Source organism: Clostridioides sp. ES-S-0005-03 (assembly GCF_020658455.1).
Classification (GTDB): domain Bacteria; phylum Bacillota; class Clostridia; order Peptostreptococcales; family Peptostreptococcaceae; genus Clostridioides.
The window spans coordinates 1-57,671 of record NZ_JACVWI010000003.1; the positions used below are offsets into that span (position 1 = coordinate 1).

Sequence of the window (57,671 nt, forward strand, 5' to 3'; positions counted from 1 at the left end):
TATCAGGAACAGCAGTCCCAGCTGTACAAAATGATTTAAATAATGTAAGTGTATTAGTTAAGGCAGGAGCAGTATCTGAAACAACTGCTACAGATTCAGCAAAAAATACAACATTTGAAGTTAAAAAATATGTCGTAGCTCCAATATCAACAATAGGAAAAATATCTTCTGGACTATCAAGTTTATTTAATATATTGAGATAAATAATTAAATATAAGTAAAAAATAGTTTCAAAAAATGTAAATCTTATTGTATATATTAATATTGGCTGTAGGATTTTTAAAATAATTTTCTTACAGCCTTTTAATATACAAGATTAGTAAATCTTAAGTAAATATTTAAATAAAAGTATTTATAAATATTTATACCTAAAAGTAAGATAAGTATAAAAATTAAAATATTGTATTGTAATTTTGAATCTTAAATAAAATTTGTGACCTTATAGTATTTTAAAACTTCACATAATTTTCACATGAATTCTCTATTAAATTCACACACAAGAGTTATTATATAAACATAGAAGATAGTAAAAACTAGCTTAAAAACATAATATAATACCCTATATAGATAGTGGCAACTCTCCCTCACATCCTCAATTGTTGCCACTATTTTAATTTTTTTGTAAAAACACAACAACAAAAAACCCCACCATACAGTGGAGTTCTTTCAACTTTCATTCAATCTCTTAACTTTTATCTAAGCACTAAGCCTTAAAACAAACAGAATTTTTACCTTCAAGCTCTCTATTTATCTTAGCAACCTTAATCTTAATCTTGTCCTTCAAAGGGATACACCCTATATTGCTTTCACTTCTCACATTAACACTTCCAACAAACTTACCAGAATCATTATAATACTTTGCAACACCAACAATATCTCCCTTATTGATAGGATAGCTCATGCTCTTAAACACTATCTTAGGATTGATATTCTCATTATCTGAAACAACACCATATAAATCTTTATCTACTTTAACCTTTATCTTAAAATCATCAATACCATCAACACAAGGAGTTTCTATAGTATCTCCCTTATGAGCTATCTTCTTAGAATGGAAATTATCTTTACCATACTTCAATAAACTAGCAGAAGAAGAAATTCTACTCTTCTTATTACCATCACCAAGCACAACACCTATTAATCTATGATTTCTTTCATTTTTAGCATCTTTAGGAACCATCATAGAAAATGCAAAACAATATCCAGCATTATCTGTATAACCTGTCTTTATTCCATCTACACCAGGAACTGAAACAAGTAGAGGATTTGTATTGTAGTGTGTAAAATCCTTTTTAGTATCATTATAAACTTGCATAGTAGTTATTCTAGTAACCTGACTTTCATAATGGTCATACATATACTTTCCAAGAGTAACTATATCATGAGCTGTTGATATGTTTTCTATAGGAGGCTCTTTACGTTCTGGGTCAGTATATCTAGGAAGACCATTTGGATTAAAATAATACGTATCATGCATTCCTATTTCTTCAGCTTTCTTATTCATCATATCTACAAAACTCTTTTCATCTTTACCAATGTATTTTGCTATGGCCATAGCTGCATCATTTCCAGAAACAAGCATAAGACCCTGCATAAGCTCTCCTAGAGGTATTTCATCTCCATCTTTAAGCTTACAAGTAGAACCTCCAACAGAAGCTGTAGACTTGTCTATTTTTACGATATCAGTTTCTTTAACTTGATTCTTATCTACTGCCTCTATTGCAAGTAAAAATGTCATCATCTTACTTAAGCTAGCTAGAGGCATTTTTTCGTCGCTATTTTTTTCAAATAATATTCTTCTAGTATCTTGGTCTATAAGCAATGCCGCCCTTGACGAATTTGGGACTGGTGGATTATCTGCAAATGAGAATCCAGGTGTTATAAATGTAAAAATTAATGCAAGTATTGCTAAGTGTTTTATTTTTCTTTTCAAAATTTCATCCTCCATTTCATATACTAATTATGTGCGCAAGATAGGAACTATCAGTTTTATTTATTTAGATATTCATTAATCATATCTATTATATAAGCAATTTCCTCATCTGGTATCGAAATATTAAAGTAAGCTTCAGTTGTTTTAAAAGCTTCTCGTATTAATTCATATAATTTATAATTTTTACCAATTAACTCAGTAATGTTATTATATGGAAAAGTTGTATTTTTAAAGCATCTTTCTATCATAAAAGAGCAGTGTAATATATATCCAAGTTTAAATTTACTCTTAAGGTCTTTGTCTATTAACTCTATTATTGAAAATAATGATGAATTAACATAGTTGAATAATTTAACTGAGTCCAATAATTCTAAGTTCTGAGACATAAAGTTTATTATTAAGCTGTTATATGATAGATTTGTTTCCTTTATATTAGTGATAATGTTGGCATTGAATGTACCTTCTATTATCTTGTTTAACATATCAAGCCCATATCCATTTAGAAGTTCTTCTATGTGTATAAATGGAGTGTTAGCAACATTAAAGTCTACACTACCAACAACTGCTAAAATTTTAGTATTACTAAATTTATTCCTATACATTTTAAAACTCTCTATATTATGAGGAACTAAGTTAATATTGTATTTATTAATATTTTTAAGTGAAGAATTTATAAAGTCTGCAACTTTCATAGCTGAACCATAACCTGTTATACAAGTAGTTATTATAACATAATCTCTTGATTTTTCAGGGTAATCTATTTCTGATGAGTCAATTGCAGCTCGTCCAATATATGGATTTAAAGAGCTTAAAGAGTTAGCCAACTCATCTAAGGTCATTTCTGGTAGAGTACTTTTTCTTACTGCTTCCAAAACTATTGGAGTAGACACCATTTCAATAGAGCGTGTTTTAATCTTTGTCTTTTCTGAAATAAGTTCTCCAAAAGCTATAAGAGAGCCCATATCTGTTAAAAGGAGTACTCCCTTACCTTCATCACATTCTTTTACCAATTCTATAGCTTTGTCAAGTATAGTACTTACTTTCACATCCAAAGGCATATCAATTGCATTACAATGGTTTGTACCAAGTAGTGAATTGGCTACATCACACATACTGCTAGCTGTTGAATTTCCATGAGCAAGTATTATAACTCCAATACTTTCAGCGTGATTATTAGGCTCAAGGTATGTACTATTTAGAAACATAGATATAAATTTTACTTCATCTTTGGGTAAAGATATCTGTAGGTCATTTTCAATTATACTTAAAACTATTTTAGCTATATTTAAATCTTTCTCTAAGAAAATTTTATCATTATATAGATTGTACTTAGGATTATATGTATCCTGGTTTATATTTTCTATTAGAGCACTTATATGCATTGAAAGAGCAACATAAGTCTGTTTTGTATATTTATTTCTAGATATTTTTTCAGCTTCTTTTAAAGAGTGTTCAACAGCATAGTAAATCTTTGGGTTGATTACTTTAAAAATCTCATTACTTGTATAATCAGAATGAGTCACTGATGATACTGAAAGTAATTTTGTAGAGTATTTCTCCATATAATTTATAAACATACTCCTTATATCATTTTCTAGATAAGGAATCTCTGTAGAGTATCTAAATCCATTGTTTGATGTATCTATATTGTATTTAGATAGTTCTTTTGTATACTCAACTTCTAAGTTGTTACCATTGAATTCATAAAAAAGCATATAATCAAGTTCTGATAATTTGTTTAAATTACTGCGATTTTCATTCAACTTTAAAAGACCAGTGTAAATATAGTCAGGAACAAGAGACAAGTCTATTTCTATGTTATCTTTTAATTCAGTCTTATAATTTAAAAATGCTCTTGCACTCATAAGTTGTATATCAGACTTAAGTTGACCTATATTACCAAAACAGTCATAAAGTAGTAATGATTTAATTACATCTTTATGAACTCTTATAGTTGCATTAGTATATTTAGATTCTATAATGAAGAAATACTTAATGAGAGATAATCTTTCTTTTAAAGACCTATCCTGTAAAGCAGGTAGGTTAATTGTAACAGGAATTCTTCTTAGAAAAGTTCCAAGTAAGGAAGACTGTATATCTTCTGTTGTAGCACACACAATAAAGACTGTAGCTCTGTGTACGACATCAGATTCTCCTAATCGTCTGTATATACCTTTATCCATCAAAAGAAAAAGCATCTCTTGACCTTCTGGGGGTAATCTGTGTATTTCGTCTAAAAACAATATACCACCATTAGCCTGTGCAACTATCCCAAATTTATCCTTGTTAGCACCAGTAAAAGAACCTTTAACATAACCAAATAAATTACTAAGAAGTAAGTTAGCATTTTCTGCGTATTCAGCACAATTAAATACTACAAATTTACTTTCAGAAGAAAAGACTTTGCTTTCTATAGCATATTTGTACATTGTTTCAGCAAATGTACTTTTTCCAACACCAGTAGGCCCTATAAGTAATGTATTAAGACCTTTTGGAGGGTAAAGTATGGCAGATTTAGCTTTTTCTATAGCTAATTTAAGGCTAGAATCATATCCAAGTAATGTTGAGAAGACATCCTCTGAATCATTTTTAGTTGATTTAAATAGTTCATTACAATTGCTTATAGAATATTCTGAGCTATTTAAAGTACGACCAATCAAATTTTCAATAATACCAGCATGTAAAAATAAAATAGGTTTACCAGATATTTTTACAACTTTCTTTTCATTGTATAGATTATTTAATTCTTTACTAGTATTACTTCTATCAAGAGATGAATTGTTAGCAACTTCAAGAGTAGTAAATCCTGTTTTCTCTGATTGTAGGTCTTTTAAAGTTATATTATTACATAACTTATGTAGTGATAATAAAACTTTATCTTTTCTTAACATATAGTACTCCCTTTCTTTATATTTAAGTTATATAAAATATATTATAATATATATTTTATATTAAAATAAGGTTTATAGTGGATATTTTGTATTTTACTTTTTAATATGTTGTTTTGTGTAGTAGTTGGTGTTAAAATAATAGTTGCATTATATGAGATATGGATTTTTATGGATTTACATAAGGCATTATGTTGTTATATTAGATAAGTATAAACCTTGTAATGTATGTAGCACTTTTATTTAATGTTCATATAAATATAAAAACTAATTATTTAAATAAACATAAAAATTAATTATTATCTTATGAGCAATTTGCAAGTGTACAGATTTAAAATTATAGTTATTGTAAATCATAAATTGTAGTAGGTTTTAAAGTATTCAATGAAGAATTAATAAAATGAATACTAAGTGGAGAGAGAATTTTTTATTAAAACAAAAATAATGAAAAGAAAAATAAGCTTATAAAATTTAAAGAGGTTATATATCAATGGTTGAAAGTGTCTATGAAATATTAATTCAGCCATTTTATGGTGTAAATAACTTTATAATTTATTTCTGACAAGCATAAAAAACAAATTTTTTCATAAAATCTAAATATTGGATATCAATTATTTAAACTAGTTTAAATAATTAATATATTGTAATAAAATATGAATAATATTATAAAAGAATGGGAGATATGTTTTGTGGATATAGATAGAATTTTAAATTTTTCCTCAAATGCAGGTAAAGCTATGTTGCAGAGTGGAGGAGAAACTTATAGAGTTGAAGAAACGATAAGTAGAATATGCCAATCTTTTGGTATAGAGCATGTTGATGTATTTGCAACTCCAACAGCTGTAATGGCATCTGTTTTTGTAGATGGAAAACTACATTCAGCAATTAAAAGAATAAGTTCAAGAAGGGTAGACCTAAACTTAGTTCATGAAGTTAACTCATTATCAAGAGCAATCAGTATAAATAATTTAGATATTGAGTTATGTGAGAGGATTTTAGATGAGATAAGTGAAGACAATTATTATTCAGATATAGTAACAATAATTTTTGCAGGTATTGCAGCAGCAACTTTTTCTATATTATTTGGAGGAGATTTAAAAGAATTTATAGCTGCATTTATGGTGGGAATAATGACTAAATTTGTTATTATGTACTTAAATAAGTCTTCACTAAACGATTTTTTTGTAAATGCAATAGGAGCAGTTGTCATAGCTTTTTGTTCCATTGTGATTCTAAAGCTTGGATTTATAAAGACTATGGACCATTTAATAGCAGGAGCAATAATGCTTTTGGTTCCAGGGCTCGCTTTAACTAATGCGTTAAGAGACTTGTTAGATGGTCAATTGATATCTGGTCTTGCAAAGTTGGCAGAAGTATTTTTTGTAGGTGTATCCATAGCAGTAGGAATGTTTTTGGTACTAGGATTATACTTCAAGTTAGGGGGTATATAAATGAAATTGTTTATAGAAGTAGTAGCAGCTTTTTTTACAGCCTTAAGTTTTGGAATTCTATTTAATATGAAGGGAAAAAACTTGATAATATCAGGTGTCGGTGGAAGTATAGCATGGTTTTCATATAAGTTTTGTTTGAATATGGGTGTATCAGTAAATTTGTGCTTTTTTATAGCTACAGTATGTTTTGCAATATATTGTGAATTATGTGCTAGGATTTATATGACTCCATCGACAACTTTAAGTGTCTGTTGTCTTATAATTCTAGTACCAGGTTATGGAATATATAACACTATGTATTCTGTTTTAACTAATGACTATATTAAGGCAGTAGAGTATGGGGTAAGTACATTATCTTGTGCAAGTTCGATTGCATTGGGATTAGTATTTATAACCACAGTATTTAGGAAAGTTAATCTATATGGAATAGTTTCAAAGATAAAAGATAATGAAAAATATAAGAAGAGCATAAATAAAATTAAACCACAGAAATAGAAAAAATTGACTTTTATGCCAAAGGATGATAATATAATAACATAAAATAGAATAAGAATATCTTTTATTAAATTAGATATTCTTATTGTCATAATATTAGTCACGGTTTTTTATTTCAACAAACCGACAACTTGAATCACAGATGTAAGTTTTAGAACTTGTTTTGTATTAACAAATTTGTATTAATGTAGAAACCTTAATTCTAAATTAAAAGGGGGAAGATTCACAATGGAGAAGCTGTCAGAGAAGAGGAGAGTCAAGGCAGTAAGTATGGAAACCTTCGTATTTATTGTACTTTTGGCGGTAGGATTTGGCTATGTAGGCAGTATCATGGGTGCAGGAATGATGTTCAAAGTAATAATGAGTACAGCACATGCACTTTTACTAGAAACAGTATTTTTGATAATGGCAATGGCAGTCCTTGCAGGTGCACTTAGTGCATTACTTTCAGAATTTGGAGTAATATCTTTAGTAAATAAGATATTTAAGGGCCTTATGAGACCTATATGGGGGTTACCTGGTGCTAGTATAGCAGGAGTAGTGGCAACTTATTTATCTGATAACCCAGCTATTATACCATTCGCTAAAGACAAAACATTTACACAATACTTTAAAAAATACCAAATACCTGCTTTATGTAACTTAGGAACAGCTTTTGGTATGGGACTTATTGTAACAACTTTCATGATAGCTCAAGGTAAAGAATATGTATTACCAGCTATAATTGGTAACGTTGGAGCAATAATAGGTAGTATTATTAGTGTTAGAATTATGTTGACTTTTACTAAAAAGTATTATAATTATGACCCTAAAATTGATAATGACAAACAAGCAAATGGAAAAGGTGAAAAGATTGAAGAGTTTAGAGAAATAAGAGATGGTAATGTATTCCAAAGAGGATTGGATGCTATACTTGAAGGTGGTAAGCTAGGTGTTGAAATGGGTATGGCTATAATACCAGGAGTTTTAGTAGTTTGTACATTAGTTATGTTATTAACTTTTGGACCATCTACAGACCCTGCTACAGGTCAAGCTGTTTACACAGGAGCTGCATATGAAGGTATAAAATTATTACCTGCTATTGGTGACAAAATCAGTTTTATAATAGAACCATTATTTGGATTTACTTCACCAGAAGCAATAGCATTCCCTGTAACTGCATTAGGTGCTGTTGGGGCAGCAATATCTCTAGTGCCAGAATTTATAAAATCAGGTGCTGTAACTCCTAATGATATAGCAGTATTTACAGCAATGGGTATGTGTTGGAGTGGATATTTAAGTACACACATTGGTATGATGGATGCTTTAGATGCAAGACCATTAGCTGGTAAAGCGATTCTTTCGCATACAATAGGTGGTTTATGTGCAGGTGTATGTGCCCACTTTATATTTATGCTTGTTGGATAGGAATGTTTTAAAAATCAAATATTAAGATATTATAATTTATTAGATTGAATCAAATTAACAATTTAAATATGTAAAAATTAAATTAGTGATTTAAATATATAAAGGTGCTGTTTTGAAATAGAGATTTATTTTCATTTTAAGACAGCACCTTTTAGTAATTTGAAGGTATTAATTAAATGTATTGATTGAATTTATTATGATAAAATTGTATTATATACATTAGAGTCAATTTAAACAGTAACAGTAAGGAGGAATTGCAGTAAATGAAAAAAGAACGACTACATCATGAAGACTTAAAAGAGTATGATTATGATGAAGATGACTATCTCAGTAAGAAAATAATTATTAAGGACTTTATAAAAACTATATTGGTTATGATAATTGCTACTGGAATATCAGTAGCTTTTAAAAAAGTAGGTTTTAATGAATCTAATATTATTTTAGTGTATATATTAGGTGTATTATTTGCTACAAGTATAACACATGGGTATTTTTTTGGAATACTTTCTTCAGTAATAGGAGTGCTATCATTTAATTTTTTCTTTACACACCCATTATATACTTTTATAGCTTATAGAAAAGATTATCCAATGACCTTTTGTATTATGCTTTTGGCAGCAATTATAACAAGCACTTTAACTTCTAGAATAAAAAAAGAAGTAAGACTTTCTCATAAAAGAGAGAAAATGATAAGGTTGCTTTATGAAAATAATAAAACACTTCTTAAAGCAAAAAATAAAAATCAAATAATTGAATTTTGTGGGTCTAATTTGGTGAACATGTTAAATAGAACTGTTATAGTAACTATTGCAGATGGTGATAATAATCTAGGTAAGCCAAGTATTTATATTTGTAATAATGATGGAAGTGAGAATATATTCCACTCAGTATTAGAAAAGGAAGCTATAAAAGAGGCTTTTAGAACAGGTGAACCAGTTGGGATTGGAACAAAATATTGTAAAAATAGTAGTGCTTACTATTTTCCTATAAAAGGTCAAGAATCCAATGTTCTTGGTGTTATAGGTATTGCATGTTTTAAAATTGATATTATTACGGAAAATGAAAAGATATTGTTAGAAGCAGTTTCAACACAGGTTGCATTAGCAATTGATAGAGAAAACCTATTTGAAAAGAATAAAAAAGCTAATCTTGAAACAGAACGAGAGAGATTAAGAGGAAACTTACTTAGATCAATTTCTCATGATTTGAGAACTCCACTTACAAGTATACTAGGTTCTTCTTCAACTATACTTGAAAATGATGACATAATAGATAAAGAAACTAGAGTAGAGCTACTAAAAAATATATATGAAGATACAAGTTGGTTAACACACTCTGTTGAGAATATACTTAGCATGACCAGAATAGATGAAGGAAAATTGGATATTGAAAAACGTCCAGAGGTTGTAGATGAAATAATTGCGGAATCTATATTAAGAGTTAAAAAATTTGCCAATAGTAGAGAGATACAAACCAATATACCAGATGAAATAATAATAGTTCATGTGGATGTATTATTGATAGAGCAAGTTTTAGTAAACTTAATTGACAATGCTATAAGACATACACCTAAAAATTCTAAGATAGAATTAACTGTAAGCAAAGAAGCCGAAAATGTATTATTTGAAGTGGCAGACAACGGAAAAGGAATACCAAGTGAAGATATTAAGAATATATTCAATAGATTTTATACAAAGAATAAAGCAAGAAATCTTGAAAGAAGAGGGATTGGTCTTGGTTTAGAAATATGTAAGTCTATAGTACAAGCTCATGGTGGAGAAATTATTGCTTTCAATAATCCTTCTGGAGGAGCTACATTTAGATTCAGTATACCTTTAGATAAAGGGGAGGTGAAAGACGAATGGAAGTAAAGCCGTTGGTTTTAATTGTAGAAGACGATAGACCAATTTGTAAATTTATAAAAGTGTCTCTGGAAACTCAAAACTATAGATGTGTAGAAACTGACAATGGAGGCACAGCTATATCACTTATACATTCTCTTGACCCAGATTTAATAATTTTAGATTTAGGTTTACCAGATATTGATGGAATTGAGGTAATAGGTAGAGTTAGGGCTTGTGCTAAAAATAATAAAATAATTGTTGTTTCAGCAAGGGAGCATGAAAGAGATAAAGTTGAGGCTTTAGATGGCGGAGCAGATGATTATTTAACTAAACCTTTTAGTGTAACAGAACTTTTGGCTAGAGTGCGTGTGGCCCTTAGAAATAAAGTTCAACAAGGTAAGATAAATAGTGACGTTCCTACCACCTTTGAGGTTAAAAATCTAAAGATAGATTATGAAAAGCATCTTGTATCTATTAATGGTGAGGAAATACACTTAACTCCAATTGAATATAAACTTGTTGAATTAATGTCTAAGTATTCAGGAAGAGTTTTAACACATAAATTTATAATAGATAAGGTATGGGGTAATTACTATGAAAGTGAAAACCAATCCCTTAGAGTTTTTATGGCAAGTATAAGACGAAAAATTGAAAAAAATCCTGCTCAACCAGAGTATATTTTAACTGAAGTTGGAGTAGGATATCGCATGACAGATGAATAAGTATCAAATTAAAAGTATTAGTTAATCTAAACTAGTAATATTTTAACTAAATATAAATAGCCATGTATTTTATAATAAGTAGGAGGAAAGCCAGCCTATTAATATTATATTTGCATGGCGATTTTTAATACAAAAACTATATTTTAATAAAGACTATATTTTTATTTAAATAAAATATATTTCAAATTGAGCTTTAGTTAATTTGATATTTCTTTTTTATAAATAATTTTTATATATAAAATATTTTATTTATTAATAAATATTTTTTAATATAAAAAAGTTACTATTTTTATCTTTTTATAATGGTCTTTATGATATTATTAATATAACTATAATAACAACACTGTAATTCATTGTAGAATGTACTTTTTTAGCAATGAGAACTTATGTCTTTTTAAATGGGTAAAGCAGTTTGATTTTTCATAATATAAATATTTATTTAATAGTTATGTAAATATTTATACTATATATTGAATGAAGATATGAGTATAAAATATAATTTTTATAATGTAAAACTTGCTTAGAACTAAGTTAAGGTATGAATAACAAGAATTATATGAAGATTAAAAAAATAGTATGTACAGCAAAAGATATTTATGATAATTTAAGTTTTAGAGAGCCTCAATGAGTAATATGATAATGAGCTCTATTTGTCAAAAAAGATGATGCTATTGTATTCTTTTTTTTTATAAAAAAGTACAATAGCATCATCAAAGGTACATCAAAACTTGACATAGTTTCAAGAATTTAAAAAATTGAATAAAAGGAGTTATACATAAATGAGTGTGAGAAACTTATTAGATGAATTAGATGAAATTATATATGTTTCCTCCTTGGATACATATGAACTTTTATATATTAATAAAAATGGGAAAAGGCTATTAGGGCTTGATGATATTTCTCATAGAAAATGTTATGAAGCATTACAAGGAAGAGATTCTCCTTGTGAATTTTGTACTAACTCTTTTTTGAAAGATGATGAATATTACATATGGGAAAATACAAACACTGAAATAGACAGACATTTTATATTAAAAGATAAATTAATTGAGTGGGAAGGCAGAGCTGCACGACTGGAAATAGCTCTTGATATTACTGATAAGGAAAATATAAGTAAGTCGATAGAAGAAAAATTAGAAATAAAAGAATTACTAGTTGGGTGTATTAAACATCTTATAACAGAAACTAATTTTTCAGATGCTATAAATCTTGTATTAGGCAGTATTGGGAAATTTCATAAGGCTGATAGAGCATATATTTTTGAAGTGTCAGCAGATGGTAAAAAGATAAATAATACATATGAATGGTGTAATCAAGGGGTTGAGGGACAAAAACAATTCCTTGAAGATATTGATATTGAATCACTAAAAAATTGGTTTTTATTATTTCATGAAAAAGGTTTTATAATAGTAGATAATATAGAAAGTTTAAAAGAAACACAACCAATTGAGTATGAAATTTTAAAACCTCAAAATATTGAAAGTTTAATAGCATCTTCATTAAAGCAAGATGATAAGATTATTGGATTTATTGGAGTTGACAATCCACAGAGAGCTGTTAAGGACACATCTCTTTTGACTTCTCTATCTTATTTTTTATTGACTGAAATGAAAAAGAGAGAAGTAGAAAATAAATTGAATCATATGAGCTATTATGACTTTTTGACTGGGGTTTACAATAGAAATAAATATATTAAATACATAGATAATTTTTACAGCAATAAAGCTAAATCTATGGGGGTTGTGTTTATAGATATAAATGGATTAAAAGATATCAATGATAACTTTGGACATGCTAGTGGCGATTCTGCTATTGTATCAACCTGTGTAATTATAAAAAAATACTTTCATTCCTATAATATTTATCGTATTGGTGGAGATGAGTTTGTTGTATTATGTGAGGAAATTTCAAAACAACTATTTGAAGAAAAGGTTACTTGGTTAAGTGAGGAGTTTAAAGATACTAGGGTATATAGTGTAGCAATAGGAAGCACTTGGAGTGAAGATAATATAAATATACATATGTTGACTAAAATTGCTGACGAGAGAATGTACCAAGATAAGCAAAGATATTATGAAAAAAATAAATTAAGGACCAATAAATTAGAGGAGATAAGCAATTTAAATGATTCAGAAAAAAGAATTTTATCTACATATGAAGATTTAGAGACTAAAGAATCTTTTGACAGTATAACAAGTGATGGATATTCCAAAACTTATGAAAAATTAGTTTATAATACATATGATATTATCTTAGATATTTGCTTAGAGAAAAACTTAATTACTCCAATCTATCAATCAGAAAACAATATTTTTAAAATTTCTGTAAAAGAGAACATACAAAAAACATTTTTATACATTAGAAACTATATAGTTCATCCTGATGATAGAGCTATATTTTACTCCAATCTTTATTCAAAGTTTCTTGATGATTCAAAAAATAACAAGCAAGAGGACTTAAAGTTGAGTTTTGAATGTAGATGTTTAGGAGAGGATAAAAGGTACTATTGGGCATCTATGTGTATCCTAAATGTCATCAGTAAAAATAAATTTGGTGAAAATCAGACGCATATTTTGCTTTCTATTAAAAATATAGACCATATTATGCAAATACGTAAAAGGCAAAGAGATATATTGACAGGGCTATATAATTACGAAGGCTTCTGTCAACAAGCAAACTTATTACTCAAAAAACATCCTAATAAACATTATGTTGCTATAATGATGGATATAGATAAGTTCAAGGTAATTAATGATATTTATGGTATTCAAGAGGGAGATAGGGCATTAATATATATTGCAGAACTGATTAAAAAAAATATTACTTCTAAGGGAATCTGTTGTCGTATGTATGCAGATGTGTTTTGCATTTTTTATGAGTGTTATCATGATAAAGAGGTAGATAAATTAATTTATAAGATTACAAAAAATTTAAGTATAAAGCAATTTGAATATATGTTAGTACCATGCTTTGGAATTTATAGGATTTTGGATAATAATATATCAGTTACAAATGCCTGTGAAATGGCAGGATATGCACATAAAAATGTAAAGAAGCAAAGTATAAGTCATCATATGTTTTACGATGAAGCTATGAGGAATGATGCAATTGAAGAAAAACAGATGGAAAGAGAAATGGAGTATGCATTGGAAAATGGACAGTTTCATGTATACTTACAACCTAAGTATAATCTTGAAATAAATGAAATTGTAGGAGCAGAGGCCTTGGTTAGATGGATACATCCAGAAAAAGGTATAATACCTCCAAATAAATTTATATCACTATTTGAGAAGAATGGGTTTATTATTAAACTAGACATGTATATATGGGAGCAAGTATGTACTTTGATAAGAAAATGGATAGACTTAGGTCAGAAGCCAATACCGATTTCTGTAAATGTATCAAGATTACATTTGTATAATCCTCAATTTAGATATATTGTTTTAGGTCTAATAAATAAATATAATATACCAAAATCATTTTTGGAATTAGAACTTACAGAAAGCTTATTTATTAAAAATATAAAGCTATTTGCCAAGATAATAGCAGAGCTTAGAACAGATGGTATTATATTAAATATGGATGACTTTGGCTCGGCATATTCTTCATTAAATATGCTAAAAAATATAAATATTGATACATTAAAGATAGATTGTGGATTTTTCAATGAAAAAGAAATTACAGAAAGAGAAAAAATTGTTTTAAAGCATACTATAGCCATGGCTAAGGACCTAGAAATGGATGTAGTTGCAGAAGGTGTAGAAACAAAAGAGCAAGCAGAATTTTTAGCTAGTTTGAATTGTGTTGTAATTCAGGGATATTACTATTGTAAGCCTATTCCAAGTCTAGATTTTGAAAGTTTACTTTATAATCATCAAGATAGTAAACTAATAACTACTTAAAATAATATACTTTATTTAAATGTAATATATTCTGTGATAGGTTGTCTAAATTAAATGTAAGATAGTCTGTATATATTCAGTCAATTAATAATTCAAGGTTGAAATATATACAGGCTTTATAGTATTTAAAATTTAATTTTTAAAGATTTTTATTCTAAACGCTTGTATAGAACTTCTTTACCGTAAATATAGAATGTGAGATAATAAATTAAATAAAAAATAAAAAGCAATGACATTATAATTTTTTAGTAAGTACAATATGGATGGATTAGGAGCGAAGTTTATGATAGTGGGTATTATAGGTCCTTCAGACTCTGGCTTTAAGATAAAGGAAGACTTAAAACAGATAGATAGCAATTTAGAAACTAAAATATATGTAAGAGAAAAAGTAGTAGATACGGTAGAAGTTATTTCAAAATGTGAAGATGAATGTGATGCTATTATATTTACAGGATGTGGAGTCTATGAGTTTATAAAATCTAAACATGAAATAAGTAAACCACATTCATTTGTTCCAAGAAGTGGGACAAGTATAATGAAAGCATTTTGGGCAATAAAGAGCGAAAATATAAAGCTAGATAAATTTAGTATAGATGTAGTTGATAGATATGTTGTAGAAGATGCACTTAAAGAGTTTGATATTGAAGCTACAAGTATATTTTGTAGGCCATTTTCTTTAGAAGTAGGAGAATCTGAACTTGCAAAGTGGCATATACAATTGTTTGAAGAAAATAAGACCGAGATAATGATAACTGGTTTTGGAGCAGTGTACAATGAGTTAAAGGAAAGAGGTTATCCTGTATTTCGGCTACAAGCAACTATACAATTAATCAAAGAAAGTTATGAGAAAGTGAAGAGTGAATATGCTCTAAGTAAGGCTAGATTTTCTCAAATTGCAGTAGAAATATTGAGTCTAATAGATTATAAAGAGAAGATAGAAAACTATTATTCTGATATGATAAAAAAATCAGATATGGATAAGCTTGTAGTAAACTATGCAAGAAGTATTCAAGGTTCTTTATTTTCGTTTGGAAGAAATGATTATGTGGTATTTGTTCATAAAGGTGTAGCTGATAATGAGTACAATTATGATAAATTATTTAAGTTAAAAAGAGATATAAAAGACATGGGATTTTCTCTTAGTATAGGTATTGGGACTGGAGTAACTGCATATCAAGCTGAAAATAATGCACATAAAGCATTGAGACATTCAATAGATTCAAAAGAAATTGGTATATATTTAGTAGATGAAGATGAAAATATAAGAGGTCCTTTAGCCTCAGAAAATGAATTAAATTACTCCTTAGTATTGTCTGATGAAAAAGTAATAGAAATATCTAAAAAAACTGGAATGAGTTGCGAATCAGTAGCAAAAATTATAGCTATAAGTGAAAATAGAAAAAGCAAGATTTACGATTCAAAAGAATTGGCAGAATATCTAAATGTAAGTGAAAGAAGTGCAAGGCGTATACTGAATAAAATAGTAAGTGCAAATCTAGGGAGAATATGTGCTAAAGAAACTAGTATTGGTGGAGGTAGACCAAAGAATATTACTGAGATATTGTTTTAAAATATTATATAAGATTGTATGAAGTGTCATATAAAATACTAAAACCTATGTAAATCAACTTTTTAAAATAGTACTTATAGAGTTGAAAATACATAGGTTTTTAATTATGAGAGTTAAAGAGTAGTATTGTATAAAAGTATTTATATTAGTGATAGTACTCTAATTTATCATTAATTTTTTACAATTCATCATTTAACTTAATCATATGATAAACTATTTTAGCAGTATCATATAATTCATCTATATTTACATATTCATTAACTGTGTGTACGTCATACATCCCTAAACTTAATATAGCACAATTATATCCAAGATTAGCTAGTATATTTGCATCACTACCACCACCAATTATCATTGGATTTGGAACAACACCAACTTGTCTTATTGCTTCCTCACTTAATTTAAAAACATGACTGTCTCTACTAAGTTCAAAACTTGGATAAGACATATTATGTTCAAAAGTGTAAGTAGTATTAAATTTAGATGCAGCATCTGAACAACATTTTTTCATATGATTAAGTTCATATTCTAAAGTTTCAGGGACATGAGACCTGATTTCAGCAGTCAATGTAACCTTATCAGTTACTATATTTGTAGCTCCACCACCTTCTATTTTACCTATATTTGAAGTTGTCAGAGAATCTATTCTACCTATATGCATATTACTTATAGCATGAGAGGCAACAAATATAGCATTTATACCTTTTTCAGGTTCTATACCAGCATGTGCTTTTTTACCATCAAAAGATATTTTTATAGATTCTTGTGCAGGAGCCTTATATGCTATAGAACCAATAGCTCCACCAGAATCTAAAATCACCATATCCTTGCAAGGTAAGTTATCAGGGTTAAAGTTTTTAACACCATGCATACCAGCTTCTTCACAAATTGTAAAACATAGATATATATCTCTATGTGGTATTTTTTCTGTAATAACATGTTCTAGAGCTTCTAGGATAGCAGCTATACCAGCTTTGTCATCTGCACCAAGTGTAGTAGTTCCATCACTTCTAACTACATTACCATCTAGTATTGGATTTACACCTAAACAAGGTTGAACTTGGTCCATATGAGCACATAAACAAAGAGGTCTACTTCCTTCTTCTCCTTTTATATATGCGATAACATTTCCCGTATTACCACCATATTTTTCACCAGCATCATCTATAATAGCGTCTATATTTCTTTCTTTTAGATAGTTTACTATCCACTTGGACATTTCTAATTCTTGATTAGATGGACTGTCAATCCTAACCATATCCATAAAGTTATCTATAAGTCTATTTTTACTTAACATAAATCATTTCTCCTTTTAGAAAAATTTAAATAAATTACATACTATAAGAAGGGAATATTCCAGGCCCTAATGGAATATTAAACACCATAAATAGTATCAATAGTATGGTCCATACTATCAAGAATGATATAGAGTATGGTAGCATATTAGCTATTACAGTACCCATACCCGCATCCTTATCATACTTTCTTGTAAATGCTAGTATAATAGGGAAGTATGGGAATAAGGGGCTAAGTGGATTTGTTATACAGTCACCTATACGATAAGCCATTTGTGTAAGTGCTGGATTGTATCCGACCATCATAAACATTGGTACGAATATTGGTGCAAGTATAGCCCACTTTGCAGATGCACTTCCTATAAATAAATTTATAAAGCATGATAATATAATAAATCCTATCAATAATAAAGGACCATTTATTCCTGCTGATTTCAAAAACTCTCCACCTTTTACAGCGAGTATCAAACCTAAATTACTATTTGTAAATAATTGCAAAAACTGTGAAGCAGCAAATGCTAGTATTATATATCCACCCATATCACTCATTGCACCAGCCATTATAGAGACAACATCTTTATCCTTTTTTATTTTACCTATAGTTTTTCCATATACAACACCAGGTATAAAAAAGGCTAAAGCTATTATAGGTACCATACCTTTCATAAGAGGAGCATTATTTGATAATAAATCTCCTGTTTCTGGGTCTGCTAAGAATGGTTTTTGACCAATTACGCTAAGTGCTATCATAATTGCTGCATATATTAATATACTTATACCAGCTTTTTTAAGCCCTTTTTTTTCTACATCACTAAGGCTACCATCAACATGTAACTCTGCATTTCCTTCGTATTTACCAAATCTAGGAGCTACAATTTTTTCTGTTACCCAAGTTGCTAACAATATTAATACAAAAGTTGATGCTATCATAAAAAATAAGTTCATTGTTGCATTAGCCTCAAATCCAGAATCAATCATCTGAGCTGCTGGTACTGTAAAGCTTGCAGCAAGTATATCGTTAACACTTATCATGATGTTTGCTGCAAATCCTAGACAGACTGCGGCATATCCAGAAAATAAACCTATAAGTGGATGTCTTCCAACACCAAGATATACAAGTGCAGCCAATGGTGGGAATAGTATTGTACCTGCATCTGATGCAATATTTGCAAGCATACCTATAGTCATTACAACAAGAGTTACTTTTGTTTCAGGAATTTTGCTTACTGATGCCTTTATTGTTGCTGTCATAAGTCCAGTCTTATCACAAACACCAGCGCCTATCATAGTAACTAAAACTAGTCCTAAAGGTGCAAAGCCTTGAAAATTACTAACAATATTTCCTAATAAAATCTGAAGTTGTTCTACAGTTAATAAATTTACAGCAGTTATAGTTTCACCAGTACCAGGATGAACTACTGATATACCCATAGAACCGATTATGCTAGATAGTATAAGTAAAAGTACACATAATCCTAGAAATATTGTAACTGGGTCTGGTAGCTTATTACCAACAATTTCTATTCTGTTTAATGTTCTGTCAAAAAAGTTCTTCTTTTTAACTACGTTATCATTCATAATATCCTCCCTATGTTTTTAAAATATAATATTGAAAATAAGTATTGTGGTCAAATTTATAATATAAATTATGACTGTCAATTTAAGACGTGTCCACAATGTGTCCTAAAAAAAGTATAAAATAAACTTTTTCCTATGTCAATGTAATTTTCTGAATTTTCTGGATGAGTGATGTTAATTAAATATGCTTTAAGTAGATTAATGACGAATTATATCTAAGTTATTTGTATTATATATATACTTTAAAATTAATTTTAAAACAAAACTTTATAAAAATCTAGTGGAATATTAAGTTAGTAAAAGAATAAATTAATAAAATACAAAACTTTATAACAACTAAATAACAACTCAAGTGGAGTATTTAGGTTAGAATTAAAAAATAATATGTAAGAGGATAAATTGTCATAAGGTCATATGAAAAATATAAAAAGATGAAAGAATCGTAGAGAAATAGTAAAATACACAAGTTTATATTATGATGGATATAACCTATGTAGGAGCTCTTTTTAATGACTTTTGTATATGAGAATGATATAATATATTCTAATAATAAGTAAAGAAATATTAAAATAAAATTAAAAATATTAAGTTATTTATATGTTTTTGTAAACTAGATAGTAATATTATTATATTTTTATAAAAAATATATTGGAAATATAATCAATTTATATAATTGGAAATCATTGGGTTAATTTTAATAGAAAAATGAAAAAATATGAATAATAGCTCTATATGATAGTTAAATCACTCTTTAAATTAATAAATAATGTGAGAGTTCATTTATAAGTGTATCAACAGTAGTTGAACTATAGAAGTATTAAAATAATTCATGAACAAGAGTGTGGAATGTACAAGGGAGGTAGGATGTTAGAAATAATATTAAAGAATTTTAAAGCAAAGAAGATGAATTTGTATAAATCTGAAATTAGATTGAGAAATTATAGATGTTTCTGCGGTTTGTCATTATTAGGACTCACTATTTCAGCTATGGTGTTTGTATTTGGATTGATTTTATCAGAAGTTGTTACTTTTAATATAGAGTTTTTTATTATACTTGGATACTTTTTTATTCTTTATATTATTTCTAAATTTTACTTAAAAAAACACTTTCAGCATATAACGCTTATCTTTTATTTGGCATTAACTCCAGTTATGATAATGGGTATTTTGATGGGAACTTTTCTAGATAAAACAGAACCATCAATCACAATTATGGTCTTTATATGTGTACTTCCTTTATTCATATTGGATAAACCGTGGAGAATTACTCTCTACATAACAGGAACTGCTATAATCTATGGTATTTGTTGCTTTATAGCAAAGGATATAAATATGTTTATGGCGGATTTAGTTGATTTAGTTACTTTTTATTTTTTATCTGTGGGTGTTAACTTTTTTATTCTGAATGACCGTATCGAAAGTGTAGAAAACTACATTAAATATAGAACTAAATCAGAAATTGATTTATTGACAGGTATATATAATCGAGGTGCTGGCGTTGAAATGATTGAACATCTTATGGACGAAAAAAAGTATGGAGCTTTTATTCTTATCGATATAGATGATTTTAAATATATCAATGATTCCTATGGTCATATTGTAGGTGACCGTTATTTACAAGCTGTAGCTGATAATATAAAGAATATTTTCTATGATAGTGTAGTTTTAAGATTAGGTGGTGATGAATTTGCCATCTATGCTAAGGATTTAAAGAATGAGGAGAATTGTAAAATACGCTTTGAGAAATTATTTGATGCATTAGATAATATGGAAGATTTATCACAAAATGATTATGTATTTCATATTAGTTTAGGATGTTCAATTTGTGATAAAAACATTGCTAATTTTGAAGATTTATATAGTAAGGCAGATGAAGCTCTTTATGCAGCAAAGGAAGCAGGAAAAGGGTGTTATCGAATAAACTGATTTAATATTTTATCATGATTTTTATGTATATGTAATATATAATTTTTAAAAAGAAAAACGGTAGTTTCAGCTGGAATTTTGAAACTGCCATTTTTCTTTTCTGATTTTTTTGTAACTGGAAGCCAGACTTCATGTTCTGCATTTTGTAGGTATGAATTTAAGTAAACTTCTATATCTGAAATATTTTCTACATATTTATAACTAGAGTCAGGAAGCCACTCTGTTCAAATTCAACGTTCTAAATATTGTATGCTTTCTACAAAAATGGTAACCTTGTAAATATTACAATAAGTAGCATCAGTAAATATCTATTATGTTTACCAATGCTATTTTTTGCAAATTTATAGTATAAAGTGCTAACTGTAATATCAAGTTTTTATTTTTCAAGGTATGCTTTTAAAGCAAGACCAATAAATTTTGATGCTCCAACTCCATATTTATTATCGTTAACCTCAATAAATACAGGGTTTGATATATAATTTTCAGACATAATAGGCCAATAATTATCTCCCATATCTATTCCATTATTAATTTTATTAGTAAAAGAAATCAGTTCTTTAACTAATTCTTGGACATCTAAAGATGCAACATCTTTACTTAGATTTTCTGTAAGTTTTCTTGTAATATCATCACCTTTTTTAATAAGGTTAAGTACTTCTGATTGAGAAGTAGCAGTACTGTTAGATAAAAAATTTTGAAAGTTATTTTCCATAGCTTTTGTGTATTTTTCAAGACTTCCAAACTGCTTAATTGCCATATTTGCTATTTCATTTTCATATGATTTGATTTCTGAAGTTATTTTATCAAAATCTTCAATGCTTTCAGTTTGTGCGACACTCTCATCAGTGTGAGATTCTTTGAACTCAGTTAAAATATGAAAATACTCACTCATATTAAAATCTTTAAAATCCACACATTTATCTACTTTTATAAGTTTATTAAGTAATTCTAATAGAGCATTTAATCTATCTCGCTTTATTTGGATTAGTTCTTTTTGATTTTTAAATGCAGTTAGACAATCAAATTGAGGATTTTCCATGATTGCTTCAATTTCTTTTAATGTGAAATCAAGTTCTTTAAAAAATGTAACTTTTTGTAGAACTTCTAATGCGTTATCATCGTATAATCGTAATCCATCAGTAGTTATTTTTGTAGGTTTAAATAAACCAACTTCGTCATAAAACTGTAGAGTACGTATACTGACACCAGTTAATGAAGAAACTTGTTTTAATGTCATCATTTCAACTCACCTTCTTTCGTACCCTAATAATTGAGATTTAGCTAATATTTTTTTATAAGAAATATACAGTATTTGTAAATGCTATCTCTAACTACTAATGTATGCTATTACTATACATGAGGATGAATATATTTGTTATATTTTTTCTAAATAAATATTGAGGACTTTACGAAAGAAAAGAAAAGATGGTATAGCTTTTAAAGCATATACCACCTTTGTATTATAAAAAGAATACTTAATAGACCTATAAAGTTTTGTCGTGTTTTTCTAAGAATGTTAAGTATTCTTCTTTAGTCATAACTGGTGTAAAGGCATCTAATATACCTTTAGTCTCTTTAGCATTATCAAAAAGAAGGTCTATAACTGTAAGTGCCATAGCCTTAGCAGGTACTATGTAAGCTAAGTCTTCATCAATTATTTCAAAATCTCTTGTATGAAGAGCACCTTTTACACCACCAATCATAGGGTGAAGGGTAGGCATTATATGAGATACATCTCCAAAATCAAATGAACCAGTGAAATCTCCACCATCAATAATTTTTCCTTTTAAACCTAAATCTTCAAGGTTATTTTTAAATAAGTTATCAAGGTTTTTGTATCTTAATATTGGTAGATACCCAGGAATTTCAGTTATTTCAACATCAGCTCCAACCGCCATTCCACCAGCCATCAATGCTTTATTTATTCTTTTATTAGCATCTATCATGCCGTTTATAGTTCTAGCTCTTACATATGATTCCATATGAACATCAGCAGGAACAACATTTACTATATCTCCACCTTTTGTGATGATAGGATGGAATCTAACTCTTTCAGATTCTTTAAAAGTCTCTCTAAGTGCATTTACATTATTTATAGCAAGCATTGCTGCATTTAAAGCATTTATTCCATCATGTGGAGCAGAACCAGCGTGAGATTCTTTTCCTATAAATTTAACTTTTTTGCCGACAAAGCCATTACTTTCAGGACCAACTAGAGCCTTATCTTCTCCTAAATCTGAAGAGTGAAACATCATAGATATGTCTATATCATCAAAGTAACCTCTTTTTATTAGTTCTTGTTTTCCACCAAAGTAAGTTATTTTTCCTTCTTTTTTCAATTGTTCCCTGTATTCCAATTCAATAAATTCTTCAGCAGGAGTAGCCATAAATGATATTTTACCATCTAAATGTTCTAAAACCCCACTTTTTACTAAACCAACAGCTGCACCTAACATTCCAGCTATTTGTATGTTATGTCCACAAGTATGAGATGCACCTATTTCATTAGAATCTTTGTGTTCTTTGCATGATATACCATCTAATTCTCCAAGTATAGATATATGAGGACCTTCTTTACTAGAATTTGCATCTGCCTTACATCCTGTAACAGCTATATTTTTTTCGACAGATAAGTTTAGTTCTTGTTCAAAAAAGTTTGAAACAGCTTCTGTAGTTTTATACTCTTTATATCCATATTCTGGGTTTTTGTAGATTCCATGACCTATTTCTAATATTTTTTCTTTATTTTCATCGATAGTCTTTATTACTAGAGATTTTAATTGTTCTTTATTCATAATAAGTTCCTCCTATATTTTACCTTGAATACTTAAAACTATATGAGCTATACTTGCACATGCAAAGAATATAGTTGTAAAGACAACAAGTGATATTATAACTATTTTCCATGACATTTCCTTTAAAGCTTCTATTTTGTTTCCAACAGAAATTCCTGCAAAAGCTAATAGAGGAGTTGTTATAGCCATAAAATTAATATTATTAGTGTTAGTTAAGAATACTTCAGATGTTGGGCTATATGGCATACTAAGTAAAAGACCTATTATAGTTGCAAATCCAAAAGCAGGAAATATTGATTTAGGAAATAAATCCTTTATAATCATAGCAGTCATAGCAGCTAATATTAACATTACCATTCCAGGAAAAGCTGTTACTATAGATGTACCAACACTAATTCTTTGTCCTATAAGAATTATAACTCCAATAATAGACATAACCAATAATTGATATGAACTTTTCTTTAAATCTAAATTAGCAAACATTTATTAGCACTCTCCTTTTGTAGTTTTTGTTTCGTCAGTTTTTTTACTTCTTGAAAATTTAGGTTCTAAAATTTTGTACATAAAATTAGTAAATGGTAAAGATACAAAGACCAAGAATATAATTCCTGTTATACTAGACATCATATTACTTGTTGCTGCATAGGCAAGTATTGTATCTGCCATTTCTGGAGGTACCATGGTAGAAAGTGAGCCAGCAGCTGCAGTCATCATACTTCCACTACCAACACCACAAGCCATTCCTAAAGCATATGGATGAAGGCCACTATAAATTGAGACTGAGCCTAATACGCTAAAATATATAGTACCAAGAACTGTACCCATTAAATATGTACCAAGTACGCCACTACCTTCTGGAGAATTTATCCCATATTTTTCAGATATAACTCCTAAAGAGGGTTCACGGCTTATACTTGCAGTAGCTCCAATAGCTTCTCTTTTCATACCAAATATTAATGCAAGAGGTAATGCAACTATTGGTGCAAGTATGTGACCAAATTCTTGAGCAAGAAATGCAGGTCCAGCTTGAATTATCTTATCGATGTTTGGGCCAACTGTAGTCCCATATTTTATACCAAGCATTACTAGCGCAATTCCAACAACTTCACCAGCAATATTGATTTCTTTTTCTCCAATAACTTTTTTAAGTGCTTTAATTTTTTTGCCTAATAAGTCAGGTGTTATTATAAGTCCGATTATAACTGCATAAAGCATTGGAAATAGTATTATAGAAGCTGAGCCAATAGCTAATGTTCTTTGTCCTATAAATTCACATACTACTACTAAGATTAAGCAAGTTAAAAAGACTTGAATAAAGTGTTTTTTATTAATTTCCATGATTGCCTCCCTAAAAAAATAAATATTGTACTTATTTGAATTTGAAATAGAAAATACGTTTTCTTGAATATAATACGTTTTCCTAAATTACATAAAATTATATAGTAAAATGGTTTTTCAAATAAGTTTAAGAACTGTCAATAACATGTCCTTAATTAAGGATAAATCAAAAATTTAACATTGTCAACGAAAAAATATGTAAAATATTACATAAATTCAAAATATTAACATATAAATTTATTTATTAAAAATTTACTTAAATATTGTATGAATAAAATATAAAAAGCTTTAAAATAAATAATATAATTATAGAAAATAAAGATAAATATAATAATCTTAGTAGGTGATAATAGATGAAAATAAATAGATTAACAGAAATAATAGTAATACTATTAAATAAAAAATTAGTTACTGCTAAAGCATTGGCTGAGAGGTTTGAAGTTTCTACAAGAACTATATATAGAGATATAGAAACTCTGTCTATGTCAGGAGTACCAGTATATATGACTAAAGGCAAAGGAGGAGGAATATCTTTAATAGAAGAATATTCTATAGACAAAACTATATTGTCAAAGGAAGATAAGGAGAGTTTAATAATAGCACTTCAAACATTACAAGCAACAAAGTATCCAGAAATAAATTCAGTAGTAGATAAAATTGGCTCAATATTTGGAGAAAGTAATTTTGCAAACTGGATTGAAATAGATTTTACTGAATGGGGAAGTAATTTTAATGAGGATGATAAATTTACAAAAATAAAAAATGCTATTTTAAGACGCAATACTATAAATTTTGATTATGTAAATAGTTTTTCAAGTCAGACAAATAGGACTGTTGAACCGATGAAGCTAATGTATAAAAGTAAGACTTGGTACTTGTATGGGTTTTGCAAATTAAAGGACGATTTTAGAATATTTAGAATCAGTAGAATGAAAAACTTAGTAGTAAAAGAAGACATATTTTCAAGAAAGATAATTGAAGAGGCATACTTAGATGACTCTAAAATAATTAAAGAAGATACAGTAACTCTGAGGCTAAGATTTAAGGAAAAGATGCTCTATAGAGTTTTTGATGATTTTAACAATGATTTAATAACTAAAAATGAAGATAATACATATGATGTAATTGCAGAATTCCCAATTGGAGAGTGGATTTATGGATATATCTTATCTTTTGGAGATAGTGTTGAAGTACTTGAACCTAAATTCATTAGAGATAATGTTATAAATAGATTGAAAGAGATGCTTAAGATGTATTCCTTATAAGTTACTATTACTAAATTTAATTATATTAAAATATATGACATATAGATGTCGTATTTTATAAATTATAATTAAATTAAAGAAACAGATAATCAAAAGCAATCAATAAAGCTAAAGTGAGGTATAAAGTATGGATTATGAAATAGTACATATAAGTGAAAAAATAGTTGTGGGTGTATCAAAAGAAACTACAAATAACAACGGACAAGCAGTAAAAGACATAGGTGAATTATGGAAAAGCTTTATGGGGAAGGGTATCTATAATGCTATAAAAGGTAAAAAAAATGATAAAACAATAGGTTTATATACAGACTATCAAGGTGATTTTACAAATCCATATAACTTTGTAGCATGTTGTGAAGTAAATAGTGAAGATGATAAGGACAACAACTTAAGTGAATTTAATGAAAAAGGTATTTGTGGAGAGTTTGTTATAAGCAAAGTTATACCAGGTGGTAAATATGCAAAATTCACTATAACAGGAGATATACAAAAGTCAGTAGGAGAATTCTGGTTTGAGTTTTGGAAAATGGATTTTGATAGAACTTATATAAGTGATTTTGAAGAATATCAAAATAATACATATGATATGAATAAGCAAGAAGTTCATATTTACATTGGAATAAGATAAATTCATTGATAAATTTTAATATATAAAACTTATTATAGGAATAAACAAGTTGATAATCATGAGGGAGTGTACTATACACTCCCAATTTTTATTTTATCTTTAAAAGTGATAATATTGTGATTTATTTAAGTATACAATTTTTGAATAGTTCACAAAATTATCTATAATCGTTTATAATCAATATTTTGTTCATAATTTAAATCTTCCTTTAGCAATATGTAAGAATTTATTAATTAATAATAGGATATAAATTTAATTATAGTTCAGCCGATAATAGATGTATATTATATAAATATTTTCAATTTATTATATATCTATATAATTGGTTTTTGACAACTTTTTACGTTTTTGTGTTTTTTACGTTTTTATGTGATTATGTTTTTAATAACTCGTCAAAATGCAAAACATATATTACAATAGATATATAAGTTTTTTAATTTATAAACTGTATTAATAAAGTTGAATATAGTATAGCATGAATATGTACTTTTATTTATAGATGAAATGTATTTATTATGTAGGCAAAATAGTCAGTAAGTATAAACAATGACTGAAAAATAATAGCATTTATTGTTACAAGTATGGAGGAGTTAGTTTTATGGAAAATAAAATTTTAATAGTAGATGATGCTATTTTTATGAGAATGATGATTAAAGAAGCTCTGAGTAAAAGTGGCTACGAGAATTTAGTAGAAGCAAGTGATGGAGAAGAAGCTTATAATATGTTTAAAGATGAAATGCCTGATTTGACATTACTTGATATTACAATGCCTAAAAAAGATGGTCTAGAGGTATTAAAGGAAATAAAAATGTTGGATTCAAATGCTAAAGTGGTGATGTGTTCTGCAATAGGGCAAGAAAATATGATTGTGGAAGCTATAAAGCTTGGAGCACTAGATTTTATAGTAAAACCATTTAAAACAGAAACATTGGTTAAAGTTGTAAATAATGCCTTAAAATAAAGGCTGTAAATACACCTTTATATAGTAAAAATACATAAATGTAACAATAGAGGGAGGGGTTTATATTATAAATTATTCACAACTTGATAATATTCATATAGATGCTCTTAGAGAAATTGGTAATATAGGCTCTGGGAATGCAATTACTGCACTTGCATCCATGATAAATAGTAAGATAGAAGTATTAATACCCATGGTCAAGATACTTAAATATAATGAAGCTACAAATTTACTTGGAGGTCCAGAAAACAAGGTTGTATGCATTCTACTTGATATGAAAGGCGATATTAATGGGATGTTTATGTTTTTGTTGGATGAATCAATCACTAAACTTATGCTTAATTCTCTTTTTAATAAAGATGAAGCTTTCTTAGACGAAATTACAGGTATTGAAATTTCTGCAATCAAAGAAATAGGAAATATTATGGCAAGTTCTTATGTAAATGCTATTGCATCTATGCTAAACATGAACATAAGTATTTCGGTTCCAGATATGTGTATTGATATGGTCGGAGCTGTGTTGAATGTTCCTATGATAAGATTTTCTGATGTTGGGGACAAAATTTTATTTATAGAAAATAAATTTAAAAATAGCGATAATTATTTTATTAGCCACATATTGATGATTCCAGAAATGGACTCGCTTAAAGACATATTAGTAAGATTGGGATTATCAGTATGAGTAGAGAGATAGTAGTAAATATTGCAGACATGAAAATAGTGTATAAACCAAATGTTTTGGTTACTTATGCACTTGGTTCTTGTGTAGGAGTATGTTTAATAGATAAAACAGCAGGAATTGGTGGAATGTTACATGTTATGTTGCCATATAGTAAAGATGCTATTCACATTGAAAATAAATATAAATTTGCTGACACAGGAATAAAGGAACTTATTAAGTCTATGGAGCATATAGGTGCAAATAGGACATATATAAAAGCAAAAATAGCTGGAGGAGCCCAGATGTTTTTAGGAAATAGTAATTCATCAATTGCAAGCATAGGGTATAGGAATGTTGAAGCAGTAAAAAAAACTCTTTTAAGCTTAAAAATTCCAATAATAGCAGAAGATACAGGAATGAATTATGGAAGAACAATACGCTTTTATACTGAGACAGGCGATTTAATTGTAGACTCAATAAATAAAGGAAAGAAGAAAATATAGATTATTTTTATTTAGAAGATATTTAAGGGGGAGGTATTAAATGAGATTTCCAGATGACCCATATTTAGGTTATGAGTTAGTAGATGAGGGGATTAAGTACCTAAAATTTAAAATGGACGAACAGAACTTTGGTATTGAACTTGAAAAAGTCATAGAAATTGTTGGGAATCAGGAAATCATATTTATTCCAGAACTTCCAACCTATTCAAAAGGAATAATAAATTTGAGGGGAAAAATTATCCCGATAATAGATATGCATTTGAGACTGAGGAAAAATAATTTAAATACTACTGATTATGTATATATAGTAATAGCCGGATTGGAAAATTTAGTAGTGGGATTTATGGTTGATAAAGTTGAGGAGATAATAGATTTAGAAGAAAATCAGATATCACCTCCACCAAGGGTTACTCTTGAATATTCAGATTATTTTGTAAGTGGTATTGGAGAGATAGACAATCAAATAATTACCTTGTTAGATTTGAAGAAGCTTTTGACTGATGGAGAAGAACTTTTGATAGATGAATTGCTTTTTAAATACAATTAAACTATCATGTAACACAGATATATAATTTAGTGACATTGTAATTATATTATAATGAGAACATTTAGAACTATAGTGGTATAATTATTAAGTGTAAGAATTTTAAATTATTAAAATTTGAATATATTATGTTTAAGAGAGGTTTGGATATGGAAAATAAGCAACAAGGAACAATTTTAGTTGTTGATGATAGTGTTCTAATGTGCGATTTAATAGATAAAACACTTACAAAAGATAATTTTAAAGTCATAAAAGCATTTAATGCAATAGAAGCAAAAGAGTGTATTAAAGAGTGTACACCAGACATTATTCTGCTTGATATAATTTTGCCAGACAATTCTGGATTTGAATTGTGTAGAGAACTCAAATCTAATATTCGTACAGAAGATATACCTATAATTTTTATAACTTCAAAAAATACAGATACAGATGTAGTAAAGGGTTTTGGAGTAGGAGCAATAGACTATATGGTAAAACCTTTTAGTATGACAGAATTAAAAGCTCGTGTTATGGCTCATATTGAAGTCAAAAAATCTCAAGATAAATTAAGAAAAATAAATAATGAACTGGAATCTTCTCTTGAAAAATTAAATAGATTAGTTGTAAGGGATTATCTAACAGGTCTTTACAATAGACGTCATATAATTAATCAGCTTATGGAACAAAGAAAAATTAATAGATATAGTCATGAAACAGTATCTCTTATTCTTGGAGATATTGACGATTTTAAAGTTATTAATGATACTTATGGTCATGAAGCAGGAGATTTTGTGCTAACAGTAATCTCAAGTATAATTAAAAAGAATTGTAGACAAATTGATACTGTATCAAGATGGGGTGGAGAAGAATTTTTGATAATGCTCACTAATACTTCAATAGAAGGGGCAAAAATACTTTCAGAGAGAATTCGCAAAGAAATAAAGGAATTTGAATTTAACTATAAAGGAAATGAAATAAAGTGTACTATTACATTAGGAGTAGTAGAGGTAAACTCAAACATATCATTAGAAGAAAATATATCCCTAGCAGATAAGGCAATGTACGAGGGAAAAAATCTAGGAAAAGATTGCAGTGTAGTAAGTACAATGAATGGACTAAAGAAGATATAGATTGATATCTTGATAAACTTACTTTATAAAGGAGTATAGATATGAAAAGAGAAGTAAAGCTTTCCAAATTGGCAATAGTATTGCTAATTATTATAGTACTAGCTGTTATGGCAGGCATTTTTTCTTCAATTTCATCTTATAAAGCATTTGAAAAAGTGGAAAAAAGTATCAATGACATGAACAATTTGAGAAATGAAAGTCAGTATATAAAAGACACAACAAGAGAAGTTTGTGACATGTTAAGAAGGTATGTTTTTACAGGTGAAAAAAAGGATAAAGATGTCTATGAAAAAGAGCTATATGGAAAAACAAGAGAATCTGCTTTAAATAAACTTGAAAAAATTGGTCTTACAAAGACTGAGTCAAATAAAATTTTGGAAGCTAAGGAGATATCTGATTCTTTGGTACCAAAAGAACAAAGTGCTATAAATGCAGTTGAAAGTAATGACAAGAGCTTAGCTCAAAGTATAATTTTTAGTAGCGAATATGTAGAATCTCAGGAAAAAATGGATTCTTTAATAGATGAATTTCAAGAGGATGTAGTTACTCGTTCAAATTCTGAAATTGTAGAAGTTAAAAAAGAATTACAAAGTTTGATACTAAGAACGATATTTATACTCTCACTATTAATCATATTAACAATAATAGAATATGCAGTAATAAAACTAAAGATAGTAATTCCTATTAATAAAGTAGAAAAACATTTTTCAAGAATTGCATCGGGTGATTTAAGAACAAGTATAGATGTTGAAGAAAGTAAATCTGAAATAGGAATGTTAGTAAGTTCTGTCAAAAAGATGCAAGATATGTTATTAAATTATATAGACCTTATAGACAGTACATTAACTAGCATTGCAAAAGGGGATTTAAGAATAGACATAGAACAAGAATTTATAGGAGATTTTAAATCAATCAAAACATCATTAGAAAGTATAATAAATTCTTTTAATGATGATTTCTATGAAATAAATCTGTCAGCTGAGCAAGTTGCAAGTGCATCAGAACAAGTAGCAGCAGGAGCACAAGCTCTTTCGCAGGGTGCTACTGAACAAGCTAGTTCAGTAGAAGAATTAGCCTCTACAATTAATGAAATATCTGATGGAATTAAGCAATGTGCAGATAGTGCTAGTCTTGCATGTGAAGTATCTGACCAATCAGCATTACAAGTTGGTTTTGGAAGTAGATGTATGGATGATATGATGACATCAATGGAGGCAATAAGTGAAAAATCAAATGAAATATCAAAGATAATCAAAACCATAGATGAGATAGCTTTTCAAACTAATATTCTTGCATTAAACGCAGCCGTTGAAGCAGCAAGAGCAGGCCAATATGGTAGAGGATTTGCAGTTGTTGCAGATGAAGTTAGGTCTTTGGCTGGAAAAAGTGCTAAAGCAGCTCAAAACACAGCAATTCTTATAGAAGAAGCTATTAAAACAGTGGAAAATGGTGTCAAAATTGCAAAAGAAACTGCAAAAGCATTAGACTTAGTTGTAAATGGTGTAGAAAAAACTACTGATTATATTAATGGAATTTCTTCATCTGTGCATAGTCAAGAGATAGCAATTACACAGATTTTATCTGGAATAGAGCAAATTTCAATAGTAGTTCAAATGAACTCTGCAACAGCAGAGGAAAGTGCTGCAGCTTCAGAAGAAATGTCTGCTCAAGCACAAATTTTAAAAGAATTAGTAGAAAAATTTCATCTAAAAGAAAGTGAGATAAGAAAATCATCGTGGATTTAGATTATAGAATATTATATATAAGAAAAAATAGAAATTTATTTGTCGACTGTAGGTGATAAATATGAATTACATTGAACCAAGTATGAGACCAATGTTAGATATGTTTATATTTGAGACAAGTCTATTACTTGAGCAATTAGATGAAATTATGATTCAGACAGAAAAAGAAAGAATATTTAGCGACAGTAATATTAATGAAACTTTTAGAATTATGCATACAATAAAAGGCTCAGCTTCTATGATGGGTCTAGATAATATGTCTGCTTTAGCACACAGTGTAGAAGACCTATTTTATATTATACGTGAAAGAAAAATAGAGATTATAGATAATGATTTATTGTTTGATTTAGTTTTTCAAGCATTAGATTTTATAAAATATGATATTGGTAAATTACAATCAGGAGATTGTACAACTTCTGATTGCTCTAGCTTTATAAAAGATATTGAAGATTATGTAAGTACTCTAGAACTATCAAGTTCTACAAAATTACAAGATAAGTTGAACTTAGAAGACACATACGAAAAAGAAATAAATAATTTAAATTTTTCATATAAGGAAGGTTCAGACATAGTCAAAATAGTTTTTGAACAAGATTGTATGATGGAAAATGTAAGAGCTTTTATGCTTACATTTGAATTGCAAGATTACTGTGAATTTCTAGCATTTTATCCTGAAGACATAGAAAAGAATACAGGTACAGCAGAATATATTAAAAAATATGGATTTTATATACAATTTATTGCTAAAGATGATAAAAACATAATTTATAAAACAATAAAAGATAATCTATATGTAAAAGAGTATTCAAATGTTGATAAAGATGATATATATACAAGTGAAAAACAGGATGATATGTTGGTGAAAAACCCAAAAACTAATTTGGAGACAAATTCTAAAGATGAAAATAATTTTGTAAAAGAAAAAAGTGCATTACAAGAAAGTGTCTTAAATGAGAAAATTGACTTAGAGCAAGATGTTTTAATTGAAGGAAATGAGCATCTTCCTATAAGTAAACAAAATATTATGACTGTAAATTTAGAAAAACTAGATTTACTTCAAAATATAGTTGGAGAAATTGTAATTATGGAATCAATGGTTGTAAATAGTGTAGATTCTAAAGGTGTTGATATAGATAATTTCAATAAAGCAACCAGACAATTACATAAGCTTACAGATGAATTGCAGGATATAGTAATGTCAATGCGTATGGTTAAAATTGCAGGTGTATTTCAAAAAATGCATAGAATTGTACGAGACATGAATAAAAAATTAGATAAAAATGTTGAACTAGTAACTATAGGAAATGAAACAGAAGTAGATAAAAATGTAATGGATAATTTAGCAGAACCATTTATGCATCTTATAAGAAATGCTATGGACCATGCAATAGAGCCTGCTGATGAACGCATATCTAAGGGTAAAAAAGAAATAGGAACTATAATTTTATCTGCTGAAAATTTAGGCGGAGAAGCTGTCATAAGTATTTCAGATGATGGCAGAGGTCTCATGAAAGATAAGATTTTGGAAAAAGCTAAAGAACAAGGTCTTCTTAAACATCAAATTAATGAATATACTGATGATGAAATTAACTCTTTAATTATGACTCCAGGATTTTCTACAAAGGAATCTATAACTGAATTTTCTGGTAGAGGAGTAGGGATGGATATTGTTCGTAAAAGTATTGAAAAAGTTGGTGGTTCAATTGGTGTAAAAAGTATAAAAGATGAAGGAACAACATTTACTATAAAAATACCACTGACACTTTCTATAGTAGAAGGTATGGAGTTCAAAGTTGGAAACTCGATGTTTACTTTGCCAATATCATCAATAAGAAGTACATTTAAACTTGCAGATTTAAGCCAAGTAATTAAAGATGGTAGTGGAACAGAATTAATTACAATATATGGAGCATGTATTCCTATTATAAGATTGCATAAAATATATGATATTCATACAGATATAACTGAATTAGTAAATGGAAATATGATAATCATAGAAAATGAGTATAAAGCAGTATGTATTTTTGTGGATGAAATAATAGGAACTCAACAGGTTGTAGTAAAGCCATTTCCAGTTTATTTTAACAGATTTAATATGAAAAACAATGGTTTTTCAGGATGCACAATACTTGGTGATGGAAGTATAAGTCTGATTATAGATGCAGATAACATTATGGAAATATATTAGGGGATTTAAAGTATGTCTACAAATGATATTATAAAACAAGTATTAACATTTTATGTTAATGATGTTATTTATGGAATAGAATTAGAAAATGTAATTGAGACTATAAGGTTTCAACCAATAACATATGTACCACGTCTTCCAAATTATATAAATGGAGTTATTAATTTGAGAGGAAGAATTATACCAGTTATTGATATGCATATTAGATACAATCTTCCTGAAGTTGATTATAATGAGAGAACATGCATAATAATTATAAAAATTGATGAGTATCAAGTTGGAATTATTGTAGATAAAGTTGTTGATGTCGTTCTTATAGATGACTTAAACTTACTAGAGACAACTATTTCTAACAACATAAATATAAATAAAGTTATAAAAGAGATTGTAAAAGTTGGAGATAAGTCTATACTAATTTTAGATATTCGAAAGTTTCTAATTGACAGCATGTAATTAGCTTTGATAAATTGGCAGGAGGAAGTTTTTTGTATGATAAAACTCACTGATGAAGAATTTAAAATTCTTGGAAACTATATAAAAAAAGAGTACGGAATTGATTTAAGCAAAAAAAGAGTATTAATTGAAGGACGACTATATAATACAATGCGAGAGAGAAAGTTTAGTTCTTTTAGTCAATATATGAACCTATTATTTAGAGATAAGACAGGAAATGAAGCTATAAATTTAATAAATAGGTTGAGCACAAATCATACATTTTTTATGAGAGAACATCAGCATTTTGAGTATATGTATAATAATATACTTCCTTTTTGGGAAGAAAATAATAAACTCAGAAACTTAAATATATGGAGTGCAGGTTGCTCTAGTGGAGAAGAAGCATATTCAATAGCTATGACTTTAGATGATTATTTTGGGAGTAGGAAAGACCTGTGGAATATTAAAATTATAGCCACAGATATTTCAATGAATTCACTTGAAAAAGCTAAAAGAGCTGTATACACAGAAGCAAATGTTGATAATGTTCCAAAATTATGGAAGAAAAAATATTTCATAGATAATAAAGATGGTACATTTAAAGTTTGTGATAAGATTAGAAAAAGTGTATTTTTTAAACCATTCAATTTAATTGAAGATTTCTCACATCAACTTTTTGATTTGATTTTTTGTAGAAATGTTATGATTTATTTCGATTTAAAAACAAAAGAAGAGCTTATAAATAAATTTTATGATGTAACTAAAAAAGATGGATTTTTATTTGTAGGTCATGCAGAGATAGTAAATAGAAGAAATACAGAATACGACTATGTAAAACCTGCTGTTTATAAAAAATAGAAGAATATTTTAGATATATGATTTTGTGGGGGCGGTAATGTGGAAAATATTAATAACAGGGTCATTGCTATAGGCGCATCTATAGGTGGAACAGAAGCAATACTTGAGATTATAAAAGACTTACCAAAATCTACACCAGGGGTTGTTGTAGCTCAACATATGCCAGCTATATTTACTGAGATGTATGCACAACGACTTGATAAGCAGTGTATTATGAATGTAAGAGAAGCTAAAAATAATGATAGAGTAGAGCAAGGAAATGTACTTATTGCACCTGGTGGATATCAAATGAAATTACATTTAGATAAAGATGGGTATTATGTAACTTGTGAAGAAGGTGAAAGAATAAGTGGACATTGTCCATCTGTAGATGTTTTGTTTGATTCAGTAGCACAAGTAGCAGGTAAAAACTCAGTAGGAATAATACTTACAGGAATGGGTTCAGATGGAGCAACTGGACTTTTGAAAATGAGAGAGAAAGGTTCATTTACAATTGGGCAAGATAAAAATTCTTGCATTGTATATGGAATGCCAATGGTAGCATTTGATAGAGGTTCTGTTGTAATCCAATTACCACTTGATAAAATTTCAAGTTGTCTGATAAGTCATCTTAATATTTGAAAAGAAAAAGATTAATTTTTATAAATAAAAATTAATCTTTTATTAAATTATATGGATAAAAAACCCTAGAAACTCCAAATATAATAAGAGAGATTTATATTTAGGAGGAAAATAATAAGATGAAATTTTTTAAAGTAAATACGAAAGCTAGAGTTTTAAGATATGTGTTTGTTTTATCCTTGACTATAATAGCTATTTTAGCAATTAAACATGACTATAGATATAATAATTTGGGGAAAGATGCTTTACTTAATCTAAATAAAGACAAAGAAGCTGTAAGCGTTATGAGTAATCAATCATTGCCAAAAGATACTACAAATAGTAAACAAACTTTATCAGTAAGTACAATAGGAAGTAAGACAATAGTGAAAAATGATGAATATATAGAAAGTACTATAAATATGCCTATAATAACAAATTCAAATAAGATTGTTGAAAGGTCTACAAATGATAGAATAAAAAATGATATATTTGAATTTTATAACAAATCGTATAAAGAGGCAAAACAATACCTTAAAGATAATCCTGATGAAGAAAATAAATTTGTTGCAAATGTAGACTTTGAACTTAAAAAGAATACTGATTCTGCTCTTAGTATAAAGGTAAGATATTATACTTACAGTGGTGGAGCACATGGTTATTATCAAGATATAGCTTATAATGTAGATATGAGAACAGGGAAGTTTTTAGAATTAATGGACCTATTTAAAGATAATACTAAATATAAAGAAGTTATAGATGAGGAAATTAAACAACAAATAACTGATTTAGAAAAGAAAGATAAAGAAAATGTAGGAATATATAATTTTAAAGGGATAAAAGAAAATCAAAATTTTTATTTGCAAGATGATAACTTAGTTATATATTTTGATTTATACGATATAACTCCATATGCAGCAGGAATACCAGAATTTTCAATAAACAAAAAACTAATAAGCTATATGTTAAAATCGGAGTATGTAGATTTGTTTAATATGAAATAGGATTATTTAATTTGAAATATATTTATTTAATATGAAATAGAATTTGTATTAAAATGTTATGTTATAATATCTAGCATAGAAACTTATTAAAATTGGGGGTATATAAAATGCTACTTTTAAAAAAAGACGACATAAAAAAAGTATTTACTATGAGAGACGCAATTGAGGCTGATAAAGAGGCTTTTAGAATTTATTGTGAAGGAAAAAGTGTAACTCCTTTGAGAACTAATATACCAGTTCCAAGTCAGGATGCTAGTATGTTATTTATGCCAGGATATGTAGAGGACTTAGGGTGTGCAGGAATAAAAATTGTATCTGTATTCCCTAAAAATGCTCAAAAAGGCAAACCAGTAATTCCAGCAACAGTATTATTATTAGATGGGGAGACTGGAGAAGTATGTGCTGCTTTAGATGGTACTTATATAACTCAAGTTCGTACTGGTGCAGCATCTGGTGCAGCTATAGATGTTTTAGCCAAAAAAGATTCTAAGATAGGGGCTTTAATAGGCTTGGGAGGACAAGGTGAGTCACAACTTGAAGCTATGTTAGAAGCTAGAAATTTAGATGAAGTAAGAGTTTTCAGTAGAAATAAAGAAAGTAGAGAAAAATTTGCAAAAGAGATGAACTTAAAGCTAAGTAAATATAATACTAAAATAGTTGCAGCTGAGTCATCTGATGAAGCCATAGATAATTCTGATGTAATAGTTTTAGCAACAACATCAAAAAAACCAGTATTTGATGGAAATTTGGTTAAAAAGGGAGCATTAGTGAGTGCTGTAGGTTCATACTTACCAGATATGCAAGAGATGTGTCCAACTTGTTTAACTAGAGCATCTAAGATATTTTTTGAATCAACAGATGCAGTTTTATCAGAATCAGGAGATATATTAATTCCTCTAGAAGAAGGTAAAATAAGCAAAGCTGATTTTAATGGTGATTTGGGAAATGTTATAAATGGAACTATTTCCGGGAGAGAAAATGATGACGAAATAATTGTGTTTAAAAGTGTCGGAATAGGTGTACAAGATGTCGTAACAGCGAAAAGAATATATGATAAAGCAAAAGATAGAGGGATTGGAATAGATTGGGAATGGTAAAATTTTCAAAATAAACTTATAATTAGACAAAATTATGCTATAATATTAATAAATAAATTTTTTTATTCAATTAACTGAGGGAGGATATTTGTATGAAAATGGTAAAAAAATTAATCTTGTCTTCTATTATGGCTTTAGTTTTAGTTCTAACTATAGGCTGTTCTAATGCAGAAGAAAAAGTAAAGTCGAATTTTGAAGCTAATTTAGCAGCACTAGAAATGTATAAATACGATGAAAAAGGCATTTCTGATGCTTTAACAGAAGCTGAATATAAACAAATTCAAACTTATAATAACACAGATAAAGTTTCAATGCTTGCTCAATTAACACCTCTTTATGGAAAAGAGAATGCTGAAAAGATATATGACACAATTGTTAAATTAATACAAGGTGTTGAAAAGACAGTAACAGTAGATTCTTCTAGTAAGGATAAGATAACTTTAAAAGTTGTAAGTAAAGCATTGGATACTAGTAAAGTAATGTCTGAGGCAAACGATTTAGTAAAATCATATGTAACTGATAAAAATAATTACAATAAAGCAGAAAAAGAAGTTCAAGATGATATGGCAAAAATGATTATAGACCTTTATAACAAAAAGCCAACGAAAGATGTTACAACTTCAATTACATATACAAAAAAAGATGGTAAATGGCAACCACCTAGCAATATACAAAAATTATGTGAAGGAATATATACAATTTAATTTATTTTAAAGACACTAAAACTATCTTTTAAACATATAATAAACTGTTTGAAAGATAGTTTATTTTATTATTTATTGAATACTATTTTTCAAATTTGTTTGATATACTTGGCAGTTTTGACTATATAAAACTTTCAATACAATTATGCTATATCTTGATAAAACATGGTGAATAATTGTGTGTTATATAGTCGAAAATATGATATATTAATATTATATTATATGATAAAAGTTTATTTATATGCTTTTAGGGAGATTTTTTATATAAAATGAAAGGGGTGTTTTTTATGTTATCAAGGCAAGAATTAAAAAGAGTATCAAAAGCTCAGTTATCTGGAAACTGGGGAACATGTGCAATTAATATGGCAATATATATTGCGTTGATAGTAGCTATATCATTTATAGGATTGCCTTTTGAACCCTTAACTACTATCATAGTAGCGATAATAGGTTTTTTAGTTGCAGCAGGATTTACATGTATGTTTTTAAAGATTACTAAAGATAAAAAAGTCAAGATGGGAGATATCTTCGTAAATGGAAGAATTTATTTAAGAAGTTTTGGACTTTATATATTAGAATCAATTGCTGTTTATATTTATTCTTTTATAATCACAATTATCGGAGCATTTTTGTCATTTGGAGTTTTACTCACTAGTGGAGCAATTGAATACCTATCAAGTAATAATGTTGGAGTAGGAACTGTAATTTCTACTGCCATAACTCTAGTTATTATAGTAATTGTGTTGATGTTGCCAGTTTATATATTGTTATTATACATTTCTCAAGCTGCTTTTTTAATATGTGAAGATAAAGATAATCTTGGTGTATTTAAAGCAATGGGTGCTAGTTTAGATATGATGAAGGGTAATGTACTTAAACTATTTATATTAAATCTTAGCTTTATAGGATGGTATATATTGACTATATTCACTTTAGGAATAGGTTTGTTATGGTTAATTCCATATATAGGAGTTACTAATTGTAATTTCTATAGAGAATTATTAAAAGATAATCCAGATGTAGAAGATATATTATTAGATAAGGAAAAATCTTATTCTATGTATTAAGATGGTTTTATAGTTAAATAAAATAAAGCTTTATTTAGATATTAAAGTATAAAAATGACAAGACTGTCTTTTACAAGAACTATTTCTTTAAAGGACAGTTTTTGTTATTAAAAAAATAAATGGTTGACATCACATAGACTACTGTGATAGTTTTAAATTATAATATTGACTATTGTGATAACCATATTTGAGGAGCGATTTTATATGGAAATAAAATTATTTGATTCAGAACTTAAGGTGATGGAAGTTCTATGGGAGATAGGAGAAAGTAAAGCAGGGGAATTAGTAAAAGTTTTAAAGGAAGAAACAGGATGGAATAGAAACACTACGTATACAGTTATAAAAAAATTAGTATCAAAAGGTGCAATAGAAAGAATTGAACCAAACTTTGTTTGTAGACCTTTAATAAGCAAAGAAGAAGTTCAGAAGCATGAAACAGAAAGCTTAATTAATAAAATGTTTGGAGGGTCTTCAGAGAAATTTCTTTCAGCTTTTATTAATAAAGAAAATCTCTCAAGTGATGAGATTACAAAACTTAAACAAATTGTTGAGAAATTAAAGTGAGGTAAGATTAATGTTCACTAAATTGTTAGAAATGAGTGTTACTTCTGGGGTTTTAATTTTAATTGTTATTTTTATAAGAGCATGTTTGTTTAAAAAATTGCCTAAAAAAGTATTTGTATTATTATGGCTAGTTGTTTTGTTTAAACTTTTAGTACCAGTAAGTTTAAATTCTACTTTTAGTATTTATAGCATTATTGAGTCAAATTTTGATGCTCAATTGGGAAATGCATCCGCTGTGGATTATTCAATTAAGAAGAATAATAATTCTATCAGTAAGAATAATTTTGGAGATTCTAAGGCTTTATTCAATCTTGAGAATTTTACAGCATTGGAAATATCAAGTATTTTAACGTTTGGAATTTCTATTACTTTTATTATGTTTTTATGCTTTAAGTATACCAGGACGATTAATCTTTTTAAAACTTCGATACATATAAAAAATCATGAATTTATTAAAAAGTGGGCATATGATAATAGAGGTCTTAGAAAATTCTTTGTTTGTATTTCTGAATTTACTAAAACACCTCTTACAACTGGTATTTTAAAACCGAATATTATTTTGCCAAAACAAATGGACTATAGCAATAACCAAACTCTAAACTTTGTCTTAACTCATGAATTGGTTCATATCAATAGGTTTGACAATATATTGAAGTTGTTTATGATTGTAGCTCTTGCTGTCCATTGGTTCAATCCTTTAGTTTGGGTAATGCTTTTTTTATTGAATAAAGATATAGAATTTAGTTGTGATGAAAAGGTAATGAGTATAGTTGGTGAAGAATATAGAGCTGATTATGCAACTACGCTTATAAGTTTAGCAGAGGAACATAATACATTTCCAATGACACTTTATAACGGATTTGGAAAGACAAAGATAGAAGAAAGAATAGTTAATGTTATGAAGTTTAAAAAATCAACCTATATTACTTTTTTAGTTTCAGCTGTGTTAATTTGTGGGACTAGTGTTGTTTTTGCAACTGGAAATAAAGAAATTGATGAAGTTGAATCTTTTAATCTAATGGAAATTGAGCAAAGTAATAAAAACGACTTTTCAATAGGAGGTCAGCCATTAAAAATAGAATCTAAGATAAATAATACAAATATTTCTGTGGGATTATCAGCTAAAAGTGATGAAAGCATTGATTTAAGTACATCAGAAACATATAAAATGCAGAAAATTACTTCAAAGGTTGATGTAGAAGAAGTGTATTCTAATATGTCAAAGTATTCAGTTGTACCAACTGATAATATTTCTAAGAAGATATCTGTAACAAAAAGTATGAAGATTTTAACAAATAATAAATTGCAGTATAAAGATTCTGAAAGCAACTAGATATATGACAAATAAGGATGGGTTGAGAATTAGGAATACTATCTTAAAATAATTAAATTTATTTTGAGATAGTATTTTTTATTAAAAAATTTTATAGAAATACTTGACACAATTATGACTATTATGATAGTCTAAAGATGTAGTAAATAACTATTGCAATAGTCATAATGAACTACACTACCCAAATAAATCTCTAAGAAAGGAATATAAATTATGAAAATAAAAAAATCCCTTATAAGTGCAATGATGGTATCTGCTATGGTACTAGGAGGAACAGGAGCAGTATTTGCAAGTGGAAATGACGATGTATCTAATATTGAGTTATCTAAGTTTAAATCTCTAGTAGAATCAGGTGTAACTGATGCTGCTGACTTAGAAAAACATGGAGTTGAGTATTATACTTATGAAGAGTACGCTAAGCAGATTGAAGAGTTAAAAGCATATGCTAAAGACTCTTCAGCAGTTAAAGATGTAAGTTCAAAAGACCTTGAAGATACAATTAAGATTATGGAAAAAGATTTAGAAAAGATAAAAACTGAAGGCTTAAAGATAATGAAACCTATCGTAATAGATAATGAAGATGGAACTCAATTGGCAGTTTCTTTATCTAGAGCTGAATAATCAATATTAAATTTTTTAGATATAGCTTGAAAAAGTATTTAAAAAACTAAATAAGCGTAATTAAACATAGTAAACAAGAACAAAACAAGTAACAAATAAACGATAACAAAAGGCTTAAAGTCTATATGAAGATAGAGAAGTAAAAAATAAACAAATTAAATAGTATAAAAATAAATCTAGTCAAAGTAAAAGTATTAAACCCAGTTTGTAATGTTAACATTTTTTATATGTATTAAGAAATGTTAACATTACTTTTTTTATTCAAAATATGGATTTTTACTAAAAAACGTTGTAGAAATACTTGACATAAATATGACTATTATGATAGTCTAAAGGTGTAGTTAATAACTATTGCAATAGTCATTGTGAACTACACTACCCAAATAAATCTCTAAGAAAGGAATATGAGTTATGAAAATAAAAAAATCCCTTATAAGTACAATGATGGCATCTGCTATAGTATTAGGAGGAACAGGAGCAGTATTTGCAGATGGAAGTAGTGATGTATCTAATATTACGTTAGATAAATTTGATTCTCTAATAAAATCAGGAATAACTGAGCCTGCTGACTTAGAAAAATATGGAGTTGAGTATTACACTTATGAAGAATATGCTAAGCGTATTGAAGAATTAAAAGAGTATGCTAAAGACACTACACAAGTTAAAGACTTAAGTTCACAAGACCTTGAAAATACAATTAAGAGTATGGAAAAAGATTTAGAAAAGATAAAAAATGAAGGTTTAAAGATTATGAAACCTATTAGAATAGACAATGGAAATGGATTGATAGGTTTCTATGGTCGTTAAATAATTAAATGATACAAAAGTAAATCTAGACAAAGTAAGAGTACTAATTCAGCTTGTAATGTTAACATTTTTTAATGTATGTTAAGAAATGTTAACATTACTTTTTTTTTATTTAAAATAATATTGAAAATATTATGAAAATTCTAACGAAAATTAATTCTTAATTATTAGAGTCATTAAAATTTAAAGAAAAATGGCAATTTGGTATTTTAAAAGTGAGTTTTAAAAAAATTAAGGCTATTGGCATGGCAATTGCTTAGTAAATAAAATAAGAACAATATTATAAATTTATGGATTCATATTATTATTTGCTATCAATATTTAAATTGTATTGATAATAAATATATAGTTGATAGCTTCTAAAATGTATCGCTAACAAATACACTAAGTTATCAAAGAGGTATTATTTCTAAGGAGGGGGAAAGCATGAAACAATTGCTTACAGGAAATGAGGCAGTAGCACGTGGTGCTTACGAAGCAGGCATATCTTATGCAGCTGCTTATCCAGGAACACCAAGTACTGAAATATTGGAAAATATAGCACTATATAAAGATGACATAATTGCAGAGTGGGCACCAAATGAGAAAGTAGCAGTAGAGTCAGCAATAGGAGCCTCTATTGCAGGAGGTAGAGCCCTTGCAGCTATGAAGCATGTTGGAGTAAATGTTGCTGCAGACCCAATATTTACATATGCATATATGGGAGTAAATGGTGCGATGATTATTGTATCTGGAGATGACCCTGGCATGCACTCATCACAAAATGAACAAGATAATAGACATTATGCTAAATTTGCAAAGATAGCTATGATAGAACCAAGCAACAGCCAAGAATGTAAGGATATGCTAAAGGCTGCGGTTGAGATAAGTGAAAAATACGATACAACAGTTTTATTTAGAATGGTGACTAGAATATGTCATAGTAAAGGACTTGTTGAGTTAGGAGAAAAAGAAGAAACAATTGTAAAAAAATATGAAAGAAATCTTTCTAAGTTTGATGCTATTCCAGCAACTTCAAGAGGATTAAGAATTAAACTTGAAGATAGATTAAAAAAGCTTGAAGAGTTTTCTAATGAAACTGACTTAAACTTTATAGAATGGAATGATAAGAAAATAGGCGTGATAACTTCAGGAGCTTCTTATGAGTATGCTAAAGATGTGTTTGGAGATACTGTATCATATTTAAAATTAGGATTTACATATCCTCTTCCAACAAAGAAGATAAGAGGTTTTGCAGAACAAGTAGAAACTGTTTATGTAATCGAAGAATTAGAACCTTATATAGAAGAACATCTTAAAGAAAATAACATACCATGTATTGGAAAAGAAAAGATACCTAATATAGGTGAGTTAAATCCAGATATTATAGCTCAATCAATTTTGGGAGAAAAAAGAAAACTAATAGAGTATAGCCAAGAAAAAATAGTTGGCAGACCTCCAACTTTATGTGCAGGATGTCCACACAGAGGATTTTTCTATGAGCTAGGAAAGGTTAAAAATGTACTTATAAGTGGAGATATAGGATGTTATGGTCTAGGAGGAGCAGAGCCTTTAAATGCTAAAGATACTTGTATATGTATGGGAGGAGGGCCAGGTGTAGCTCATGGAGCACAAAAGATATTTACTAAAAATAATATTAACATGAGGACTATATCTACAATAGGAGATTCAACATTCTTTCATACAGGAATAAATGGTCTCATAGATATAATCTACAACAAAAGTAATACTGTAACATGTATTCTTGATAATAGAATTACTGGAATGACTGGTCATCAAGAAAATCCTGGAACTGGATTTTCATTGCAAGGTGATGTTACTGAAATGATGGACATTGAGACTATAGTAAAAGCTTTGGGTTGTAAAAATGTAAAGGTAGTTAATCCTAATATGTTGAATGAAGTTAAAGAAGCATTAAATTGGGCTTTATCAATTGATGAACCTTCAGTAATAATCACTAGATGGCCATGTGCATTAAAAAAATTTACAGAAGATGATAAAAAAAGATTCGACCTTACACCATCAATTTGTAGCGTAGATGATGAGAAATGTATTGGATGTAAGAAATGCCTTACAACAGGATGCCCTGCTTTGAGATTTGATAAATCTAAAAAGAAATCAAGTATAAATCAGGCTCAATGTGTAGGATGTACAGTATGTGCACAAGTATGTCCAGTAAATGCTATAAAAAAGGTTGGTGAAAAGTAATGAAAAAGGTTAAAAATGTATTGTTATCAGGAGTAGGAGGTCAGGGTACTGTTTTAGCAAGTAAAATACTTTCTGCTGGTCTTATAGATGCTGGATATGATGTTAAGATGTCAGAGGTTCATGGTATGGCTCAAAGGGGTGGAAGTGTAACAACACAAGTTAGATATGGAGAAAAAGTACACTCTCCTATACTTGGAAAAGGAGATGTTGACGTATTAGTTTCATTTGAGACTATGGAGGCTTTAAGATATCTTGATTTTCTTAAGCCTGAGGGTAAATTAGTAGTAAATGATTATGAAATGCCTTCTGCACCAATTTTAACAGGTAGAGTGGATTATCCTGAAAATATAATAGACGATATTAAAGAAAAAGTGGATGTAACAGTGATAAAGGCAGTTGATATTGCCAGAGGTTTTGGAAATGAGAAGGTTATGAATGTAGTACTTTTGGGAGCATTGATTAAGGCTTTACAGTTAGAAAATGATATAGATTGGGAAAAGATAGTATCACAACAGGTTAAACCTAAGTTTATAGAAATTAATATAAAAGCTTTAAGAGAAGGAATGAATATTTAGAAAATAAAAATTACAGATAAAAAACTATATAAAGAATCAGAAAAAATAATTATATATAATATACAAAGGGTTAGGAAAGATTAATTAAAAATATAATATATAAAGGGTTAAAAAATAATTGCAAAAAAAAACTATATGTAATAGTTATTTAATGCAATAGCTATTTACTGAGATAGTTATTTAAAAATGAAATTTTATCAATTTAAACATGGAAAATGAATACCTAAGTAAGCAATATTTAATAAATATATTTATATAGAGATAACAATAAAATAAATACTTGAAAGGAAGGAGAACTATTTAGATTATTAAATAGTATTTATAATATGAAAAAAGGCGATTTTATATGGAGTGGAGTTCTTATTTGTCTTATTGCTATTTTAGTGATACCAAGTAGTAGAGCGGTATTTATGGAAGCAACAGGTGCACATCCATATATTGGAGGTTTTTTCAAGTTTGCTGTGTTAGCAACAATGGGAGACTTACTTGGTGCTAGAATTTTGCATAAAGACTGGAAAATACCAGTGGGAATCTTTTACAGAGCCGTAGTTTGGGGAATTATAGGTGTAGTTACAACATATGCTATGTCAATTTACTCAGCAGGTGTAGGGCAGGCACAAGTAGATGGTATGCTTCCATTTGAAGGAATAGCTTTTGCAAATGCTCTATTTAAGAGTGCAACTATGAATATATTAATGTCACCAACTGTATTTTTATTCCATAAGGTTATGGATTGCTTTATAGATAAAAAATACGAAGTTGGAAAGGGTGTTAAGGTAGTTCTTAAAGATGTAGTAAATGTTGTAGACTGGAATGCCTATCTTGGTTTTAGTGTTTTGAAAACTATACCATTTTTCTGGATACCATGTCATACAATTGTATTCTTGTTTCCTGCTGAATATAGAGTAATTGCCTCTGCTTTTGCATCTATAGCTCTAGGATTAATTTTAGCATTAGCCAATAAATCTAAAGCTACAAATTAAGATTATTAATAAATTTAGAGTTATTAAGTTGAATTATTGATTGCTGTTTTTAAGAAGCTTAAAATCCCCCATTTAAGAGTTTTAAGGTTCTAAAATAATAAGTTATAACTACAAAAAATGGCTGCTAAGACTATTATGATTATAGGTTAAAAAACTTATAACAGATAGTAGTTTATAACAGCCATTTTTTATGTTAAGCTAATAAGTTAGTTAAAATCTAAATTAGAGGATTTAAAGAAGCTATTCTAGTTGTAGCTACATAAACTCTGGATATTTCATACCATGTCTTAAAGTCAACTACTCCAGTTTGAGGTAAACCAAAAATTCCTTGGAATATTTTCACAGCATTTTCTGTATCTGTACCATAGATTCCATCTTCCCTCACTTTTGGTATAGCTGGATAAGAATTAGATATAGCATTTAACTGGTTTTGTATAGTTCTAACGTATTGTCCAGAAGAACCAACTTGTAGTGTAGTTCCAGGAAATGATACTGGTACACCACTAACTACTGGAGCTTTTTCAAACACTATTTCGTCTCCATAGAAATATCTTAGTATGCTTTCATAATCGTATCCTTGGTCACCGAGGTCCTTACTACCCCATTGAGTCATTTGATTAGGACATTGAGATTTTTGACCATCACAATATTGAGCTAGTAGTGGCTGTCTTGATGTAGGAGGTCTTTTTATAAATGTATTAAATATAGCATCTACAACTACGTTAATTGGTTCAAATAAGTTTCTATTGTTTATAAATTTATGGTCATATGCTGTTGATGAGGTGATTGTAAAGTTATATCCTTTGTTTCTGTACCATTCAGTAAAGACTCTATTTAAAGTAAATGATATTATAGCTATTACATTTGCGTAGATTGTCTGCTCAGGCCAAGTTGAATATATTTCAGATGAGGCTATGTTTTTAATGTACTCTTTAAATGGAATCCAATAATTTGCCGCTGATGTATTTTCTGGTAAACCATCATGAACTACTATAAATTCAGGCACTACAGGGTTATCTAATACAACAAAACCAGTAGGTGGTGGTAATGGTTTTAGGTTACTTTCTGGAATTTTAGGAGGATAAGTACCGTATAAAGTATGTTCTCCTATATCAAAAATCAATTCACTTTGTCTTGAGAAGGAACGCTTACTTCTTGTTCTAGGAAACATAGGAACTCCTTGTCTCGCCTCAATTGTAGCTAGTAACTGTGTCCCTTCTATGACAACTGTCTCATATCCATCCGCTATAGCTTCTACTATATACTGGCTGTAAGGTCTAACATCAGATGGTTGTAGAGAGTAATCTACATCTGGTGCTGGTAATACTAATCCAGTCACTTGGCCAGATTCATTACTTATTAGGTTCTGGTATAAAGTTGATGAGCTTTGGCTACCATTAGACATTGAATATATGTTTACTGTTGCATTTTGAATGGGTCTATTGTTAGTAGCATCAATTATACTTACTGTTAAGAAACCATCTTGCATCAAATCACCCTTTCTTTAAATGAATTTAGTTCCCTTATATTTCAAGATATGAATATGGCTTGAGATTTGTTAAATAATATAGATATAAATTTAAATTTTTTTAAGTATTTTTAACCTATCAAATGATAAAGAGTTTAGTATATAAATTTGAGTGTAGAAAAATTTAAAATAAAAGCTGAAAGAAAATAAATTAAAAGTAAGTGTATATTTAAAACACAAATAAACTAAAAATAAGTAGTAATTATAAAACATGAATGAATTAAAAACTTTGAAAGGAAAATTACCTATGAAGCTGGATTTATTTTTATTAGCAGTAGTACCTATATTAATAGGTATGTTTTGGATAAGATCTAAAGATAAATATTGTAGAGAGCCACTAATCCATTTAATTAAATTTTTTATGATAGGTGCTTTTTTAAGTGTTATAATTATTCTTTTAGAAAATCTATTAATGAAGTTTAATGTATTTGAAGGATATTCAGAATTATTATATGTATCATTTATAGTTGCAGGTCTTGTGGAAGAAGGTGTAAAAGCTTTAATACTAATTCCTTCATTGATTAAAGAAAAGCACTTTACTGAAAAATTAGATGGTATTATTTATTCTGTATTTTTATCTTTAGGATTTGCAACAATTGAAAATATAGTTTATATTTTCTCTGAAAGTAGAAATTTAGCACTACAGGTTGGTATTAATAGAGCAGTTATCTCCATTCCAGCTCATGTAATGTTTGCTATTACTATGGGATATTATATTTCTAAGTATAAGTTTGAGGGGAATGAAATTAAAAAACGTGAATACTTATTTATGGCTGTATTAATTCCGATTTTATTACATGGAGTTTTTGATTTTATATTGATGATAGAATATAGATGGGCTATTATATTATTTATAGTTTATGTCATAATTTTGTGGAAAATAAATCTTGATAAACTTGAAAAATATATGAATAACTCTAAAAAAGTGTTTTTTGGAAACTTAAAGAAAAAGAAAAGAAAATAAATGACGAACAAGTAACGCAGATAAAAAGGGGGATTATAAATTTGGCAAATTTACCAAAAGAATTTTTAGAAGATATTAGAGAAATACTAGAAGATGAATATGATGATTTTATAAAAAGTTATAATGAAGAAAAGACTACTGGTCTTAGAATAAATACACTAAAAATTGATAAAGAAAAACTATTGAATTTAAATTTATTTGATTTATATCAGATACCGTGGGCAGATGAAGGTTTTTATTATGATGATAAAATTAATAGGCCTGGTAGAAATCCATTACATGAGGCTGGAGCATATTATTTACAAGAGCCTTCTGCAATGAGTGTAATACCAAAAGCAGATATTAAAGAAGGAGATAAAGTACTTGATATGTGTGCTGCACCTGGTGGCAAATCTACATATATATTATCTAGATTAAACAACACAGGTTTATTGGTTTCTAATGAGATTAATACAAGTAGAATTAAAGCTCTAGGAGAAAACTTAGAACGATTTGGGGCGAGAAATTGTATAATAACAAATACTGATTCTAATAGCTTAAGAAAGACATTTAATGGGTATTTTGATAAGGTGATTATAGATGCTCCTTGTTCTGGGCAAGGGATGTTTAGAAAAGATGAAGTGGCCATCTTAGATTGGAGTCAGGCAAAAGTAATTGAATGCCAATCTATTCAAAAAGAGATTATAAGAGATGGATATAAAATGTTAAAGAAAGATGGTATTTTAATTTACTCAACATGTACTTTTTCAAAAGAGGAGAATGAACATGTTATAAATGAGTTTATCAGTGAATATCCACATGCAGAACTTGTTGAGATGGAAAGGCTATGGCCTCATAAAATAAAGGGAGAAGGTCATTTTGTAGCTAAGATAAAAAAATTAGAAGAAGAAGAAAGTAATGTAAAAGAATTAAAAATAAAAAATTTAGATAAAGAAATAAAGGATTATAGGGAGTTTGAAAAGAAATTTTTAAAGACTGATTTTTATAGTAATAAAAAAAATAAATTTTATTTAAGAGGAGAAAATTTGTACCTACTTCCTGAAATATATCCAGATACAAAAAAACTAAAAGTATTGAGATACGGTTTGCATTTAGGGGTTTTAAAGAAGAATAGATTTGAGCCTTCTCATGCATTATCTCATTACTTAAAAGTTGAAGATGTAAAAAACGTTGAAAACTTTAGTGTACAAAGCGAATCGATTCTTAAATATTTAAAAGGGGATGTTATAAATTCTAATGAAAGTAGAGGATGGGTTTTGGTATCAGTTGAAGATATACCTTTAGGTTGGGGAAAAGAATCTGCTGGTACAATTAAGAATCATTACCCTAAAGGTCTTAGAAAAGTATTTTAAACTATTAGAAAAAAGAAGTATAATATTTATATTGTAAGTTTATGGTAGATTAGTTTTGCTGTAGATTGACTTAATATTGAACACAGAGGAGACGATTTTAGTGGGTGAAGCAGTTAAAAAAGAAGTTGTAGAGTGGATAAAAGTGATTGTCATAGCTCTTGTTTTGGCATTTGCAATAACGCGTTTTATAGTGCCAACAATAGTTAAAGGAGAATCAATGTATCCTACGCTTGTAGAACGTGATTATTTGATAGTCAATAGAATTGCGTACAAAGTAGGAGAGCCAAAATACAAAGATATAATAGTATTCAAAACCGACTTAACAGAAGAAAATGGAAAGAAAAAAGATTTAGTAAAAAGAGTTATCGGGGTTCCTGGTGACCATGTAAAGATAAAAGACTCCAAGGTATATGTAAATGATAAATTGTTAGATGAAGTTTCCTATATACATAATAATCGTACTGATGGAGATATTGATATAGTAGTTCCAGAAGGAAAATTATTTGCAATGGGAGACAATAGAGAAAGAAGTTTAGATAGTAGATACGATGAGGTTGGATTGGTCGACGAGCACACCGTTCTAGGAAAAGTTCTAGTCAGATTGTATCCATTTTCTAAGATAGGAACTATTGACTAAACATTATAAATATAAAATTTGGAGCAATCGCTGATTAACTGAAATCACCAGACCATACACAATAGTTGTCTATATAAAAAAGACAACACCTTATTTAGTAGACTTATCTAAAAGATAGTGCTTAAAAGTAGCATTATCAATAAAGATAATATAACTATAAAGGAGAATTTGTGAATGAATGAAACTATTAAAGAAGAGATTGTAGAGTGGATAAAAATAATTATTACTGCACTTTTTTTGGCATTTATTATAACTCGCTTTATAAAACCAACATTAGTAAATGGAGAATCAATGTACCCAACACTTAAACCACACGATTACTTAGTGGCAAATAGAATAACATATAAATTATCAGAACCAAAATGTGGAGATATAATGATATTTAAGACTGACTTGTTGCAAGATAATGGGAGAAAAAAAGAGTTAGTAAAAAGGGTTATAGGTGTACCAGGAGACCATTTAAAAATTAAAGATTCTAAGGTTTATATAAATGGTAAGTTATTAAATGAAGTTTCATATATACATGATAATTATACTGAAGGCGAGATTGATATGGTGATTCCTCAAGGTAAAGTATTTGCTATGGGAGATAATAGAGAAGTAAGTTTAGATAGTAGGTATAAAGAAGTAGGATTAGTGGATGAACAAAATATTAAAGGAAAAGTTATTTTAAGAGTGTTTCCTTTTACACAAATAGGTATTTTTGAGTAGGTGATTTGTATGGCAGTTGGTGTGGCATCTTTGTTATTTAATATTGAGGGTGCTTTAAAACTTTGTGAAAGTACAAAGGAAATAACTCATTTGGAAATTGGTATTGATAATATATATGAATGTAGTGAGTTATGTAAATATAAGCAGAGAATTTCTAAACTAGGGTTGTCTATAGGGATACATTTACCTATGGAATTAAACACTTGTGAAAATATAGAATATATACGAGCTTCATGGATAAGTTTTATTGAGAAGATAGAATTAGAGCTAAAAGGATTTGATATAAGGTACTTTAATCTTCATTTGGGTTATGTTATGACAAATAGACTTAAAAATAATAGGGACAAGTATTTAGATAATAGTGTAGATTTTTTTAATAAAATAAATACAGATTCACATATTTGTATAGAGAATACTTATTCAAAAGGTGGGGATTTTTCAAATATTGGAAATATATCCTATGATTTTGAATATATATTTAAGAGGATTAAAAATTCTAAGATTTGTTTTTGTTACGATACTGGACACTGTTTAATTGATGAGGATGATTATTTAAATAACTTGAAAGATAAGATAAAATTGATACATTTAAGTGATAATGATGGTATCAATGATATACATGTTGGTATAGGAAGAGGTATTTTATCTGAAGAGAGTGTTAAAGAGGTTTTAAAATTAGATGCAGAATATTTAGTATTAGAAATAAATTACGAAGACATTGAAGATACTATAAGTAAATTGAATCATATTGTAGGAGAGGGTTAAATACCTCTCTTTATCTTGTTGATATGCCTCGTTGATTAAAATGTATATTCATCAAAAGGAAGGAGATGTTGAAGTGAAGAAAATAAATTTAAAAATAGACGGAAGAAGTAAGGAGTATTCATTAGACGAAAATTCTTTGGGAATTAGACTAGGAGATATAGCAAAAGAGTTTTGTGATGAACATAAAGGATATATAACACTTGCGGTTGTAGATAATAAATTGAAAGAGTTAAATTATAGAGTGAAAAAGGATTGTGAGATAGAGTTTTTGGATACGACAAATGAAGATGGAGAAAGAGTTTACTTTAGAGTCATGTCATTTGTGTTTGTGATGGCTTGTAGAGAGATATTTTGGGACAGCAGAGTTACAATAGAACATTCACTATCTGGTGGACTATATTGTGAAGTTCATATAGAGAGAAAACTTAAAGAAGTTGATGTTGAAAATATAAAAAATAAAATGAAAGAGATAATAAATAATGACTACACTATAGAAAAAATAGAAGTTACGAGGGATGAAGCTATTTCTATATTTGAAAATAATGAGATGTATGAAAAAGCAGAACTTTTGAAATACAAGGAATATGATAGTGCTAAAGTATATAAATGTAGAAACTATATAGACCATTTTTATGGATATATGTTGCCATCAACTGGTTATATAAAATCGTTTGATATCATACTTTACAATGGAGGTATTATAATTTTAGGGCCTAGTGAAGAAGATAAGACTCTACCTATGAAATTTATACCTCAACCTAAGCTATCAAACGTATATTATGAAGCAGAAGAATGGTCAAGACTAATGGGAATTGATAAGGTAGTATCACTTAACAGAATAATAGAAAATAATGAATATGGAGATATAATAAGAACATTTGAAGCATTACATGAAAAGAAACTATCTCAAATAGCAGATATGATAAAAGATAACAATAAGAGAGTAGTTTTAATAGCAGCACCATCATCATCTGGAAAAACAAGCTTTGCTCATAGACTATCAATACATCTTAGAGTAAATAACTTAAATCCGATTTCAATATCTTTAGATGATTATTTTATAGATAGAAAACATACTCCTTTAGATGAATATGGAAACTATGATTTTGAGTCAATTTATGCTATAGATTTAGAGAGATTCAACTTAGATTTAAATAAACTTTTAGCAGGTGAAGAAATTGAGGATATAAGGTTTAACTTTAAAGCTGGGGAAAGAGAATATACTGGTAAAAAGATAAAGATAGACTCAAATCAACCAATTATATTAGAAGGTATACATGGGCTAAACCCTATTTTAACAGCATCTATACCAGATGAAGATAAATTTAAGATATACATAAGTGCCCTTACTCAAATAAATTTAGATGACCATAATAGAATTCCTACTGCCGATTTGAGAATGATAAGAAGAATTGTTAGAGATTATAATTTTAGAGGATATAGCGCTGATAATACTATTTTGCAATGGGCATCAGTTAGAAGAGGAGAAAAGAAAAATATATTCCCTTATCAAGATGAAGCAGATGCTATATTTAATTCCGCTTGTGTGTATGAATTAGCGGTTTTAAAGCGATTTGCTAAGCCTCTATTGGAGGAAATAGATGAAGATAATCCTGCTTATATTGAAGCTACTAGATTATTAAAGTTTTTACAGTATTTTGTTGAACTAGATGATACTTCTGATATACCAGGAACTTCAATCCTTAGGGAATTTATTGGAGGAAGTAAAATAGTTGATTAGCATGTATTATTGATTATTTTATTGTACTCATATTGAACTAAATATTTTTTTAGAGATACTGAATAATCTATGGTTTATATTTTAAGTAATATTGCTGGAGTATTAAAGTGAAAATTCTATTTAGTTATCAAAAATTCTTTGTTTTGTGAGAATTAGTATAGATAATAAATACTATTTAACTTTAATACTCCTTTTATAATATTATGATATTTTTTATAATATGTTTGAAAAATAAAGTTAAGTCTGCAAAAAATAGTTTTAAAGTATAATTTCTTTTAACACTGTTTTATTATAGTATAAACTTGTGCTAAAATAGAGTATATAACATAAGATGATGAGGTGCATATGAATACGTTAGATGAGACATTATTAAAAGAAATTATAAGTTCTAATAAAAAATATACAAATTATGGACAAGTTGCTAGTTACATACCAGAATTAAAAAATGCTCGTAGAAATGATTTAGGAATTTGTATTATAGATAGTGAAAATAACATTTATAGTGCTGGAAATTGTAGCACAAAATTTACAATACAAAGTATTTCAAAACCAATTGTGCTTGCCATGGCACTTATGGACAATGACTGGGAAGACGTTTTTTCAAATGTTGGAATGGAGCCAAGTGGAGACCCATTTAATTCTATAATGAAACTTGAGATTAATGATACTAAAAAGCCTTGTAATCCAATGATAAATGCAGGAGCAATAGTTACCACTTCTCTTATAAATGGGAGCTGTTTGGAAGAAAAAGAAGAAAGAATGCTTAGCTTTTTTAGAAAGTTGGCAAGAAATGATAACATAGGAATAAATTATGATGTCTATAAGTCTGAAAAAATGACTGGAGATAGAAATAGAGCTATGGCTTATCTGTTAAAAAGTGATGGATTTATCAGAGGTAATGTAGAAGATGTTTTAGACCTTTATTTTAAACAATGCTCAATTGAGGTGGATTCTATAGATTTAGCGAGAATTGGTATAAATCTTGCTAATTATGGAGTAGACATAGAAAATGGAGAGCATTTAATGAGTGAAATGGTATCTAGAATTGTCAAGACATTTATGATGACTTGTGGAATGTATGATGCTTCTGGGGAATTTGCTATTAAAGTTGGAATTCCTGCAAAATCTGGAGTTGGGGGTGGTATAATGGCTTCTGTGCCAGGACGTATGGGTATTGGTGTTTATGGACCTGCACTTGACAAAAAAGGTAACAGCGTCGCAGGAGTTAAAGTTTTAGAGGAGTTGTCAAATAAACTCAGATTAAATATTTTTTAAAATTTTAAGAAAGGATTTTTTTGACAACAACATATAATTTAATATATAATTAAATTGTAAAGAAATATGAATTAAATAAATTTTTTAGGAGGGGTCAATGAAAGAGGTATTGGTATTACGAGATTTGGAGTGCATAAAGGCTATTGCACATCCACGTAGAATAGATATTCTAAAAGCATTTGACAAATCGCCATTGTCAGCAAAACAATTATCTCAATTATTGGAAGAACCTCATGCAAAAATAAACTACCACATAAAAATGTTATACAAAGTTGGTATTTTAGAATTAGTTGAGGAAAAAATAAAGTCGGGGATTGTGGAAAAATATTATTATCCAAGTGCAAAAAATGTGGTTATAGGGAATAGGATACTTAATTTTTCTTTAGACAATGGGGAAGAAAAAGAAGAATTGTACATATCAAGATTTGAAAATATGAGTGAAGTTTTTTATAAAGCAGCAGAGGAAGATGTTTTAGAAAATGAAAATATAGTTGATTATCATGATATTTCTCTTACTCATGATGAATTAGTTGAACTTAATAACACTATGAAATCAAAGATAGATGAAATTTTAAATAAAAGACAAGACAGCGTTGAAGGTTCTAAGTATGATATAGCTATGGTTGTAGTTCCTACAGTTGAAGAAGAATGTCCTAATTAGAATCATTAATTATGTATTAGTTATAAAACATAAGATTAGAGATTGAACATCAGAATTTACTTAATAATCAAAAAATACTTTTGAGCATGAGTAAAATAATGATTTTTAATCTCTATTTTTTTGTTATTTGAATGACTAAATATACTCTTTGAAATTTATCAAAATGGGTATAATTAAACTATAAATATTAAAATTTAGAATTAATATATACGAAATTAATTATAGTTATACTAAAATTAAGACTTAAGTATCAAAAATTTATAAATTAAAATTATGTACAACCAAAAGGAGATTAATATGATTAAATTAGGAACACATATTTCAATAGCAAAAGGATTCGCAAAGGCAGCCGAAACAGCTGTATATATTGATGCAAATACATTTCAATTTTTTAGTAGAAACCCAAGAGGAGGAAATGCTAAAGAATTTGATG

50 protein-coding genes (1 of these 50 running past the window's edge) are annotated in these 57,671 nt (G+C 28.3%); 41 read left to right on the forward strand and 9 right to left on the reverse strand.

Going from position 1 to position 57,671, the window contains the following annotated elements; genetic code table 11:
- Positions 1 to 203, forward strand: a 203-nt coding sequence (locus IC218_RS12745; RefSeq protein WP_227824612.1) for a hypothetical protein, incomplete at its 5' end; no start/stop codon positions are given.
- Positions 204 to 703: 500 nt separating this feature from the next.
- Here the strand turns inward: IC218_RS12745 and IC218_RS12750 are convergent.
- Both IC218_RS12750 and IC218_RS12755 read right to left on the reverse strand, forming a co-directional pair.
- Positions 704 to 1,948, reverse strand: coding sequence for a D-alanyl-D-alanine carboxypeptidase family protein (locus IC218_RS12750; RefSeq protein WP_227824613.1), 1,245 nt, complete (start codon positions 1,946 to 1,948; stop codon positions 704 to 706).
- Between the two features lie 41 nt (positions 1,949 to 1,989).
- On the reverse strand, positions 1,990 to 4,824 hold the full coding sequence (locus IC218_RS12755) for a sigma 54-interacting transcriptional regulator (protein ID WP_227824614.1): 2,835 nt from the start codon (positions 4,822 to 4,824) through the stop codon (positions 1,990 to 1,992).
- 686 nt (positions 4,825 to 5,510) lie between these two features.
- Between IC218_RS12755 and IC218_RS12760 the strand changes: the two genes are divergently transcribed.
- The 7 genes from IC218_RS12760 (at position 5,511) to IC218_RS12790 (ending at position 16,212) form a co-directional block, all read left to right on the forward strand.
- The gene (locus tag IC218_RS12760; RefSeq protein ID WP_227433654.1) at positions 5,511 to 6,272 is read left to right on the forward strand and encodes a threonine/serine exporter family protein; all 762 of its coding nucleotides are present in this window, start codon (positions 5,511 to 5,513) and stop codon (positions 6,270 to 6,272) included.
- A complete protein-coding gene (locus IC218_RS12765) occupies positions 6,273 to 6,767 on the forward strand; it encodes a threonine/serine exporter family protein (protein WP_227824615.1) in 495 nt (164 codons plus the stop codon).
- Between the two features lie 228 nt (positions 6,768 to 6,995).
- The gene (locus IC218_RS12770; protein ID WP_227433652.1) at positions 6,996 to 8,174 is read left to right on the forward strand and encodes a hypothetical protein; all 1,179 of its coding nucleotides are present in this window, start codon (positions 6,996 to 6,998) and stop codon (positions 8,172 to 8,174) included.
- Positions 8,175 to 8,437: 263 nt separating this feature from the next.
- A complete protein-coding gene (locus IC218_RS12775; protein ID WP_227433651.1) occupies positions 8,438 to 10,045 on the forward strand; it encodes an ATP-binding protein in 1,608 nt (535 codons plus the stop codon).
- Entirely contained in the window at positions 10,036 to 10,740 is a 705-nt protein-coding gene (locus IC218_RS12780) for a response regulator (RefSeq protein WP_227433650.1), read from the forward strand. The genes IC218_RS12775 and IC218_RS12780 overlap by 10 nt, the downstream gene beginning before the upstream one ends.
- Positions 10,741 to 11,519: 779 nt before the next feature.
- Positions 11,520 to 14,642 (forward strand): bifunctional diguanylate cyclase/phosphodiesterase, encoded by a 3,123-nt coding sequence (locus tag IC218_RS12785; RefSeq protein ID WP_227824616.1) that lies wholly within the window; start codon positions 11,520 to 11,522, stop codon positions 14,640 to 14,642.
- 283 nt (positions 14,643 to 14,925) lie between these two features.
- A complete protein-coding gene (locus tag IC218_RS12790) occupies positions 14,926 to 16,212 on the forward strand; it encodes a transcriptional regulator (RefSeq protein WP_227433648.1) in 1,287 nt (428 codons plus the stop codon).
- Positions 16,213 to 16,390: 178 nt separating this feature from the next.
- Here the strand turns inward: IC218_RS12790 and IC218_RS12795 are convergent, their stop codons facing one another.
- Both IC218_RS12795 and IC218_RS12800 read right to left on the reverse strand, forming a co-directional pair.
- The gene (locus tag IC218_RS12795; protein ID WP_227824617.1) at positions 16,391 to 17,509 is read right to left on the reverse strand and encodes a M20/M25/M40 family metallo-hydrolase; all 1,119 of its coding nucleotides are present in this window, start codon (positions 17,507 to 17,509) and stop codon (positions 16,391 to 16,393) included.
- Between the two features lie 34 nt (positions 17,510 to 17,543).
- On the reverse strand, positions 17,544 to 19,085 hold the full coding sequence (locus IC218_RS12800; protein WP_227824618.1) for an AbgT family transporter: 1,542 nt from the start codon (positions 19,083 to 19,085) through the stop codon (positions 17,544 to 17,546).
- 864 nt (positions 19,086 to 19,949) lie between these two features.
- On the opposite strand from IC218_RS12800, the gene IC218_RS12805 reads away from it, so the two are divergent.
- Positions 19,950 to 21,011 carry a GGDEF domain-containing protein gene (locus IC218_RS12805; protein ID WP_227824619.1) on the forward strand — a complete coding sequence of 354 codons (1,062 nt, stop codon included), beginning with the start codon at positions 19,950 to 19,952 and terminating at the stop codon, positions 21,009 to 21,011.
- Between the two features lie 376 nt (positions 21,012 to 21,387).
- On the opposite strand, the gene IC218_RS12810 is transcribed toward IC218_RS12805, so the two are convergent.
- From IC218_RS12810 to IC218_RS12825, 4 genes are all read right to left on the reverse strand, one after another.
- Entirely contained in the window at positions 21,388 to 22,251 is an 864-nt protein-coding gene (locus tag IC218_RS12810; RefSeq protein WP_227824620.1) for a MerR family transcriptional regulator, read from the reverse strand.
- Between the two features lie 244 nt (positions 22,252 to 22,495).
- Positions 22,496 to 23,806, reverse strand: coding sequence for a M20 family metallopeptidase (locus IC218_RS12815; protein ID WP_227824621.1), 1,311 nt, complete (start codon positions 23,804 to 23,806; stop codon positions 22,496 to 22,498).
- Positions 23,807 to 23,818: 12 nt separating this feature from the next.
- Entirely contained in the window at positions 23,819 to 24,289 is a 471-nt protein-coding gene (locus IC218_RS12820) for a hypothetical protein (RefSeq protein ID WP_227824622.1), read from the reverse strand.
- A 3-nt stretch (positions 24,290 to 24,292) separates the two neighbouring features.
- Complete coding sequence (locus tag IC218_RS12825) at positions 24,293 to 25,144, reverse strand: DUF3100 domain-containing protein (protein ID WP_227433641.1); 852 nt, start codon at positions 25,142 to 25,144, stop codon at positions 24,293 to 24,295.
- 353 nt (positions 25,145 to 25,497) lie between these two features.
- Between IC218_RS12825 and IC218_RS12830 the strand changes: the two genes are divergently transcribed.
- The 23 genes from IC218_RS12830 to IC218_RS12940 all read left to right on the forward strand — a co-directional run bounded on the left by IC218_RS12830 (position 25,498) and on the right by IC218_RS12940 (position 47,604).
- Entirely contained in the window at positions 25,498 to 26,409 is a 912-nt protein-coding gene (locus IC218_RS12830; RefSeq protein WP_227433640.1) for a helix-turn-helix transcriptional regulator, read from the forward strand.
- A gap of 127 nt (positions 26,410 to 26,536) precedes the next feature.
- On the forward strand, positions 26,537 to 27,037 hold the full coding sequence (locus IC218_RS12835; protein ID WP_227824623.1) for a GyrI-like domain-containing protein: 501 nt from the start codon (positions 26,537 to 26,539) through the stop codon (positions 27,035 to 27,037).
- 598 nt (positions 27,038 to 27,635) lie between these two features.
- A complete protein-coding gene (locus IC218_RS12840) occupies positions 27,636 to 27,998 on the forward strand; it encodes a response regulator (RefSeq protein ID WP_227433638.1) in 363 nt (120 codons plus the stop codon).
- Between the two features lie 97 nt (positions 27,999 to 28,095).
- Positions 28,096 to 28,680, forward strand: a complete 585-nt coding sequence (locus tag IC218_RS22230; RefSeq protein ID WP_227824789.1) for a chemotaxis protein CheC — start codon at positions 28,096 to 28,098, stop codon at positions 28,678 to 28,680.
- Entirely contained in the window at positions 28,677 to 29,162 is a 486-nt protein-coding gene (locus IC218_RS12850; RefSeq protein WP_227433637.1) for a chemotaxis protein CheD, read from the forward strand. Before IC218_RS22230 ends, IC218_RS12850 begins: the two co-directional genes overlap by 4 nt.
- A gap of 40 nt (positions 29,163 to 29,202) precedes the next feature.
- Positions 29,203 to 29,709, forward strand: coding sequence for a chemotaxis protein CheW (locus tag IC218_RS12855; RefSeq protein WP_227483652.1), 507 nt, complete (start codon positions 29,203 to 29,205; stop codon positions 29,707 to 29,709).
- A 146-nt stretch (positions 29,710 to 29,855) separates the two neighbouring features.
- Positions 29,856 to 30,815, forward strand: a complete 960-nt coding sequence (locus IC218_RS12860; protein WP_227433635.1) for a diguanylate cyclase — start codon at positions 29,856 to 29,858, stop codon at positions 30,813 to 30,815.
- A 41-nt stretch (positions 30,816 to 30,856) separates the two neighbouring features.
- A complete protein-coding gene (locus IC218_RS12865) occupies positions 30,857 to 32,560 on the forward strand; it encodes a methyl-accepting chemotaxis protein (RefSeq protein ID WP_227433634.1) in 1,704 nt (567 codons plus the stop codon).
- 61 nt (positions 32,561 to 32,621) lie between these two features.
- A complete protein-coding gene (locus IC218_RS12870) occupies positions 32,622 to 34,748 on the forward strand; it encodes a chemotaxis protein CheA (protein WP_227824624.1) in 2,127 nt (708 codons plus the stop codon).
- A 12-nt stretch (positions 34,749 to 34,760) separates the two neighbouring features.
- Complete coding sequence (locus IC218_RS12875; RefSeq protein WP_227433632.1) at positions 34,761 to 35,201, forward strand: chemotaxis protein CheW; 441 nt, start codon at positions 34,761 to 34,763, stop codon at positions 35,199 to 35,201.
- A 36-nt stretch (positions 35,202 to 35,237) separates the two neighbouring features.
- Positions 35,238 to 36,041, forward strand: a complete 804-nt coding sequence (locus tag IC218_RS12880; RefSeq protein ID WP_227483651.1) for a CheR family methyltransferase — start codon at positions 35,238 to 35,240, stop codon at positions 36,039 to 36,041.
- A gap of 39 nt (positions 36,042 to 36,080) precedes the next feature.
- Positions 36,081 to 36,662 carry a CheB methylesterase domain-containing protein gene (locus IC218_RS12885; RefSeq protein ID WP_227483650.1) on the forward strand — a complete coding sequence of 194 codons (582 nt, stop codon included), beginning with the start codon at positions 36,081 to 36,083 and terminating at the stop codon, positions 36,660 to 36,662.
- A 119-nt stretch (positions 36,663 to 36,781) separates the two neighbouring features.
- Positions 36,782 to 37,645, forward strand: coding sequence for a DUF3298 and DUF4163 domain-containing protein (locus IC218_RS12890; RefSeq protein WP_227483649.1), 864 nt, complete (start codon positions 36,782 to 36,784; stop codon positions 37,643 to 37,645).
- A 107-nt stretch (positions 37,646 to 37,752) separates the two neighbouring features.
- Positions 37,753 to 38,742 (forward strand): ornithine cyclodeaminase family protein, encoded by a 990-nt coding sequence (locus IC218_RS12895; RefSeq protein ID WP_227824625.1) that lies wholly within the window; start codon positions 37,753 to 37,755, stop codon positions 38,740 to 38,742.
- A gap of 92 nt (positions 38,743 to 38,834) precedes the next feature.
- Positions 38,835 to 39,446, forward strand: coding sequence for a hypothetical protein (locus tag IC218_RS12900; RefSeq protein ID WP_227433627.1), 612 nt, complete (start codon positions 38,835 to 38,837; stop codon positions 39,444 to 39,446).
- A 287-nt stretch (positions 39,447 to 39,733) separates the two neighbouring features.
- Positions 39,734 to 40,513, forward strand: a complete 780-nt coding sequence (locus IC218_RS12905) for a DUF975 family protein (RefSeq protein ID WP_227433626.1) — start codon at positions 39,734 to 39,736, stop codon at positions 40,511 to 40,513.
- Between the two features lie 204 nt (positions 40,514 to 40,717).
- Complete coding sequence (locus IC218_RS12910; RefSeq protein WP_227433625.1) at positions 40,718 to 41,077, forward strand: BlaI/MecI/CopY family transcriptional regulator; 360 nt, start codon at positions 40,718 to 40,720, stop codon at positions 41,075 to 41,077.
- 10 nt (positions 41,078 to 41,087) lie between these two features.
- Positions 41,088 to 42,410: a M56 family metallopeptidase gene (locus IC218_RS12915; protein ID WP_227433624.1), complete on the forward strand. Its 1,323-nt coding sequence runs from the start codon at positions 41,088 to 41,090 to the stop codon at positions 42,408 to 42,410.
- Between the two features lie 213 nt (positions 42,411 to 42,623).
- Complete coding sequence (locus IC218_RS12920; protein ID WP_227433623.1) at positions 42,624 to 43,031, forward strand: hypothetical protein; 408 nt, start codon at positions 42,624 to 42,626, stop codon at positions 43,029 to 43,031.
- Between the two features lie 411 nt (positions 43,032 to 43,442).
- Positions 43,443 to 43,838 (forward strand): hypothetical protein, encoded by a 396-nt coding sequence (locus tag IC218_RS12925; protein WP_227433622.1) that lies wholly within the window; start codon positions 43,443 to 43,445, stop codon positions 43,836 to 43,838.
- A gap of 426 nt (positions 43,839 to 44,264) precedes the next feature.
- The gene (iorA, locus tag IC218_RS12930; RefSeq protein ID WP_227433621.1) at positions 44,265 to 46,046 is read left to right on the forward strand and encodes an indolepyruvate ferredoxin oxidoreductase subunit alpha; all 1,782 of its coding nucleotides are present in this window, start codon (positions 44,265 to 44,267) and stop codon (positions 46,044 to 46,046) included.
- The gene (locus IC218_RS12935) at positions 46,046 to 46,621 is read left to right on the forward strand and encodes an indolepyruvate oxidoreductase subunit beta (protein ID WP_227433620.1); all 576 of its coding nucleotides are present in this window, start codon (positions 46,046 to 46,048) and stop codon (positions 46,619 to 46,621) included. Before iorA ends, IC218_RS12935 begins: the two co-directional genes overlap by 1 nt.
- Before the next feature lie 326 nt (positions 46,622 to 46,947).
- A complete protein-coding gene (locus tag IC218_RS12940) occupies positions 46,948 to 47,604 on the forward strand; it encodes a hypothetical protein (RefSeq protein ID WP_227433619.1) in 657 nt (218 codons plus the stop codon).
- 217 nt (positions 47,605 to 47,821) lie between these two features.
- Here IC218_RS12940 and sleC read toward each other — a convergent pair whose 3' ends face one another.
- Positions 47,822 to 49,093, reverse strand: a complete 1,272-nt coding sequence (gene sleC / locus IC218_RS12945) for a spore cortex-lytic germination protein SleC (protein WP_227824626.1) — start codon at positions 49,091 to 49,093, stop codon at positions 47,822 to 47,824.
- Between the two features lie 250 nt (positions 49,094 to 49,343).
- Here sleC and IC218_RS12950 point away from each other — a divergent pair, with 250 nt between their 5' ends.
- The 9 genes from IC218_RS12950 to IC218_RS12990 form a co-directional block, all read left to right on the forward strand.
- Positions 49,344 to 50,096: a PrsW family intramembrane metalloprotease gene (locus IC218_RS12950; RefSeq protein WP_227483648.1), complete on the forward strand. Its 753-nt coding sequence runs from the start codon at positions 49,344 to 49,346 to the stop codon at positions 50,094 to 50,096.
- Positions 50,097 to 50,137: 41 nt separating this feature from the next.
- A complete protein-coding gene (locus tag IC218_RS12955) occupies positions 50,138 to 51,448 on the forward strand; it encodes an RsmB/NOP family class I SAM-dependent RNA methyltransferase (protein ID WP_227433616.1) in 1,311 nt (436 codons plus the stop codon).
- Between the two features lie 100 nt (positions 51,449 to 51,548).
- Positions 51,549 to 52,085 (forward strand): signal peptidase I, encoded by a 537-nt coding sequence (lepB, locus tag IC218_RS12960; protein ID WP_227433615.1) that lies wholly within the window; start codon positions 51,549 to 51,551, stop codon positions 52,083 to 52,085.
- 174 nt (positions 52,086 to 52,259) lie between these two features.
- Positions 52,260 to 52,796: a signal peptidase I gene (gene lepB / locus IC218_RS12965; RefSeq protein ID WP_227433614.1), complete on the forward strand. Its 537-nt coding sequence runs from the start codon at positions 52,260 to 52,262 to the stop codon at positions 52,794 to 52,796.
- A gap of 9 nt (positions 52,797 to 52,805) precedes the next feature.
- Complete coding sequence (locus IC218_RS12970; protein ID WP_227433613.1) at positions 52,806 to 53,561, forward strand: sugar phosphate isomerase/epimerase family protein; 756 nt, start codon at positions 52,806 to 52,808, stop codon at positions 53,559 to 53,561.
- 73 nt (positions 53,562 to 53,634) lie between these two features.
- Complete coding sequence (locus IC218_RS12975; RefSeq protein WP_227824627.1) at positions 53,635 to 55,302, forward strand: nucleoside kinase; 1,668 nt, start codon at positions 53,635 to 53,637, stop codon at positions 55,300 to 55,302.
- A 345-nt stretch (positions 55,303 to 55,647) separates the two neighbouring features.
- The gene (gene glsA, locus IC218_RS12980) at positions 55,648 to 56,577 is read left to right on the forward strand and encodes a glutaminase A (RefSeq protein WP_227483645.1); all 930 of its coding nucleotides are present in this window, start codon (positions 55,648 to 55,650) and stop codon (positions 56,575 to 56,577) included.
- A 97-nt stretch (positions 56,578 to 56,674) separates the two neighbouring features.
- Positions 56,675 to 57,238: an ArsR/SmtB family transcription factor gene (locus tag IC218_RS12985; RefSeq protein WP_227824628.1), complete on the forward strand. Its 564-nt coding sequence runs from the start codon at positions 56,675 to 56,677 to the stop codon at positions 57,236 to 57,238.
- 297 nt (positions 57,239 to 57,535) lie between these two features.
- Positions 57,536 to 57,671, forward strand: the start of a protein-coding gene (locus IC218_RS12990; protein WP_227433609.1) for a deoxyribonuclease IV. It continues 701 nt past the right edge of the window; 136 of the gene's 837 nt are visible here — the first part of the coding sequence; it begins with the start codon at positions 57,536 to 57,538; the stop codon falls past the right edge of the window.

Coding starts and splice junctions, on each gene's coding strand:
- IC218_RS12750 (WP_227824613.1), bottom strand. CDS start 1,948: ATGGAGGATGAAATTTTGAAAAGAAAAATAAAACACTTAGCAATACTT.
- IC218_RS12755 (WP_227824614.1), bottom strand. CDS start 4,824: ATGTTAAGAAAAGATAAAGTTTTATTATCACTACATAAGTTATGTAAT.
- IC218_RS12765 (WP_227824615.1), top strand. CDS start 6,273: ATGAAATTGTTTATAGAAGTAGTAGCAGCTTTTTTTACAGCCTTAAGT.
- IC218_RS12770 (WP_227433652.1), top strand. CDS start 6,996: ATGGAGAAGCTGTCAGAGAAGAGGAGAGTCAAGGCAGTAAGTATGGAA.
- IC218_RS12775 (WP_227433651.1), top strand. CDS start 8,438: ATGAAAAAAGAACGACTACATCATGAAGACTTAAAAGAGTATGATTAT.
- IC218_RS12780 (WP_227433650.1), top strand. CDS start 10,036: ATGGAAGTAAAGCCGTTGGTTTTAATTGTAGAAGACGATAGACCAATT.
- IC218_RS12785 (WP_227824616.1), top strand. CDS start 11,520: ATGAGTGTGAGAAACTTATTAGATGAATTAGATGAAATTATATATGTT.
- IC218_RS12790 (WP_227433648.1), top strand. CDS start 14,926: ATGATAGTGGGTATTATAGGTCCTTCAGACTCTGGCTTTAAGATAAAG.
- IC218_RS12795 (WP_227824617.1), bottom strand. CDS start 17,509: ATGTTAAGTAAAAATAGACTTATAGATAACTTTATGGATATGGTTAGG.
- IC218_RS12800 (WP_227824618.1), bottom strand. CDS start 19,085: ATGAATGATAACGTAGTTAAAAAGAAGAACTTTTTTGACAGAACATTA.
- IC218_RS12805 (WP_227824619.1), top strand. CDS start 19,950: ATGTTAGAAATAATATTAAAGAATTTTAAAGCAAAGAAGATGAATTTG.
- IC218_RS12810 (WP_227824620.1), bottom strand. CDS start 22,251: ATGATGACATTAAAACAAGTTTCTTCATTAACTGGTGTCAGTATACGT.
- IC218_RS12815 (WP_227824621.1), bottom strand. CDS start 23,806: ATGAATAAAGAACAATTAAAATCTCTAGTAATAAAGACTATCGATGAA.
- IC218_RS12820 (WP_227824622.1), bottom strand. CDS start 24,289: ATGTTTGCTAATTTAGATTTAAAGAAAAGTTCATATCAATTATTGGTT.
- IC218_RS12825 (WP_227433641.1), bottom strand. CDS start 25,144: ATGGAAATTAATAAAAAACACTTTATTCAAGTCTTTTTAACTTGCTTA.
- IC218_RS12830 (WP_227433640.1), top strand. CDS start 25,498: ATGAAAATAAATAGATTAACAGAAATAATAGTAATACTATTAAATAAA.
- IC218_RS12835 (WP_227824623.1), top strand. CDS start 26,537: ATGGATTATGAAATAGTACATATAAGTGAAAAAATAGTTGTGGGTGTA.
- IC218_RS12840 (WP_227433638.1), top strand. CDS start 27,636: ATGGAAAATAAAATTTTAATAGTAGATGATGCTATTTTTATGAGAATG.
- IC218_RS12850 (WP_227433637.1), top strand. CDS start 28,677: ATGAGTAGAGAGATAGTAGTAAATATTGCAGACATGAAAATAGTGTAT.
- IC218_RS12855 (WP_227483652.1), top strand. CDS start 29,203: ATGAGATTTCCAGATGACCCATATTTAGGTTATGAGTTAGTAGATGAG.
- IC218_RS12860 (WP_227433635.1), top strand. CDS start 29,856: ATGGAAAATAAGCAACAAGGAACAATTTTAGTTGTTGATGATAGTGTT.
- IC218_RS12865 (WP_227433634.1), top strand. CDS start 30,857: ATGAAAAGAGAAGTAAAGCTTTCCAAATTGGCAATAGTATTGCTAATT.
- IC218_RS12870 (WP_227824624.1), top strand. CDS start 32,622: ATGAATTACATTGAACCAAGTATGAGACCAATGTTAGATATGTTTATA.
- IC218_RS12875 (WP_227433632.1), top strand. CDS start 34,761: ATGTCTACAAATGATATTATAAAACAAGTATTAACATTTTATGTTAAT.
- IC218_RS12880 (WP_227483651.1), top strand. CDS start 35,238: ATGATAAAACTCACTGATGAAGAATTTAAAATTCTTGGAAACTATATA.
- IC218_RS12890 (WP_227483649.1), top strand. CDS start 36,782: ATGAAATTTTTTAAAGTAAATACGAAAGCTAGAGTTTTAAGATATGTG.
- IC218_RS12895 (WP_227824625.1), top strand. CDS start 37,753: ATGCTACTTTTAAAAAAAGACGACATAAAAAAAGTATTTACTATGAGA.
- IC218_RS12900 (WP_227433627.1), top strand. CDS start 38,835: ATGAAAATGGTAAAAAAATTAATCTTGTCTTCTATTATGGCTTTAGTT.
- IC218_RS12905 (WP_227433626.1), top strand. CDS start 39,734: ATGTTATCAAGGCAAGAATTAAAAAGAGTATCAAAAGCTCAGTTATCT.
- IC218_RS12910 (WP_227433625.1), top strand. CDS start 40,718: ATGGAAATAAAATTATTTGATTCAGAACTTAAGGTGATGGAAGTTCTA.
- IC218_RS12915 (WP_227433624.1), top strand. CDS start 41,088: ATGTTCACTAAATTGTTAGAAATGAGTGTTACTTCTGGGGTTTTAATT.
- IC218_RS12920 (WP_227433623.1), top strand. CDS start 42,624: ATGAAAATAAAAAAATCCCTTATAAGTGCAATGATGGTATCTGCTATG.
- IC218_RS12925 (WP_227433622.1), top strand. CDS start 43,443: ATGAAAATAAAAAAATCCCTTATAAGTACAATGATGGCATCTGCTATA.
- iorA (WP_227433621.1), top strand. CDS start 44,265: ATGAAACAATTGCTTACAGGAAATGAGGCAGTAGCACGTGGTGCTTAC.
- IC218_RS12935 (WP_227433620.1), top strand. CDS start 46,046: ATGAAAAAGGTTAAAAATGTATTGTTATCAGGAGTAGGAGGTCAGGGT.
- IC218_RS12940 (WP_227433619.1), top strand. CDS start 46,948: ATGAAAAAAGGCGATTTTATATGGAGTGGAGTTCTTATTTGTCTTATT.
- sleC (WP_227824626.1), bottom strand. CDS start 49,093: ATGCAAGATGGTTTCTTAACAGTAAGTATAATTGATGCTACTAACAAT.
- IC218_RS12950 (WP_227483648.1), top strand. CDS start 49,344: ATGAATGAATTAAAAACTTTGAAAGGAAAATTACCTATGAAGCTGGAT.
- lepB (WP_227433614.1), top strand. CDS start 52,260: ATGAATGAAACTATTAAAGAAGAGATTGTAGAGTGGATAAAAATAATT.
- IC218_RS12970 (WP_227433613.1), top strand. CDS start 52,806: ATGGCAGTTGGTGTGGCATCTTTGTTATTTAATATTGAGGGTGCTTTA.
- glsA (WP_227483645.1), top strand. CDS start 55,648: ATGAATACGTTAGATGAGACATTATTAAAAGAAATTATAAGTTCTAAT.
- IC218_RS12985 (WP_227824628.1), top strand. CDS start 56,675: ATGAAAGAGGTATTGGTATTACGAGATTTGGAGTGCATAAAGGCTATT.